Here is a 57671-nt window from a genome sequence, read left to right on the forward strand (position 1 = left end):
GGGGAATGCCATCGACCGAAGGCGCCTGAGTATCCAATTGCAGAGTTGGGGTTTCTGATTCAAAAGTCTGCGTATTACGTGTTGCTGATGCCTGAACACTGACTTCGCCATCACTGGCACTCAAATCAAACGATACCGACCACTGACCATCGCTGAGAACCTGAGCGGTTTCCGATTGAAGCGTACTGCCCGCCTGTTTTGCGACCACAGTGATCGAGGTACCGGCAGCCAGACCCGTTGTTTGGCCGCTGATCACCACGCTCTTCGCCTCTTCCTGGCTGTATGGCGTATCCTGATTTGGCGTCAAAGCCCAGGTCACTGGTGTATTCACGGTTTGTGAATGTGTATCCAGAGTATTTTCTGCGTCGTTTTTGAAACCACTCACTTCGACATTCACCGTTTCCTGCGTAGCTGAAAGCGCTATCTCAGATGTGGTGGTTGCCGTCCATGTGCTGCCAGAGCCCGTTAAGGTTGTGTTCACACCCGCAATCGTCACCGCCCCTTCGGTCACCGACTCGCTGAAAGTCACATTCACCACAGCAGCGGAACCATCGCGTAATGTATCAACACTGATGTTGCTAACGCCCGGCTTTTGCTGGTTCAGCGTCAATGTCTTATCCGCAGGCGCCAACTCACTGGCGTTGACCGTAATACTGTTTGCCGCTGTCACGTTGCCACCGAAGATCAAAGTGATCGGGCCATCGGTAAACCCAGAAATGTCGTATGCTGAGCTTGCCCAAGTTCCTGCATTGGCGTCGTAGTTCAGCGGTTGAGCGGCCGTTTGCTGCGTCGCGCCTTTTAGCTGCAGTGTCATCGTGGAAGATGCCACATGCGTAAACGTACCACTGATGACGACTGATTTAGCGTCAGACTCATTGACCTGATCAGGCATCACAGTCACCGCCATCTGTGGTGAATACGCCAGCGAGTAGTCACTGTTGGCTGAGCCGATATTGCCGTATTCGTCCTGATAATCCGTCACTGTCAATGCCACAGCATCGGTAGCATCCACACTTGGAACAACCACATTACCATTCCAAACCGTCCCTTCTGGGTTTGCTGTCAATTGAACGTCTGCACTACCCAGAGTCGCTTTCACTCCGCTGACTTTCTTATTGAACGTCAGCGAAACATTGACCGATTCACCCGAAACCTGATGGGTAGGGTTAAAGGTTACATTGCTCAGAGCTGGCTGAGTGCCAGACATCGTTGCTTCACGTGACGCATTTGCTGACGTTCCATTTTGATTGCTTCCTGAGACTGTCACAGAGACATTACCTTCGCCCCAGTCAGCAATGTCGACTGGTGATGATGACCATTCGCTGTCGCTGCTAAATGTAGCTTCAATCGTTGTGGTCTCGCTGTTAGCACCTGACAAGGTGATGGACAGGGTATCGCCTTGCTCAAACCCCAGTGCGCTGCCGGTCAGCACCAAGGCCTGCGCTTCATCGACTAAGATCACATCATCGGCCGTGATCGTGTTCACAAAAAGTTCTGGTTGGACATTAAAAAGGGCTTCCTGTGAAGCCCCCGTGTTGCCAGCCAAATCGGAATAACCCGTCTGGACAACAACACGTTGACTGACCTCCCCGGCCTTGAGCTGGGGAGTGACACTCCCCACCCAAGTTTTCAAATACTCTTCCCCGGAACTAAAGCTGATATTCACCTCTCCGAGCTTGGCGCTGACGTCCTTAACAGGCTTCGAGAACGTCAGTGTCACGGTATTCTCTTGCCCATTGACGACGGGTATCTGATCAAGCGAAATGTCATTCGAAACAATATTTGGTGGCGTTGCAGACAAATTGAATAGTACTGGTTCCGACTGCACTTTCACTCCTTTGGCATTGGTACCTTCCGCCTTAACGCTTAATTCTCCATCCGCAACTGTAGATAGATCGACGGTTGTCTGCCAGGCATGGTTACTTACCATAGCTTCGAGCGAACCACCGACCTGATGCGTAATGTCACTATCCTGAGAGTAGAAGTGCAACGCAAGTTTATCACCATCACTAAAGCGAGTGCTGGTTCCCGAGATGACAACGCTACTCACGTTAGTCGAATTGACATCATTGATCGTATTTACCGCCAGAGTGGGAAGCAACGGCAACCTAAAGCTATTGTTAGCTTCACCTTTATTACCAGCAAGATCACTGTAATTGTCTATCTTCAGAGTCAAATCGGTAACATTATCGCCAACAACTGGTGTGGTTACCACACCATGCCAAAGCATCATATTGACGCTGTCTCGCGTCCACTGTACTACGTTAGGAATACCGCCTTCTGCACCCAAACTACCTTCGACACTTGCAACTACCTCAGAAAATTGCGCTGTCAACTCAATTGATTGACCGCTACTTGCAACCGCCGGTTCGAACTGCACAACCTCAAGTACCGGAGCCTTGCCATCTAACTCAACGGACACTTCTTGTGGTGTGCTAGTTAGCCCCCACACATCCGTTACTTCGACGACTATATTTAGTTTAGGCTTTTCGATATCACTTGATGACAACTTGTAGTTAAAAGTGTTGCAAAAGTAACCACTTCCACAATCGCTGGCTTGCCCGAATCTTGAAGACGTGTCTTCACTGAATACATAGCTTTGCCCATCAACACTGACGGTGTAGTCAGATACATTAGAACCTTCGTAAGCTTTGTACTTGAATTTTACTTTAAGAATCGTTCCTACTGTCGCAGCTATAGACGAACCTGCAAGTGGATCTTCAATACTCGCTTCAATCTGACCTCGAGGTCGTACAATTGTGATTGATTGTGGATCAGCTTTGTTGCCGGCTTTGTCTTCAAGCGCTTTAACCGCAAACTCAAACTTACCTGTTGGATTGGTACCCGGTAGCAATGAATTCACTTCTCCTGAAAATTCACAAGCAAGACCACCATCCGATAATGGTTCGCATTTATCTTTACTCAGCAGAATGTCCTGAGCACTCACTTTACTCAGCGTTGGCTTACCTGCCGAAGAACCGACGGCCTCTTCACTGTAGACACCAGAGAAATCATCACTAAACTTCAGTTTGGTCACAAATTTCTGCTTACCATCGATTGTAAACACGCTACTTGCATTGAGGAAGTATTCTCCGTTTACCCAGTTCGAATCAGCTTCATCTTTCACCACAGTCGGTACTGATGTATCCAAGCCTGCGAAACTGAACAGACTCACTTTTTCGGCTTTATTTTGGGTAAACGTTCTGGTGATCAAAACCGGATTTTTCATTGACTGACCAGCTATACCCTCCAGCTGACAGGAGTAAGACTTATCGCTTGGTAAAACCAGTTGATACGGAGGATCCTGGTTATCAGGTACCTGATTACCAGAGCCGTTCCAACTGTCACGGATCCAACATTCCAGTTTCTCGACCTGCGCCTCACCACTATGCTCAAACTCAACATTCAGAGACTTACCAGAAATATACGTGGCAAAGTTAGCTGGGCTGGTCACTTTCGTTAACGCGACCCCTTCACGTTGAACATTCAATGTGTAAGTGCGCTTAGCGGTGTTCGGGTTGCTTTGCATATTTCCTGGGTACACCACGTTGTCTTCAACACTGAATTCAAAAGTGTACAGGCCGTCTTGTGACGTTTTATCTATACCAAGTGTTACTGACCACTGATTATCTTCGCCTTTTTGCATCGCCAGAGGGATGCTTGCACCACCATTGAATTTGTAGAAGGCTTCCGGCGTTTTCGTTCCGCTAATGTCTTCGGCGCGCAACGTAAAGACAATGTCACCCGTTTGGTTAACAAAGCCGCCATCCGATATCAGAGAAGAGTCGGCCTTGTAGCTAGCCTGCAGTTCTTTAATATCTGGCACGTTATTATCAACCCGAATATTAAAACTTTGTGAGTTGCTAAATCCACGTGTGTTACTCGCTTCAACATGCAGTGTGACATCGCTTTCAGCCAACACGTTAATCAGGCGCTTTTCATCCCCCGACGGGGTTGTACCATCGATGTCTGGTTTTGTCTGATCCACTGGGTAAATCCAGTAACGGATCGTGTCTTTGTTTACACCGTCGTTACTCTGGTTATCCAAGTTAGAGCCATCGTAATCCACTGCGTTAAGCGTAAATTCATAGCCATTTTTAGTATAAAAATAGTTTTTACTGATGTCCGCTACGTTAAGGCTGAGCGTTGGGCCATTGCGGTCAATCCGCACCTGACGTGATGGCAACTCAGATTCAAAACCTTTTTTATCCTTAGCTTTAACATACAGGTAAACCTTGTCGGACTCGCTGCCTTTAAGGTCAATATTGTTGGCTTCAGATTCGGCAACGTTCAGCTTGTAAGAACCGACTGGTTGAGTCGATAGCACCTGCTCTTTTACCAGCGTATCCTCACTGCCATCGGTGTGCTTTTGATAAAGAGACACCGCTTCAACACCAGACGCATCCGTGATGGATGTAAAATGGACATCAAAGCTCTTACCTAGAACATTCCCTTGAGTTGAAATAGTGTCTCTAGCCCAAGGCGTGTCTAACATCATCGCCGGACCAACAATATCAGGAGTAAAGGTCAAAACGCCTTGTGAGCTTGTACCTGCAGGCACCGCCGCATTTTTCGCAACAACGAAGAACTGGTGCACGCCATCTACCGATGCATTGATGTTTCTTGCAATCAAACGCACCTTAACGTCTGGTTGTTCAGCAATCAAACAAGCGGGCGCAGTTTCAGTCGATAGATCGTCCGCACATTGCACAAGATCCACAACCTCACTCAACGGCGCTTTATATTTCACACTGATCTCAGAAAGTGGGCTCTGACCATCGTCTGCCAGTAGAATCAGGCTGCGTGGAGGCCATTCGTCATTACCACCCAGTACTTTTGGAATCTCTGCGGTACCCTCACTACGGGCAACGGGGCTGGTGGAGTCAATGTTGACCGTAAAGGTTTCAACACCGTACGTATTTTGATCCCGTTTGTTCTGCAGTTTGTCCTCGGCGACAAAGTACACTTTCCAGTTACCGTTATCGAGCGTGTGCTTGCTTTCACCCTCACACGATAGGCACAGCTCTAACGTCGTATCTTTGCCAACATTCTTCAATTCGTCTTTTGTAAACACCTTCGTTTTGCTTGGATCGTCTTTCGAAACAAACAAAACTTTACGTTCATCCGGAATATCACCGACACGATCGGTTACGGCAAAGCGCAGTGGGATCTGGCCTTGGATATTCAGATAAGTATCGGCATTGCTAACGCCTGCAGGGAGTTTGTACTCGACGCTAGGGTAATCATTATCAACGACAAACACGGTATAATGCGGTGGATTATGGTTGTTACCCTCCACGTCTTCCGCCTCTACCGCAACAGTGAGTTGATCAATACCCGGATAGCTATCCTCGTCTTTGGTATTCAAGTCAAAGCTTTCAGATCTCTGGTAATCCGTTCCTGTTTTGAGTTGTTTCTCGAATGCCTTTGTATCTGAGCCATTCAGTGGACGCCAAAGCGCACTGAATATCGGAATCGGAGAGTTCTTAATTTTAGACGCGTCTTCAATTTGCACGTTAAACTTCACTAAGCCGGCAACGTAAGTCTCATTATCCGCTTTGTATACTGAGCCTGTACCCGCTACTGCTGACGCTGTGACTGTCGGACTTGGTGCTTCACCATCAATACTTCCTCCAGACTGCGTAAAGATATTCTGTGACGCGTTGTTTACGGTAATACTTGGATAGGCTTTAGCAATGACGTCTGCCCACTCCAGCGCATCCCTTACTGAAATACCAAAAGACGTCATAACATTATTAACCGCCATCGCCAGCACTTGACGATACGTCTCTGACGTAACTTTATCTCCGTTAACAAAAATCTGCTGGCCTTGGCCGTTCACACCGTCCGCTTTGCCATCCGCGGCCAGATCGTCATAAAACGCCGCGGCATACTCAACTGAAGAAATACGGGAGCTTCCGCCAGTCAGATCGAGCAGGCCTTCCACAATGAAGCGGTGGAAGAACTCATCGTTCAACAAAATCTCTTTTAGGTCTTCATTGGTCGCATAACCGGTCAGAACTGGGTCAAAACCGAAGAAAGAAGCGTTACTTTTAGACGCCAGGGCATTCACAACTTGCTGCAAATACGCTTTAGCATCAGCGTACGTATGCTCACTCTGCTGGCTCCAGATGTAGTCAAACAATCCGGTATGGTATGCCGATAATTCTGTCAGATATATGGTTGAAGGCGGGTTTAGAGCATCAAAGTACGCGCCTAAATGTGCGTTACTGAGATCGACATCTCTGCGTGTTTTGTTGCTCCATTGGTAATAATACGCTTTCCCCGCACCTGGATTACTGAGCTTGAGTTGCAAGAACTGATAAGCACCAAGGTCGGAGCGTAGTTGGCAGGTCGCCACATCCGTCGTCCCCTCAACAAGCCGTGTAGTGCAGCTTGCCACCGGGTTACTGTCAAAGTTACCTTTAGAATTTAATCCACGAAGTTCCACCAGCGCATTAGCAAATGGTGTCACCACATTGAACGTAGGCAAGTCAAAGGTCGATCTGAAGTAAATGGTACTGACATCACTTAGGTTACCAGAGCGATCTTCAGTGGTAATGGTAATCTTCTGTTCGCTGCGCTCCGGTACGGACGCGTAATTATCTTCAAGAAGCTCCTGTACGAAGGGAACGTAATAATTGAGGTAAGAGAGTGGCTCTTCCCCGTTTTTGATGATCTCTTCGTGAGGAATGGCACCGGTCGGTTTCGAAAACGCATCGTGACTGCTTACTTGACCAGCAATATTGTAGTCATTATCCGTCGGTGATTTTACGTAATAACGCACCGTTACTTTCAAATCTTCTGCAGAGGTTCCCTGCGCGCCGCCTTCCACATCAAAATTGTCATCCTGTACTTTTACCTTGATGTAAGGAATGTGGTTATTTTTCAGTGTGGTCAAGGCACTGGCATTGAAATCAGCAAAATCAATATCCTGGTGGACGGCTTTCAGCCCTGAGCGAGCGTATACAAAGTCGACTTTCAGATGGTCTTGCGTGGTAGAGATGTTACTTTCAGTAAACGTATTCGACGTGTAGTCTTTAAGCTCTGTTAAGCCCCGGCTACCGTCAGGCGCAATTGAAATAAACGCCATCTGCGCGTCGTCAATGTTCGGATATGTTACTGACTGTGTTGGCGGTGAATTGTCTTTGGTGACAACCCACTCTTTTCGAGTTTCATTCCCCTGAGCATCCGTTGCAGTGATGGTGAACGTGGTCGCCGCACCAAAGCCAGTTGCTGGATATGGTTCGTTGAAGGCACATTTTTCGCCCGCAGGTTCACGACAGGTGATGTCACGGAAGTCGTCCTCACCTAGGCTAATGGTCAGACTTGCAATTTCACTGGTGCTGTCCATCGCCCAACCTTGAAGGTTGTAGCTGTCATTCGTGCTGTTTATGGTCGGTGATGACTCAACTTCAATCACAGGTTTTACGTTGTCCCAGAAGAAAGGCAACAATACGCCGCTGTTCGACTCATGATAATTGCCGAGCACGTCTTCAGCATACACGACCAAACGCGCCCCAAGGATAAAAGGCTCTCCCTCATCTGGCGTTGGATAATCGCGATCGATGGTAAATGTGTCCACTTCCACACTGGCTTGAGTAGCACGGATGCCGCTGGTAAAGTCAGTCAGGTCCAGCTTGCAGTACTGCTCCATATAACCGTCAGTACACTGCATTTCCTCGGACCAACCACTCGCGGTTTCCAATTGCAGTTTGACCGTTAGGTCCTTGACACCGACATCATCTTTTAGATCGATGATGATTTTGGCATCACCGGCAAGCACGCTGTCACTGTTGCGCGTCACCGTTGGTGCATCTTGATCGATAGCGACTTCATCTCGTGGTGGCAACGCGCCGCCGTTGCCGTTTGGCGTGCCTAGTTTATTGAGCTGCTCACTGAAATCGCGGTATTCGCTCGGCTTGGTGCCCGACACGTTTAAAGCAGGATCGTTCACGACAATCATCACGTGTTGGGACAGTACGTTCGTATACAACTCGCTGTTTACGTCAACCTGACCAAAGCTCATACCCAATTCAACGCCGTTAGCGTCTGCTTCTTTACCATCCAGCACTCCATCCGAGCGGATATCTCGATATTGGATGTCCGATAGATGCATTGATGTATAAAGGGTTTTACTTTCTTCGGTAGGGTAACGGTCTATCAGATCTTTGGCGTAAGACGAGTAAGCCGTTAATAACGCGCCGTATTTATGGCCATCGGTGGCATTGCTGCTTTGACCGCCCTTGGTAATGTCAATCGGGGTGGTTTCGTTAACATCAAAACCGTACATATCGCTGATGGTATTTACCGAGCTTGTGACCGCATTGGTCGCACTCTCTCCACGTTCGATTTTGTACTCTGCCAGACCGGTCGCCATATTTGACAACGGCGTCAGCATGATCGACTGAGATGTTCCTTCTGAGAAGTTGGCCACACTCGACATCGTCATTGTTTTGCCATTACTGGCCGATATCACTTCTTCTGTAATCGGATCGCGGTAAGCGCCGCCGCTGGCCTTCACATAGACCGGCATGCTAGAGGATTTGACCGGAACAGAATAGTAACCGGACTGATCCGACTTGGATTCACCCAGTTTACGTCCTAATTTTCCGTCTTTGTATTCCCAAACAGATACTGTGGCACCAGATACTGGCGCATCGTATACCTTGCCTGAGATGGTTCCGGTTGCGCGATCCGGTGGCGTAGAGTCTTTCTTACTGCCACCGCCACCACCGCCGCCACAGGAAGCGAGCGTCATGGCTAAACAGACTAAAGACAACCTAGCTTTATTATTATTGATGCTAATCATGATATCGACGTTGTATAAAAATTTACCGGATTATATTTTTTATAGGAATTTTCTCAACGTGTCATATTGACTAACCAATTAGGTATATTGACCAATCATTTGGATTAATTAACTAACCTATAATTGTTATTAATACTCATATTTCGAAAGTAGAATTAAAAAACAAAACTTTTAATGCGTCACTATAGGCAAAAAATTTATATTTTTTTCTTACAGATTGTAATCCACGACTCAGACGTGCATAATTCCGAGTCAAAAAATAAAGCGTTAACGCTAATAATTAATTCGTCAGAATCGGCTAAATCTATGATGGTGAACACTGAGTACCTCAAAAATACGCTATCAGAGTTAAGTGAGTTCAGGCCTTCTCCGAAAGCCTGCTACCTTGGCTTTGCCCTACTATTCATTACGATCCTTACTTACTCCGTGTCCATGCGTACCGCACCAGACACATCGGCAGCCTGGAGACTTCCCCCTCTGGAAGAGCCGCCAATCTCCGTAGAGCACCCTGTCACGTCCAGTTTTAGAATATATAATGCGCATATTCAGGGCTCTTTTTTTATTTCCGCACTGGATGCAGGAATGAGCTCCTATGAAATCAGTACCTTAGTCAGTACATTAAATTCACATTTTAACTTTGTCACCATTCCAGAAGACGGCGCTGAATTTTCTGTTGAGTTTGATGATATTAAATCGTCAAAGGTCCGAGCTTTTTATTATAAAGATCAGGGCAAGCAGTTTTTTGCTATGCGTTATAAAAATGGACACTTCTATAATCAAGACGGCGTCGCACTTGAGGAAGAAGCATTTCTGTTACAACCAACCACAGTCCATTTTCCTATCAGTTCAGGCTTTGACTTAGATCGCTTGCACCCGATCACACGCAGAGTTACTCCTCATCACGGCACAGACTACATGACTCCCGTTGGTACACCTGTGATGAGCATTGGTTCTGGTGAAGTCATCGTTTCGCGTTACGACCGGTTCGCTGGTAACTATATTACCGTACGTCACAGCAACGGCTACGCCACTCGCTATCTGCATTTATCAAAACGCTATGTACATAAAGGCCAGATCATCAAAAAAGGTCAACCGATCGGATTGACTGGCAATACTGGCAGAACAACAGGCCCCCACCTGCATTTTGAGCTGCTGAGTAATGGGAAGGCGATTGATTTTGAACGTTACCGCTATCAGTTGAAATCTCCTAAATCGGACATTCTACTGAGCCGGGCAGAAAAAAAAGAAATGCGACTTGAGATTCAGCTGTTTATGGCACGAGTGGCAGAGCAGCAGCAACTCGGCTTAGCGATGAACTCTCCCAAAAACAATGAGCGTCCCGCAAAACCACTGGCTCAGTAGTCGATCTCATAAAAAGTAACTCTCATTAAAAAAGAGGCTCTTTGAGCCTCTTTTCTATCTATCGATTCCAATACGTCTAGCGCCAAACTCCCCACTCTCCCGTAGTTCCGGGTTCATCTCCCTGGGTCCACCACTGCGCTGTCCACTCTCTGCCAGCATGCGACACCACATCGCCCGCCACATACGTTGCACTCACGCTCCAGGCATTTTCTGGCTGAGGTGGCGGCGTTGTGTCGTCTTTGATGAGTGAGACTTGATAGCTGTAGGAATCATCCGGCGCAAATACTTGATTGGCATAAATGTTAGCGGTGTCATACATGTAATGGTTCATTTCTTCGTGCCAAATGCCAATAAACCACTCGCCTTGTTTACTCTCATTGAATTGCGCTGCTAACTCTGCAGACCAGGTCGCTGTGTTATTGGCAGTGATTGGCAAGCTAACGTCCGTGTTTTCGCTACCACTTGCGTCAAACGTACGCAGACGAACGGTATCTCCAGGTTCAACCGGGCCGAAACCTTGAGAAACAAAATAGCCCAATGCCGTCAGGTTATCTGCCGGGTCTGTTGGATCGGTTGGATCCGTTGGATCCGTTGGTCCCGTGCTGCCATCACCACTGAAGGTAATGTCACTACAGTTATAAAAGCCTTCGCCTGCCGGGTCTTCGCGTTGCCAGCGCGTATACAAAATGGCATCACCATTGCGGCCAGCAGGTAAAGTAACCTTGAAGCGATAACGCTTATCCTCCCCAACCTGAGTATTCCCGGCCGTATCCACCAGCTCAAGATCATCCCAAGTGAGTGGCGCATTGTGGTCATATCCGGGTTTGGTCAGATAGAACTCCCAGAATGAAGGATTGTGTGGTGCTGTTGCATTGAACACCAATTCGATTTGATTGTTGGCATCAAGGGTGATGGCCGTCTTTTGCCAATACGGTGATGGTATATCTAAACCCGATTTGGCGCTGTCGGCCGCAGAGCAGAGGCTGCCATCACGAACGGTCGCTTTCACGTGAGCCATATCGTTGTAATTCGCAACATTGGCCGCAACCTCATTGCGCTGCACAAATGGATAGGCTCCTGATTCATCGTAAGCAGCCTGACAAGCCTGGTTAGGGATGTTGTTATCCCAAAAACCGCCGTCGAGATAACACGTATTCTGTCTTGCACTTGGAAACTCTACCCAACCATGAGCATTGGCCGCAACAGGCATCATCAGCCCTAAGCCAGATGCCGCCAACATCAGTGACGTTATTTTTTTCATCATTTTATCCTTGTGTAAGTCCGGCTCATTACCGCAAGGGCTCTGAGCATGCACATGCCAAGAATGGCTCTAACAAATTAGCAAGGAAATGTTCAAAAATCGGGTTGGTGTCTCTGATCTGCTATCTCCTTTCCAATCAATCGGCAACAAACATAAAGTTGCGTCTGTCGCTTCGAGTCACTTCAAAGTTTAATTATTGAGCGAAATGGAATTTAACCGTCTAGCATATTCCAAAACGAACATAATTCGTTCATTTACAATCGTTACTGTTTTTTGAGAAAGTTGGAGCAATGTTGAAAAAATTAAACCTAATTAGCTGTATTTTTATAATTTTTAATACTTATGCAACATTTATCACAGTAATAAATTTCTCAATTCATACAATCACCCTCTTTTCGAACGAAACTTAAACTTGCTCGTTCGCACCTTAAGAAAACCATCGCAAAAACACACTATGAGGTTCCTATGTTTGGAATATTCAAACCAAAAGGGCATATCGATCGCCTCCCTGGCGACAAGATCGACAGCACTTATACCCGCCTCCGTTGGCAATTGTTCATCGGTATTTTTGTCGGTTATGCCGGCTATTATCTGGTGAGAAAAAACTTCAGTTTGGCCATGCCATATCTGATTGAACAGGGCTTCAGCCGTGGTGATCTCGGTGTCGCACTTGCGGCGGTTTCGATCGCTTACGGCTTATCTAAATTCCTGATGGGAAGCGTATCAGACCGCTCAAACCCGCGTTACTTCCTGAGCGCCGGATTGTTAATGTCCGCTCTGGTGATGTTCTGTTTTGGTTTCATGCCATGGGCCACTGGCAGCATCACAGCAATGTTCATCCTGCTGTTTTTAAACGGATGGTTCCAGGGAATGGGATGGCCCGCCTGTGGACGGACTATGGTGCACTGGTGGTCGCGCAAAGAGCGCGGTGAAATCGTTTCTGTATGGAACGTTGCGCACAACGTCGGTGGTGGCTTGATTGGTCCTATGTTCCTGCTTGGCCTGTGGACATTTAATGACGACTGGCGTACCGCTTTTTATGTTCCCGCCTTTTTTGCTGCCTTAGTCGCTGTATTTATCTGGATGACCATGCGTGACACGCCTCAGTCCTGCGGTCTGCCACCGATCGAAGAGTACAAAAACGACTACCCGGATGACTATGACAAGTCACACGAGAATGAAATGACAGCGAAAGAAATCTTCTTTAAATATGTCTTTTCTAACAAGCTGTTATGGTCTATCGCGATCGCCAACGCATTTGTGTATCTGATTCGTTACGGTGTACTGGACTGGGCTCCGGTTTACCTGAAAGAAGCCAAAGACTTCAGCGTGGATAAATCATCCTGGGCATACTTCTTGTACGAGTGGGCCGGCATTCCGGGCACTCTGCTGTGCGGCTGGATCTCGGACAAACTGTTCAAAGGTCGTCGTGCTCCTGCCGGCATTCTGTTCATGGTATTGGTGACGCTGGCGGTTCTGGTTTACTGGTTCAACCCGGCAGGCAATCCAGGTGTTGACATGGCAGCGCTGGTGGCTATCGGCTTCCTCATCTACGGCCCGGTCATGCTGATTGGCCTGTATGCTCTCGAACTGGCACCGAAGAAAGCCGCTGGTACCGCGGCGGGTTTAACCGGCCTGTTTGGTTATCTGGGCGGTGCGGTCGCAGCGAATGCAGTTTTGGGTTACACCGTTGACCACTTTGGTTGGGATGGCGGCTTCCTGATCCTGGTCGGCTCGTGCATCACCTCCATCGTGTGCCTGACGTACGCATTTATCGGTGAACGAACCATTCACAAGCAAAAAGAGCTTAATAAAGAAGCAGTTGTATAACTTTGTAATAAAAACTTCATTTTTAGATGGCAGCCTGCGGGCTGCCTTCTTACAACAAAGGAAATCGTGATGAAATTAACGTCAGCTTGCGCAGCATTGATCGCGCTAGGACTCTCTGCCAACGCTTTTGCCAAACCTCTGGTGATCGCACACCGGGGGGCGTCTGGCTATTTGCCAGAGCACACGCTTGAAGCCAAAGCCCTCGCTTACGGTATGAAGCCTGATTATATCGAGCAAGACGTCGTAATGACGAAAGACGATCAACTGGTCGTCCTTCACGATCATTATCTTGATCGCGTCACCGACGTTGCTGAACGTTTCCCTGACCGTGCACGCGAAGACGGCCGTTACTACGCCATCGACTTCACGCTGGCTGAAATTAAAACGCTGCGCGTTACGGAAGGGTTCAATCTGGATGATAAAGGCAACAAAGTGGCTGGTTTCCCGGATCGCTTTCCAATGTGGAAATCTGACTTTACCGTACCGACACTGGCTGAAGAAATTGAGTTGATTCAAGGTCTGAACAAAACCCTAGGTTACGATATCGGTATCTACCCGGAAATCAAAGCCCCTTGGTTCCACCGTCACGAGGGCAAAGACATCTCTAGCGCGGTTCTCAAAGTACTTAAACAGTATGGCTATGACAGTGAAGACGATAAAGTCTACCTGCAATGTTTTGATCCTATTGAGCTGAAACGTATCCATGATCAGTTAATGCCGGAAATGAAGATGGACCTGAAGTTGGTGCAGTTAATGGCGTACACCGACTGGAACGAAACCATGGAGTACAAAGGTGATAAGGCCACCCCTTACAATTACGACTGGATGTATCAGCCCGGTGGAATGAAGCAAGTCGCGACTTATGCCGATGGAATCGGCCCGTGGAAACCGATGCTGGTTGACGACAAATCGACCAAAGACAACCTGATCATCCTGCCATTGATGAAAGAAGCAAAAGACGCCGGACTGGCCGTCCATCCTTACACGTTCCGCGCCGATAAAGGCCGCATTCCTGCTTACACTGACAGCTTTGACGGCATGCTGGATATTTTCTACAACCAGGTAAAAGTGGATGGTCTGTTCACGGACTTCCCGGACAAAGCCGTCCATTTCCTGAACCAATAATCCACCGTTCAACGCTCCACATCAAAGCCTTAATCGACATTAAGGCTTTTTTCTGCCTCTTTTTCATCCCCACCCCAATTAACATTAGAGACTGCGCGACTGCCCTGTGGTACTGCTATGTTTATTGTGGCAGTTGTTAATATTTGGAAAATCCTGACAAGCCGCACGAACAAAGGCCTTACAAGTGACATAGGCTTTACGTCGCCCGTGCGCAGTTTTGTACGTAAAGTCACTAAATCCGTAATGCGCAAGCGAAGGCTCACCTTCCCACGTGCATCGAACATTCAACTTCAATATTTCACAAGATTGAAATCATGATAAAAAAACAACATCAGGCGCTATGGTTAGGGTTGCTCAGCTCGCTATCTTTTATGTCTTACGCCAACCATATCGTCGCCTGTGACACTTACGCCGCGATGGCTTTACCTAATGATGCACCATTGTATAACGCCCCGAGTCATACCGGTTGGTCAAAAGGAGCCGCGATTGTACAAGGCATTCCGCGCGGAGACGCAGCGCCGGCTTATTGGTCAGACGCTATTATCGACAAGTCGATGACCACCGCTGAACCTTGGAATGCCATGACCCAGTGGTTTACTGTTTTTGAAGCACAAGATAACCAGGTTCACAATGTACGGGTGGCGGTCGGCGACTCGGATATCTGGTTATTGCGCTCAGAGGACGCTTCAATGAACCCGGCGACGGCAAAATGGGAACATATCACACCGGAGATGACACCAGTGATATGGGCAGCCTACTTCTCATCCAACATGGTGGATTACATCCGCGATATTCCCTACAAAGCATCAGACACTGGCGCAAAAGAATACACGCTGAGCAGCAACCATTATCCCATTCATGGCGGAACCGATATCATCGGTATCGATGGCAGTAACGTCATTGGCGCATTTGTGCGTATGAAAGCCTGGCTGATACCTGATGGGCCAGAGGCCGTCCGCACCATTGATAACGCCAAAGTATTGATTAGCGTGGGCGCCGATTATTACCCGACGAGAACCACCACCGTCGCCAACGGATCGTTTGCCAACGCCAACTATTTACCAGGCGTTGCAGACAGTCGTTTCCGCTATCTGACCAAAACACCTCAATGGTATTACATGGGCACCGTCACACCGGATGATTTATCTATCGTCGACAACAACAGCCCGCTAATAAAATCGGGGGGAAAAAACTATCTGACTCGCGAAGAGTGGATGACCAATCCGCCCCCCGTCCCGGTTGACCAGTAAGCATAAAAAAGAGCGCAACAGCGGGCGCTCTTTCCATTGCCAATCAGGGCATTCAGGACGAAAAATGCTGAGTCATAAACGCTTGGATCAAAGCGATAAAGTCTTTTTCTGCCAGCCTGGCACAACGCAGGGTCTGCTCATGAGACAATGGCACATCACCAAGCCCTTCCGCCATGTTGGTAATGGCGCACACAGCCAGTACCGGTAAGCCACAATGTGCCGCCGAGATAACTTCCGGCACCACCGACATACCAACCACATCACCACCGATGATCTGCATCATACGAATCTCGGCCGCCGTCTCGAAGTTAGGGCCAGTGTAGGAGACAAACACCCCCTGGTTCAGATGTATCCTTTGTTGCTCAGCCACCTGTAGCACCTCTTCGCGTAGCGTACGATCATATGCATTGGCCAGACTGAAAAAACGCGGGCCATACGCGTCATCATTTGGCCCGGTCATCGGAGACTCTGGCATGGTGTTGATGTGGTCATGGAACACCACAAGAGAGCCAACGTCAATTCGCTCCGGACGCAGCGATCCAGCAGCGTTGGTGACCAGCATAAATTCACACCCCAAACGTTTGAAGGTGCGTACCGGCGTGGTCATCACTTTCATCGACTGATGTTCGTAGTAGTGGCCTCGTCCTTTCATGCACGCCACATCGACACCATTCATTTTGCCCAGCACCAGTTCGCCCGAATGGCCTTCAACGGTACTGACCGGAAAGCCCGCCAGCTCTTCGTATGGGATCACCACTTTTTCTTCAAGCGCATCGGCAATCACGCCCAGTCCGGAGCCAAGAATACATCCGACACGAGGCTGGAAGCCCGGCTTTCTGGCATAAATAGTTTCAAGCGCTTTATCAACAGGATCGTACGACATTCTGAGTTACCCAATATTGTTTCACACCTCCCCACTCTAGCGCACCAACCGTACTGTTTATATTTCTAAATTCAGTACATTTGTTCTAATATTCAAAACAGTTAATTCAGTAAAGTGCGTATCATGTCGTCGCTATCTAATCGTATCAGTATGAAAATGCTGCGTTATTTTCTAAAGGTCGCCGAAACCGGACACTTCAGCCGGGCCGCCGAGCAATTGAACATCACCAAGTCACCGCTCAGCACACAAATCAAAGAGCTTGAGACGCTGCTAGGGAGCGATCTGTTTGAGCGAGATTCTCGCAATGTTCGGTTAACACCTGCGGGCGCGCAACTGCGCAATGAATGTGTTTCTCTGTTTGACCAACTTGATCGCTCGCTGAATAAAGTGCAGCAAGTCGCGCGTCAGGATATACAATCCATTCACCTGGGATTAATGAGTTCGATCTTTTGGGCTGGGTTCGGTGAAGCGCTCGGTCAGTTGAGTCGGCAACATCCGCACATCCGTATCAACCTGCTGGAATCCGCCCCCAGCCAACAACTGACTGCATTGCGTGATCATCGCATCGACATGGGGCTGGTGCGATACGCCGATGCCCAGCGCTCACCGCACCTTCAATGTGTCACGCTGCTCGAAGAGAATATGGTTGTGGCGTTGCCCGCGCATCATCCGCTGAGCGGCAAAACGCAACTCTCTCTCAAGGAGTTGACACAGGAAAGCTTTGTCATGCTCAGTCAGCACAACTCCGCGTCGACGGATCTCATCATTCGTCATTGCGAGCAACTCGGTTTTACACCCGATGTCGTTCAACAGGTGATTGAGCCCAATACCGTGGTCGCTGTGGTGGCCACCAGCGAGTTGCTGTCAGTGGTGCCCGCCAGTTACCAGGGGCTTAGCTGGAGCAACGTGCGTTTTGTTGCTTTAAAGGAGCAGATACGTGCGGATATTTGTGCGGTGACGTTAGCCCAGCCAAGTGCAGACCTTACATTGATCGCAGAAGAACTGAAAAGGAGCCTCGAACAGCTTTAGCGCAGGGCTTTGACGCTGTCACGCACCACTAAGGTCGGTTCAAGTTGCACAACTTGTGGTTCATTCGTCACTTTGTCCAGTTTATTCAGCAGGGTATCGACCGCCGCCTGACCAAGGCGGTATTTGGGCTGGTGGATAGTGGTCAGTGGTGGCGTCATGAATTTCGCGATATGGATATCATCATAGCCGATCAGAGATAGATCCTCAGGAATACGGATGCCGTGTTGACTGGCGGCGTTGATCACCCCCATTGCCATCATGTCATTACACACGAAAATCGCACTGGGCAATGGCCCTTTTGCCAGCATTTTGTTGAAAGCCTCATAACCCCCTTCGCATTCGAAGTCCGACTCGACTATCCAGTTCGCTTTGAATTCCAAACCGGCTTCATTCATGGCCCGTTTGTAGCCTTCGTAACGCATCTGCGCCTGATGCTTGATCAACGGCCCGGTAATACAACCAATGTCCCGGTGACCACTTTCAATTAAGTGTTTGGCGGCCATGTATCCACCGCGCAAGGAGTTGTCCTGGATTTTGTCACTGGCAAACAGCATTGGCCCCCAGTCCATAACCACCACCGGAATATCCGGATAACGTTCGAAGACATCAATACGCTCCCCTTCCAACGTCGAACACATGAGCAACAAGCCATCGACACGTTTTTGCAACAAGGTATCGATCGACGTTTTCATCCGCTCGTTGTCGCCTTCGGTGTTACACAAAATCAGGTTGTAACCTTTTTGGTAACAGCTGCGCTCAACCCCTTTCACAACTTCACCAAAAAATGGATTAGTTGACGTGGTCACCAGCATACCGATGGTTTGAGTCCGGTTGATTTTCAGGCTGCGGGCCAAAGCAGAAGGAGCGTAGTTCAGCTCTTTGGCGGCTTGATTGACCCGTTCAGAGATCGCTTCGCTGACGTATCGGGTCTTGTTGATAACATGGCTGACGGTGGAAGTGGAAACCCCTGCGAGTCTTGCGATGTCTTTCATCGTTGCCATGTTATTCTCCTATTTATGACTGATGGGCTGCCAAAAACACTTCGACTTCCTGACGATTGGGTATCGAAGTCTGGGCTCCGAAACGGGTGACAGAAATGGCAGCCGCAGCATGAGCAAACTTAATGGCTGATTCTAAAGGCATATCTTCCAATAAACCAGTGACTAATGCCCCATTAAACGTATCGCCAGCGGCGGTCGTATCCACAGGCTCTACCGCAAAGCCAGAGATCAGTTCACCACGCCCATTCTGACTCAACCAGACCCCTTTCGCGCCCAACGTGATCAATACGATTTCAATCCCTTTGTGGTGTAGTACATTCGCAGCTTGTTGCGCAGATGCATTGTCTGTCACGGTTATGCCGGTCAGGACTTCAGCCTCTGTTTCATTCGGTGTGATCACATCAATGCAGTTGAGTAAGTCATCTGGCAATTCACGCGCCGGAGCCGGGTTCAGGATCACATTGGTCTTGTGCGATTTGGCTTCTTGAGCGGCTCTCTCAATGCCGTCCAAAGGTGTTTCCAGTTGCATGAGCAGATAGCTGGCCTGACGGATTCGCTCCAGATCCGGCTCAATCATCTCAGCCGTCAGACGAGCGTTCGCTTCGGCAGAAATACAGATGCTGTTTTCACCGCTGTCAGCAACCTGAATCATGGCGATACCGGTTGGGCAGTTCGGCTGCATTTTCACCCCTTCCGTGTTCATGCCATCGCACTTAAAGCTTTCACGAATGTTAATGCCAAACGCATCATCTCCGACACAGGCAATGAAACCGATGTCGGCTTTCAGACGCGCTGCCGCCACCGCCTGATTGGCGCCTTTACCACCCGGAATCACCTGGTAATTATGACCATGCAGCGTCTCGCCGGGGCGAGGAAATGAAGGCACTTGAAGAACATGGTCAGCGTTCACGCTACCTAACACGACGAGTTTATTCATTCGGTTATCCTCGGTTCTGAGAACCTTTAAACAATAGAGAAACAGGAGTGATACTTGTACGTCCTCGTAAACACGCACAAGTATCGACCCTGTCGAGGGTCAGAAATGCCCCGCACGTTTGTGGTGCGGGGCATAATGATTACTGCTTCGTGACCACTTTAAGCGGCACCGGGATATACTCATCCACGCTCTCGCCCTTAAGTACTTTGTTGGCCGTTTCAACGCCCAACGCACCGATCAAGTCCGGTTGCTGCGCGATGGTTGCCGACAGTTTTCCGCGATTAACCGCCGCAATACCATCTTCCGTGCCATCAAAGCCCACGATCATGACGTCTTTACCTGAAGCCTGAACCGCACGCAGTGCACCCAACGCCATTTCATCGTTTTGAGCAAATACGGCCTGAACATCCGGATTCGCAGCCAGCAGGTTTTCCATTACGTTGAGGCCTTTGGTGCGGTCAAAGTCCGCAGGCTGACTGGCGAGCAGATCCATGTTGCTGCCTTTTACCGCATTCATAAAGCCTTCTCCACGCTCACGTGCCGCCGAGGTTCCTGCGATGCCTTCCAACTGGATGACTTTGGCTTTTTCACCCACTTTTTCCATGATGAAATGACCCGCCATTTCTCCACCGACCACGTTGTCCGATGCAATATGGCTAACCACTTCACCTCGGCTCGCACCGCGGTCCAGTGTCAGTACCGGAATCTTAGAGCGGTTCGCCATTCGGATGGCATTGGACACCGCATCCGAGTCGGTTGGATTGATCAGAATCGCTTTAACGCCACGAACGGTCAGATCCTCAACGTTTGACAGTTCTTTGCTCGGGTCGTTTTGCGAGTCCAGAACAATCAGGTTATACCCCAGTTCCTTGGCTTTGGCTTCCGCGCCGTCTTTCATGGTGACAAAGAACGGATTGTTCAGTGTCGATACCACAATCGCCATTGTGTCCTGTGCCTGAGCAGCAACAGAAACGGTGGAAGAAAGGAGTGCAGCAGAGATAAGAGTTGCCAGTTTTTTCATCGTTATAGTCCTTTGTTGCAGGGTGGGTTGGAGCGTCTGCCCCAACCAGATATCGTATTGATTTATTTATTTTTATTATCGACCAGTACCGCCAGAAGAATGACCACAGCTTTGGCAATCATCTGGTAGTAGGAAGACACGTCGAGCAAGTTAAGTGCATTGTTCAGGAAACCGATAATCAGCGCACCAATCAAGGTTCCCATGATACGTCCACGACCGCCCATCAGGCTGGTACCACCCAGTACCACCGCCGCGATGGCGTCGAGTTCATACCCCATACCCGCGGTTGGCTGGGCCGAAGACAAACGTGAGGTCACAATGATGCCTGCCAGCGCTGCCAGCAAACCACACAGGGCGTATACCCCGATTTTCACACGGTCGACATTAATGCCAGATAAACGGGTCGCCGATTCGTTTCCGCCCAGCGCATAAACATAGCGGCCAAAACGAGTATGATTGAGCAGATACCAGGCAGCGGCGAACACAATCACCATCAGCCAGACAGGGACCGGAATTCCCAGTGCGTATCCGGTACCGAACCAGGCGAACGCGTCCGCCGTATCAGTAAAACCAGTAGAAATTGGACGTCCGTCGGTGTAAACCATGGTCACGCCACGCAATAACGTCATCGTCACCAGAGTGGCAATGAAAGCCTGCACTTTCCCTTTTGCGATAATAATGCCGCTGATTGCGCCCAGAGCCGCCCCCGCGAGCAGTGCCGTTGGTACCGCGATCAAGACAGGCACTTCCATCGCTATCAGGCTGGCGGCAAACGCGCCACACAGTGCCAGAACGGATCCGACGCTCAAATCAATGCCTGCGGTCAGAATTACCAAGGTCATCCCCACCGCGATGATGGCATTGACTGACGTCTGGCGTAGAATGTTGAGAATGTTGTCGACGGTAAAGAAATTGGGGTTCAGAAACGATACGACAATGATCAAAAATAACAGTGCTATCAGCGACTTCTGTTCAATCAGCCACTCTTTGCTAAACAGCTTCTTTGTGCTGGCTGGTTGTGGTTTGCTCATGGTATTGGTACTCATGCTGCTTCCTCGTTAATCATTTTACCTACTGCACACGCCAGCAGTTTTTCCTGATCGGCATCAACGGCATCAAACTCGCCACTGATGCGACCTTCATGCATCACCAAAATACGGTCACTCATGCCCAGCACTTCTGGCATTTCCGATGACACCAGAATGATGCTCATCCCCGCCGCTTTAAATTTATTGATCAGTTGGTAGATTTCTTTTTTGGCGCCGACGTCAACTCCGCGCGTTGGCTCATCCAGAATCAGGACTTTCGGGCGAGTCATTAAACCTTTGGCAATCGCGACTTTCTGTTGATTCCCTCCCGACAAGTTACCGATGATCTGGTCACGCGACGGTGTTTTAATATTGAATAAGCCGATGTAGTCTTCCACGGCCATGATTTCATCAGCGTGACGAATCTGACAACCCCGGCTCAGTTGATCGAGCGCGCACAGTGACATGTTTTCTTTCACCGACAACCCCAGCACTAGGCCATCGCCTTTACGGTCTTCCGAAATGTAAGCGATACCGCTCGCCAAGCCACCTTGTGGTGACGTCGGGTTGATCTCTTCACCGTCAAGACGGACAACACCACTTTGCTTCGCCAGAGCACCGTAAATCACCTTCATTAGTTCCGTACGCCCAGCGCCCATCAGCCCCGAAATTCCAAGAATTTCGCCTCGCTGCAACGTGAAGCTCACGTCTTTCACGCCCGCCCCGGTTAACCTTTCCACTTCCAGGCAGACGTCACCATGTGTCACATCAATACGCGGGTATTGCTCTTCCAGTTTGCGCCCGACCATCATTTCAATCAGGCCATCCTCGTTGGTATCTGACACCTGACACTCACCGATGAATTTGCCGTCGCGAAGCACCGTGATGTCATCACAAATTTCAAAGATCTCTTTCAGTCGGTGAGAAATGTACACAATCCCGCAACCTTGCTCACGCAGCTCCCGGATCACGGCGAAAAGAGAGTCTGTCTCCGTATCCGTAAGCGCATCTGTCGGCTCGTCCATGATGATCACGCGGGATTCAAACGACAGCGCTTTAGCGATTTCGACCATTTGTTGCTCACCCAGGCTAAGCTCGCCGAGCAGTGTTTTGGCACTGTGCCGCACATTCAGACGCGCCAGCAGTTGATCGGCTTGCTCGTACATTTTGTCCCACTGGATCCGGCCCAATGCACTGGTAAATTCGCGGCCGAGAAATATGTTTTCAGCAATGGTCAGTTCTGGTATCAGGTTCAGTTCCTGGTGAATAATGCTGATTCCGGCCTGCTGAGAATCTCGCGGCCCTTTAAATGCCGCCGGTTGCCCTTGGTACGAAATCGAACCGGCATCCAGTGAATAGATCCCCGTCAGAACTTTCATCAAGGTCGATTTTCCGGCACCGTTTTCCCCCATCAGGGCCATTACGCGGCCCGGATAAACCTTCAGGCTGGCCTTGTCGAGCGCTTTGACACCAGGAAAGGCTTTTTCAATCTCGCTGAGCTGTAATATCGCTTGAGTCATAGAGAATTCCCAATCGTTTCAATACGGATTTAAAACACCACACCGGCCTGAAAAATCACGTTGGCATACGGCGTACATTCACCAGTACGAACCACTGCCCGGCTCTGGTGGGTACGCTGCTTAAAATCATCATGTGATAAGTACTGAACGGTGATCTCACGTCCGGTACTTTCCTGTTCGTGCTCCAGCTCGTTGATCAGTGCCCGATGATGTTCCGGGCTGACCTGTTCGAACTCTCTGGCAATCACAACCCCTTCAATCTGAGACTCGGACAGGATGACACGCACGGTTTCGATGAATCCCGGAATGCCGTGAGTCAACGCGAGATCGATCCGCTGTACTTGATCCGGAATCGGCAAACCAGCATCACAAATCGTGATTTCGTCAGTATGGCCCAACGTGGCAACCAAATAAGACAGCTCTGAGTTGATGAGGGTACTTTTTTTCATGTATTCACCTTGATTAAGCGGCAGAAACCCGTCTGGATTCACCGGTACGTTAAGACAACAAAGAGTTTTTCAGTGGTTGAATGTTATTGTCAGAAAACTCATCGAAACGTTTCGATGCCATACTAACGTGAATAAATGCTGTTGCATCTCAACCGTCTCGAATATGTGACTCGGATCTGCCAATGGTGACTCACGGACGCTGAAAAAGTGATCCTTTTCACTGACAATCATATCAGTGAGATGGGAATTGGCCGGGTGTTAACATTGAAACTAATATTTTCGGTATAGTAGCGGACATTGCTTAATACAGGGTTATCCGAACAATGAAAAAACTGGTTGTTTTACTGTTAACGGTTGGTGCCTTATCGGCCTGCAGTGATGAAGTCGGTAGCAAAAACTGGTGCAGTGCACTAAGAGACAAGCCAAAAACGGAATGGACAGGTCAGAACGCAGTTGACTTCGCCCAATACTGCGTTTTTCAGAATGAGATTGGCAGCCAAGCCTGGTGTGAAGATATGGACAGAAAACCGAAAGGTGACTGGAGCGCAAACGAAGCCACCAGCTACGCGAAACACTGTATCTTCTGATCGATGTTGCAATTAAGGGTATATTGGTCAGCCAATTCTGTCGCAATACTCTGATTGTACTGAATATTGACATCCCCCTGACGAAGCTGCACGGGTTGCTATCTAAAGTCAGCCGCACACCTAACCGTTGGATAAAATGGAGAAGAAAATGAAAAAATTGGCAGCAATGTTGTTAATGAGTGCCACTTTGTTTGGTTGTACAAAAGTGGGCAGCGAAGCCTGGTGCAACGATATGAAAGAAAAGCCGAAAGGTGACTGGACAACAAACGAAGCCAAAGACTTCACCAAACACTGCATTTTCTAGTCTCTTGTGTACAACTCATATCAATACAATAACCGGGGCGTTCCCCGGTTTTTTTATTGCCATTTTTACGTCTCATGTTTCCGCAGTCTAAGTTTTCAATTCCAGTTATTGGCATATGCTAATAATTTTCGTACTGTGCTCCTGAACGCTCTTACAGGAGAAAAACACATGAAAATCGCTCTTCCATTGCATCGCGGCGTTATCTCCGCTCATTTCAGTAAAGCACAGCAGTTTATGATCTATGATACGCAGTTGGGTGAACTACGCCGCTTTATCAATCCTGCCGTTCGCACTTCAGGCTGCCGGGGAAAAGCGGAACTGCTTACTCAACTGGCCGCCTCCGGTATAGACGGCGTAGTCGTGCGTCACATCGGCGAGCGTATGTTTATCAAACTGCGCCAGCGAAACCTTGCAGTATGGCACTGTCACCAGAAAACAGCGCCAAAAGAGTTGAACCTCGCTGAATTAACTACACTGAATAGTGAGGAAACCCGGCAATCTCGCCGGCAACAGGCATGCAGAATGGGCGTATCACCAAACCGACTACAGCCTTTATCCTCACAGGTCGAGTTGACGCAGATTAACGGGGGAAAGCGGATCAATGACTGAGTTCATCATTGCGTTTTTGGCATTCGTGGGCATCATCGCGCTTATGGCACTAGGCGTTATCTTTCACCGCGCCAGTATCAAAGGGAGCTGTGGAGGTCTTAACCAGATTGGTGTCGACAAAGTCTGCGATTGTAAAACCAGTTGCGAAAATGAGGAGAAATCAAAGACCTTGTATCAGATACAAGAGCCTGACAAGCGCTCTCGCGCTCATTAGTCCTCGAAGCGGAAATACAGTGCCTGTCCCTGAACCAGAGCCAAAGCCACTTTATGACGGGCACGCTTTACGATGTTGCCAAAAGTCTGGCGGGAGACCTGCATTTGGTCTGCTGCCTGCTGTTGACTCAAATCTTCAAGATCGGCCAGACGCAAAGCTTCAAACTCTTCCGACAATAACTCGACCTGACTTAACTCCGTCATGGGTACGCCGTTGGGCTTGTAGCAGCTGTATGGTGGGCGCGCGCAGATGGTGCGCTGTTTTTTAGGACGTGCCATGATTCTCCCCTATTTACCCGCCAAGAATACTCCCGAACTCTTCAGCAAACAATCATGCTTTCAACCGCTTTCTGATTGAATATTAACGTAATCCAAACAAAGCGTTATCGAAACCCACTTAGAATAAACCCGATTAAGTTATGTAACCACTGTCACTTTGACACTACTTTTTTCAGCCCCGGCCACGTTGGTCAGGGCTTTTTCTTTTGCAGCAAAGGAATCTGATTTCGCAGCAGCGCGCGACGCACACTCAAGCACAGCTTGCCAAACCGTCGAATCTCATCGAACTGGGGTATGACGCCCCTTCTCAATGCCGACTCCCAATAACACAGTTCAGATTCCACCATTTCAAGCAGTTTTTTCGGGCACCCAAGGCAACTGCCTTGCGGACCGCACACAAACGTCTCTGGAGCATAAATCGGCAAAGTGGCTTTGACCTCATCAATCAATTGTTGCATTGCGGTCATTCGATCGGGTTTTGGCACCATGTATCCCAAACAATTTAGAACAAACCTCCATTATATTGGGTGAGCGTATGCTGTAACTTACTCTAAAGGGCGATATGCTGGTGCCTCTGCACTGTGCGGCCCACGGTGGAGAGTAACCTAACAATTGGTGACAAACAGGCGGTCAGTTTCAGACCGCCTGAATTGCACACTAAGATGCCGCCACCACTTCCGAGGTTTTCTCCGGCACCAGCCGCGGTTTACGCACTACCAGATACACTGCGCAGGCAGACAAGAGAAAACCAAGTGCGCCCAAAAGGTCAAACGACTCACCAAATACCAACCAAGCCTGTATAGCCGTGGTTGGCGGCACCAAATAGAACACCGAAGCCACATTGGATGCGGCACCATGTTCCACCATATACAGGAGCAACAAGATAGCAACACAGGACAACACGACCACCAACCAGAGAATGGTGAGAATGAACGTCATGTTCCATTCAACCTGCATGGTTTCGTACTGCATTGCATATGGTAAAAACAGTGTACTGGCAGCCAGGTACTGGATCATCGCACCGCCTACCATGTCACAACCTTTACACCATTTTTTCTGATACAGAGTACCCAACGTGATCCCCAACAGAGACACCACACACAACCCGATCGCCAGCCATTTGTGCTGGTCCGATTGCCAGGCCATATTCCCGGCCAGAACCAAGCTGATCCCAACAAAGCCAAGCGCTAACCCCAGCCATTGAGAACGTCGAAACCGCTCTGCCGTAAAAAGAACCAATAATAAAGCAGTCAGTATCGGTTGCGTCCCGACCAACAAGGAACTCAGCCCGGCAGGCATCCCCAAGTCAATCGCCAGATAAGTGCCTCCCAGGTAAAATCCGTGGATCAAGACACCGACAACCACGCTGTGCAACAGAGCTTTCCCACGCGGAATACGCCGCCGCAACACCAAAATCAACAACCAAAACAGCACCACATTCGAGACCATTCGGATGGTCAATAGGGTGGCTGGCTCTGCGTACTGCAGACCCAGCCTGGCTCCAACAAAGCCAGACGCCCAAAGAATCACAAATACAAACGGAATAAAGCGAACCAACATGTCCTTTCCTCTGGCTTTTCATCTCAGTTTCACGTTACTTTAGTTGGGCACAGAAATATTAAAAGGCACAGCTTACTTATTTTACATGGGTACAGAATGGACACTCCGAACAAGTATTTGATGGTCGAATACCATCTGAGACAAGCCATCGATGGCGGGCTTTACCGGGCGGAAGATAAGCTCCCGTCCATTCGCCAACTGAGCCAGACGCTCAACGTCGGCAAAAATACCGTGATCCGTGCGTATCAAGAACTGGAAGCCGCTGGTGTGGTCTATGCAGTCGAAAAGTCAGGCTATCGAGTCAAATCGACACCTAGCCCTCAGATTCCCCAACAACCGCCAAGACGAGTGGATTTACTGTCGCTATCTAAAGAGATCCTTACCTACCGTGAAGAGAAGGAGCGTCTTCCGCTGGGATCCGCTCATCCCAACATAGACGCGCCCGCCATCAAAAGCCTCTATGCTACGATAGGCCGGCATAGTCGCCTGCAAAGTCAGATGCCAAGCCACTACCAACTTCCTCCCGGACATAATCTACTCTTGCAGCAGTTGGTCAGGATCAGCCGGGATCTTGGTGTCCCCGCCACTTTAGACGATATCGCTGTCACCAACGGAGCCCAGCAAGCCATCAGTCTGGCACTGCGCGCGTTAACCAAGCCGGGCGATATTGTTGCCGTCGAATCTCCCTGTTATTTCGGCAATTTGTTGTTGATGGAATCACTTGGGTTACAGGTCGTAGAAATTCCCGGCTGTGTCCGAACTGGCATGGATCCCACTGCACTTGCCAAGGCGCTCAAACGCTGGGACATTCGTGCGATTCTGGTGACTCCCAACTTCGCTAACCCGACCGGAGCCAGAATGCCACTAGAGAAACGATTGGCCTTGCTTGACGCCTCTTCGGGTATACCTATCATCGAAGATGATGTATTCGGCGCTTTGGCGTTTGATGAGGGCATTGCGCCTCTGGCCGCGCTGGCCAGCGACGAACGGGTCATCTACGTCAATTCCCTCTCTAAAACGCTCGATTCACGTCTGCGTCTTGGCTGGTTGATTGCCGGGTGCTATCAGCCAGAGATTGAAAAACTGCTGATCTGTGAAAATATGGGCAGTCAGAACCTGATCCAATCCGCGGCAGCTGAGTTTCTGACAACCGGCAAATACCGCCAGCACATCAACAAAATGCGCCGGACGTATCAGCACAACCAACGCCGATTGCACCAACAGTTAAGTGACGCATTGAACCGATACTCTAATTTGCACAAGCGCTTTTATCTGACTCAACCGGACGGTGGCTACTTGTCCTGGCTGCTCATCGATGGGGAGTTTGACAGCGAAGCCCTTTACCGAGCCTGTCATGAACACAAAATCAGTCTGCTACCCGGAACCGTGTTTGCGACATCAGACGGTTTTCGCAACGCCCTAAGGCTCAGCTGCGCGCACTACCGGGATGAACGTCACTGGCAACAAGGGATAGACAAGCTGGCACGCCTCATTTCTGAGTATTGTGGCACAAAGCACACGGGCTGAAATCGGGTCTGCTACACTCAGGGAGTTCCGTTCAATAACTCCTTAACAGGTAAAGCATGAAGAAATCACTCTTACTCGCAGCTCTGCTACTGCCCTGTTCAGTGGCGTACGCCGATATTTCCATCTCTACCGACAAGATGGAAGTCAGTAAAGATTGTCTGAAAATGGATGGCGATAACATCAAGATCAAATCTGAAGATTGTGACCCGGAAAAAGGCAAAGGCCAGATGGACAGCGAGAGCCGCAGTGTTCACGGCGATGACAACCCAGGTCAGGGCCACAACAAAGATAAGAAAGACAAAAAAGGCAACAGCTAAGCTTACCCTAAGGACAAAAAGGCCACAGTGTGGCCTTTTTTATTTTCTCAGTGTCCATTGATCTGAAATAAACAAAAATTGCTTTGATAACAAATCGTTTGTGCTGTCAGACGAGTCGCCTTAGACTCGGCGCTGAACCAACAACAAGGATATCAATCAGCAATGAAAAACTATTTCGAAAGTCCATTCGCTGGCAAATCCCTGAAAGAGCAAGTCACCAATCCCAACATCATTGTTGGCGACCACAGCTACTACTCAGGCTACTATCACCGTCATAGCTTTGATGACTGCGTCCGTTATCTTGTGCCAGATCGCTCCGACGTGGACAAATTGATCATTGGCCGTTATGTGTCGATAGGCTCAGGCGCCGTATTCATGATGGCGGGAAATCAGGGTCATCGCACTGACTGGGCCACGACTTTCCCATTTTTTTATCAGGAAAATCCCGCATTTGAAGGGGCGCTGGATGCCTTTAAACCCGCAGGCGACACGGTCATCGGTAATGATGTCTGGATAGGCTCAGAAGCGATGATTATGCCAGGGGTGACGATCGGCGACGGCGCCGTGATTGCCAGTCGTGCCGTTGTGACCAAAGATGTTGAACCTTACTCCATTGTTGGCTCCAACCCTGCCCGCCATATTCGTCATCGCTTCTCCGACGAAGAGGTGGCGATATTGCTCGAAATCCAATGGTGGGACTGGCCAGATGAACAACTCAAAGGTGCAATGCCCCAGCTTTGTTCGTCGGATATCTATGGTTTGTACCAGTACTGGAAACATCTTCGTTAAGTGAAACGTCGCACTTAAGCCCATTCGAGCCGAAGTTTTGACTTAAGTGCGATTTGCATCCTAGGATGAAACATCGTTAAACAGAAACTCAAGGACGCGCTATGTATCAGGAAATTCTCAATTTTTGGTTTCAGGAACTGGAATCGAAAGACTGGTTCTCCGGCGATCCCACGCTGGATGAACGTATCACCGAGCGTTTTACCGATGTCCTCGACAGTGCGGCACAGGCGGAATTGTATAACTGGCGCGGCAATCCGCATGGTCGACTAGCCGAAATCATCGTTCTTGATCAGTTTTCACGCAATGTTTACCGCAATACTCCCCGAGCGTTCGCACAAGACCCGCTTGCTCTTGCTCTGGCACAGGAAGCCATCGCAGCCGGTGCGGACGATGCCCTCAACGCTGACGAAAAAAGCTTTTTATACATGCCATTTATGCACAGTGAGTCCAGACGCATTCACGAACAGGCTATGAAGCTTTTCAGTTGTCCCGGATTGGAGTACAACTATGATTTCGAGCTCCGACACAAAGCCATCATTGACCGCTTTGGCCGATACCCACACCGAAACGAAATCCTCGGCCGGCTCAGCACTGACGAGGAGATGGACTTCTTACAACAACCGGGCTCGAGCTTTTAACTGATGTTTCGCTGCCATAGCAGCGAGTGTTTATGCATATTCTTTTCAAGGGCCTCGACCATGAACAGTGGACTGAAGTTACGCGCGTTGGAACGCTCCGATTTGCGCTTTATCCATGATCTTAATAACAACCGCAATATCATGTCGTACTGGTTTGAAGAACCGTATGAGTCATTTGATGAACTGGAAGAGCTCTATAAGCGTCATATTCACGATGATGCCGAACGGCGATTTGTCGTTGAAGACGAAAACCAAAGCCTGATCGGTCTGGTGGAGCTGATTGAAATCAATTACATCCACCGAAGCGCAGAGTTCCAGATCATTGTCGCCCCAGCGTATCAGGGGCGTGGATTCGCCACCGAATTGATATTGCGTGCGCTGGACTATTCCTTCTCGGTACTGAACCTGCACAAGATTTACCTACTGGTTGCAGTCGAAAATAAAAAAGCGATTCACCTTTATCAGAAATGCGGCTTTATTGAAGAAGGCCACCTGGTGGAAGAATACTTTATCAATGGCCAGTATCAAGACGTGAAACGCATGTATATTCTGCAACACCAGTACCAGAAAGAACCGCTCGACCAGGCATGATTGCTGCTGCTCTCGCCGGGTTTACACTCGGCTTGTCACTCATTTTGGCCATCGGCGCACAAAATGCGTTTGTACTTAAACAAGGCATTCGGCAGCACCATGTGCTGCTGGTGTGCTCACTGTGCGCATGCTCGGACGCAATATTGATCTCCGCTGGCGTGGCCGGATTTGGCGCGATGGTCAACGCGTTTCCGATGATTGAAAGTGTTGCCCGTTATGCCGGAGCACTGTTTCTGCTTTGGTATGCTCTGCGCAGTTTTCTGTCGGCATATCGGGAAAACCATGCACTGAACCCGGCAGGTGACGCCAAGCACAGTGCTGTTAAAACAGCCTTGATCTGCCTTGCATTCACTTGGCTTAACCCCCATGTTTATCTTGATACCATCGTACTGCTTGGTTCGGTATCCACTCAGTATGACGGTCAGAGAATCCCGTTTGCGGTGGGCGCAATGACGGCCTCATTCGTCTTTTTCTTTAGCTTGGGGTTCGGCGCCAAAGCACTGATCCCAATTTTTCGCCATGCGAGAGCCTGGAAGGTCTTTGAAATCGTGATCGGCTTGATCATGCTAATACTGGCGATTCACCTGATTCGATAAGGAGCTGACATGATTCACATCCACGGACTGGATCACATCGTTTTACGCACGAGCAACATTGAAGCCATGCTGACGTTTTATCGAGATGTTCTGGGTTGTCCGATTGAACGTGAACTGGCACCCGATATTGGCCTGATCCAACTGCGAGCCGGAAGTGCCTTGATTGACATCGTGCCGGTTGACAGCGAACTGGGTCAACTTGGCGGCCAGGCTCCCCAACAGGATGGGCGTAATGTTGATCATTTCTGTCTGCAAATGGCACCAGTGGAAGAAGCCGATCTGGCGCACTACCTGATTTCGCACGGCATTGAAGTCTCTGAGTTCGCCGAGCGATATGGCGCGGAAGGTTTTGGTCGTTCACTTTACATTCAGGATCCGGAAGGAAACGTGGTCGAGCTCAAACCCAAGAAATGAAACCAGCCAATCCGCTACCCACCTACTGTCGTCTGGCGTATTATTCGCGCAATTGCGGCAGATAAGTTACTGGTTGCATTTCAGAACCTGCTCGCATTGTTTTTCTGACACAAGGAGTCTGTTGTGCGTATTGCGGTATTGGACGATTATCAAGATCAGGTTCGTCATCTGGCGTGTTTCTCTCTGCTACATGATATGGATGTCACGGTGTTTAATCACACGGTAACCGACATCGAAAAACTGGCGGACATGCTTCAATCATTCGACGTCTTAGTGCTCATTCGAGAACGGACGCTCATTAACGACGCTCTGCTCTCACGCCTGCCTAATTTGAAGCTCATCAGCCAGACGGGCAAAATCAGTAACCACCTTGATTTGGATGCCTGCAATCGCTACCGGGTAGCCGTTGCTGAAGGCGTCGGATCGCCGGTTGCCCCTTCAGAGCTTTGCTGGGCATTAATCATGGCCGCCATGCGACACATTCCCAGCTATATCAACCGGTTGCAAAACGGTCACTGGCAACAATCGGGACAACCTTTTCTGGGAAGAACACTGGAGGGCAAACGCTTGGGGATCTGGGGATTTGGGAAAATCGGACAACGTGTCGCAGGTTACGCCACGGCTTTCGGCATGGAAGTAATGATCTGGGGTAGTGAGGCATCACGTGAAAAAGCACAAGTCATGGGTTACCAAGCCGCTACTAACCGTGACCAGTTTTTCACGCACTGTGATATCGTGTCGTTGCATCTACGCCTGAACGACGCAACACGTCATATCGTCACACGGGACGATCTTGAGCAAATGAAACCCGACGCTCTGCTAGTTAACATCAGCCGCGCTGAGCTTATCGAGCCTCAGGCGCTGTACGACACCCTGTCCGCTCATCCGGGCAAAATGGCGGCGATTGATGTGTTTGAACAGGAGCCGGCGTATGCAACCAACCAATGGTTGTTAACACTGCCCAATGTCGTCGCCACGCCTCATATTGGCTATGTCGAACAAGGCAGTTATGAGCTTTACTTTAGGTACGCGTTTGACAATGTGCGGGCGTATGCTGAGCAACGACCACACAATATCGCCAACCCTGAGGTGTTATAGCGTATGAGTACATTACGCCTCCAGCAAGGAGACATCACAACAGCCACCACCGATGCTATCGTGAACGCGGCCAACCCGGTGATGTTGGGAGGCGGTGGCGTTGATGGCGCCATTCACCGTGCGGCAGGGCCAGCGCTATTGGAGGCTTGTCGTCAAGTGCCGGCAGTGGAAGGTGTCCGCTGCCCGACAGGCGAAGCTCGCATTACCTCGGCTGGCGCACTGGCAGCACGTTATGTCATTCATACCGTCGGCCCCATCTATCATCAAAGTGCCGATCCCGCGCGTTTGCTGACAGCGGCCTATGCCGCCTCACTGCGACTGGCTCGGCAATATCATTGCCACAGCATTGCATTTCCGGCGATCTCTTGCGGGGTTTACGGTTACCCGATTGAAGACGCCGCGTACCAGGCTCTGCGCACGTGTATGCAAGAAGAGTTTCATGACCTAGAGATCGTGTTTTATCTGTTCGACGAGCACACACTCAAAACGTGGCAAACAGTACTTCAGAATCTGAATCACCAACGCGGAGCGGGTCATGAGTCAACCATTTAGTTTACTGGCTAACCTGCCTGTCGACCTCAGTGAAGAAGTGTTCGAAGATGTGCTACGCCACGACACCTTACGTATTGAGCGTATCGTGTCCAAAGGCCACTCTTCGCCTCCCAATCACTGGTACGATCAAACTGAGCATGAATGGGTGCTCTTGCTCGCTGGTGCCGGTCGTATTCTATACGCCGACAACCGTGAAGTAACGCTACGTGCCGGAGACTGTCTCAATATTCCGGCTCACACACGCCATCGCGTCAGTTGGACAGATCCGAATACGGAAACGATCTGGCTGGCCATATTCTACTCTTAGGAGCCTACTATGATGTCCTGCAGCCAGTACGATTACATCGAGATTGCCTGCCTTTATCACCTGCCAGTCAGACTCAAACTGCTCAACGGCACGATTGTGGAAGGGACGGCGGTCGATACAACATACACCACAGAACGAAAAGAGGCCATCGTCATTGCGACATCCAGTGGCCATGAGACGTTGCCCACCGAGTCCTTACACAGCATGCAAGCGCTGGCGGCCAATCCTCACTTCGATCAGGTCACGTTTACACAGATCGCCTGATACAAAAAAGGCGCACCTTAAGGTGCGCCTTCACTGGTTCCATTCTGAGTTTAGTCAGCACGCAAAGTTACACCAGCGTAATTGCTGTAACCACGCAGCATAACGTGATACGTAGTACCCGCTTGCGCTGAAATTGAACACTGCTCTTCGTTACCATACTTATATGGACGGCAATCGTAAGAAGTCGTGGTTGGCTTGCTACCCGCTTTCACGTAAAGGTCTGCATCACCTGTACCGCCAGTGATCTTAATCACTACGCTAGATGAGCTGCTTGGTGTGAACGTGTAGTAAGTCATGTCATTGCGGTTACCTGAAAGGTTCGCCAGCGGTTTACCGATTTCCAGTACATCGCCAGACGGAGGAGGAGTTGCACCACAAGACGCGTTAACGCCTACCGTGTTAAACGCATCTTCTACGTCTGCAACGCTGTAACCCATGTCGCTCGCAGCTTTCACTACACCACAACCGCCTTCATCAAATGTGCTGTTCGCTGTCCAGTACAATTGGTTAGCCAGGGTAAACACTTCAAAGCCTTTGCGTACATCCCAACCCGCTTTGTTAGCCAGCAGGTAGAACGCACGGTTGAATACACCACTTGAGTAGTGAACATTCAGGCCATTGTAGTAGTCAGACGCATGGTCGATAGAACGGCCGTCACGCGAAGGCTGATCAAAGTAACGCAGACCGCCGGATGATTTGAAGATATCCGCACCGACAACCCAGTCAACGCTGCCTTTCATGTAGAACTCTGCTGCTTCACCTGCAATATCAGAGAACGCTTCGTTCATACCACCAGACATATTCTCGTACACCAGACCCGAGTTTTGTTCGGTGAAACCGTGGCTCACTTCGTGGGCACTAACGTTAATATCCACCAGCGGGTAGAAGGTGCTGTAGCCATCACCGAAGGTCATGGATGAACCATTCCAGAACGCGTTTTCGTAGTTGTTACCATAGTGAACACGCATAGTCAGCTGGAACGTCAGTGGTGTGGTGTTCATCCAGTCTTTGTACATATCGAAAACCACTTTACCGAAGTAGTGGGCATCGTTCAGTGGCGAGTACGCGCCGTTAATGGCTTTGTAATCGTTGTAGTTGGTTGAGTCGTTACAGGTATAGCTGTAAGTGGTGTTACCTGAAGTTGAGCCGTTCAGGTCAACCGTTCTTACCGCGCTGTTGTTCATTGAACACTTAGTGCCGACTTTATCGATGACAAACGGAGGAAAGTCAGAACCGTATTCATAACGACCTGTTTTGGTGTTACCGCCAGGGCCAGTACCGTCAGCTTGTGCATGGTTCAGACCATCCCAAGTTTGCAGTACTTCACCCGTTTGCGCATCAATGAAAAAGAAAGGACGCGCTGGGTGATCCTCGGCAACGAAGAAATCAACCAGATACACTAGTTGCGCTTGATTGTTGTCGTCCAGACGAACCATCAACTCGGCTTTTTCGTTTTCCGTTGCAGGTTCCGCAACCATTTTTTCTTGCTGTTGGAAACGCGATTTAGCAATTGAAATGGCCTGCTTCATCTCAACGGATGGCGTCAGTGTAGACACGTCGTCTGCGATACCCTGAGCCATCACACCGAACACTTCGCTACTACCAGACTTCGATTCAGTCGCCACTACCGAGGTGTTGAAAACCGGTAGACCGTGGTGAGTTTGTTGATAACGAACTTTCACTTTGCCATTTGGCAAAACAACTCGTTTCATTTGTTTGAATCCGGTTTCCACCGGGGCAACGCTCTGTGACTGAGCTTTAAGAGCCTGGTTTAGCAGGCTGCCATCATTTACGTTGATCATTTCTGCAGCGGTGACAGGTAGCGCAGTTGCCGCGCTAACAGCCAGCAGCCAGTTGATGTGACGTTGTGTTTTATTCATTTCTCAATCCTGGAGATTATTTTCAATCGTTGTTTAACTACTGATAAATCAGAAATTAAACCCTCCTGCGATAACTCGCGAAATAACCATTAATTACATTTCTGTAACATTCCAGTTTGTAAGAAAAATATTTTATATCCCACGTCAATTAGAGTTGACATTCTATAAAATTAATCCATGTTATTTTATAGAGTAAACAATAATTTTTTTTAATTAATTCATTGCGTTATATTTAATTAACAAATATATAACAACTAATCATTACACAGATTTATCAATAAAATTCAATGACTTGCGCACCAAAAAAGTGCATGATTCACCCACCAAAAAAGCGGTCAATTTGTAACCTACTGAAATAAATAGTGATATTTTATGCAGACCCAATGCGAGGCTAACACATCCTACGATCCTAAAAGTGGCCGGAAGCATGCAGTTGCAAGGCGTGTTCTGAACAAAAATTCGCAAGTTTGGCGCTACTTTTTACGAGCACTCAAACCCAGATTGAAAAGACAATGAGGAAAAGAAGAAAAAAGAGCCTCCGCGATACGGAGGCTCAGGCCATCATTACAACAGAATAAAAATACCCGCCAGACAAGCGCTCATCAGATTGGCCAGTGTACCGGCCAATACGGCTTTGATGCCCAGGCTGGCCACTTCCGAGCGACGCTCTGGCGCGATCACGCCGATTGAACCCAATTGGATAGCAATCGAGCCAATGTTGGCAAAGCCACACAGTGCGAAAGTAATGATGATTTGCGAGTGTTCTGACAACAAAGCTTTGTGCTCGACAAAATCAATAAAGGCAACGAATTCGTTCATGACGATCTTCTGGCCAATGTACGATCCGGCCATCAGCACTTCGTCTGCTGGCACGCCAATCACCCATGCCAGTGGCGAGAACAGGTAGCCGAAAATTGCCTGCAACGTAATACCTGCAAATCCGAACACTTCCCCCAGGCTCTCAAGGCCTGTGTTCACCATGGCAATCACACTGACAAACGCAATCAACATAGTACCAACGGCCACGGCAACCTTCATGCCGTTCATCGCGCCACTTGCTAGCGCATCAATAACGTTACTCTCCTGAGCTTTGTCCATCTCAATGTCTGACTGGTCAACCGCTGTTTCGCGCTCCGGTACAATGATCTTAGCCATCATCAGGCTGCCCGGCGCTGCCATAAAGCTGGCGGCAATCAGATATTTCAGATCCACACCCAGCCCGGCGTATCCACCCAATACACTACCGGCAACTGACGCCATACCACCGGCCATTACAGCAAACAGTTCGGAGCGGGTCATGCGGGCCAGGAAAGGACGGACTAAAAGCGGAGATTCACCTTGAGAGAGGAAGATATTACCAGTGGCCACCAAAGATTCGGCTTTACTGGTTCCAAGAAATTTTTGAATACCGCCACCAATGAATTCGATGACTTTCTGCATGATGCCCAGATAATACAAGGCAGAGATAAGGGCGCTGAAGAAAATGATAATAGGAAGGACGCGGACAGCGAAGATAAAACCAGAACTTGCAAGATCTCCGAAGAGAAAACGGATGCCTTCATCGGCAAAACCAAGGAGGCTGGAAACACCGCTACTGAGGCTGGTCAGAGCCGCTTGTCCCCATGGGAAATAGAGCACTAGGGCTGCAAACCCAACCTGGAGCAACAGGGCTCTGGAAACCGTCTTCCAGTTGATGGCTCTGCGACTCTCTGACAACAGGATCGCGCATATCAACAGGACAACGATGCCGATTAATCCAAATACAACATTCATGTAAAGATCACCTTATACAAGCTTTGGGGAACGTAGCTGGTCCGGTCCGTGGGGTCATTCACTTTCCATGTGACGGCTTGTATTGGCTGAGCGAAGGCTCATAACCGGGCGGCAAGTATAGCCATCATAACGAGATATTCATCACATATTTTTGCGCAAACGTTCAAGCGTTCAAATAACCACCAGAACAGAACAAAAATCATACAAACCGATTCACCCATCGCTACAGATCACACTGAATTATTGGTTGTATGGATTGAGCGTCATTGAAGTTGAACGTAGATCACACTAAGGCATGAATACGAGATGCAAACTTTCGAACGAATGGCAAGGGACAGGAACTAGTACTAACGTTATTTTTGTAAGTAATGCCTTCAATTCTATTATCTCGCTAACAGCGTCGGCTTAAATAGGTAATCAAAGTAGGCCTCACCATCACGGTGAGGCCTTCTCATACGGAGATATAATTTGTTTCAGATAAGGCGGGCCATCCGTCGGTTTCTCGCCCGTCTAATCAACGTCTCAGAAATGGTCAGCAGTAAGCCAACCCAAATAAATGCGAAACTGACCGCCTTTACACTGTCGAAGATCTCACCAAAAAACCACACCGCCAACAAAAACTGGATACTCGGTTCAATGTACTGCATCAAACCCACAGTCGACATGGTCGTTAGGCGCAGCGCAATCGAATAAAACACCAGCGGCCCAAGCGTCATTGGCGCCGCACCGGCGTATAATGCCAGCGTTTCCCACCCTGAATTCAACGACACGGCGCCGACACTGACGTGTTTGAACAACAAGTACATAATGGCCAAAGGCGCGAGCGTAGTAGCTTCCACAAACAAGCTTACGCTCCAGGTGTACTGAATTTTCTTCTTACACCAGCCATACAAGGTGAAGAAAATCGCCATAACCAATGCAACGTAGGGGACCTGCCCGTACTGGTATACCTGATAGGACAGACCAATAAATGCCAGAAATAACGCGAGTTTCTTTCCGGCTGAGATGGTCTCTTTTAAGACAAAAATCCCGAGCGCATTCATGGTCAGCGGGCTGATAAAGAACCCCAAACTGGCGTCAATCACCCGCTCGTGAGTCATCGCCCAGGTGAAAGCAACCCAAGAGATTGACATCAGGCTGCTGCCGAGAAAGGCATACCACAATGATCGTTTGTCTTGCAGTAACGTCTTCAGAGCAGATAGCTTGCCAAACAGCGCCACAATCAACCAGGCAACAGGGACAGACGCGATCAAACGCACGGCCAGTAACTCATCCGGCGCGGCCGCGGGCAAATGTTGGTAATAAAGCGGTAGCAGGCCCCAGAGGACAAATGAAAGCGCTGCCATCCAGTTTCCAATCATAACTGGTGACACATCAATACCTTAAAGTGAAGAGATTGATCGCGATTTTAGCCCCTTTTCACTGGCTGTAAAGCGAATTACCGCTTTTCATCAGGGGTCATGAAGCGATTCAGAAATAAGCGCAAGTTACCCGGCATTATGAAGAAAAAATCGGCCGTCTTTCAATCAATAAGAACATGGTAATCTGGCAGTGAATCGTTACAATAGCGGCCTTTTGTTCGACTACCCCGGAGAGCCACATGCAAACGGATTACACTTTGACCAACCTGCAATCAATGCCCAGAGAAGAGCTGGAAACATTCAGTATGCGCATGTTGCATCGACTGGTACCGGAGGAGTCTGCCAGTGAGTTGTTTACCTTTGATGCCGAAGAGACAGAAAACGAAGAGCGCCTGCAGGCAGCGAAGTTTGACGCAATGTTACGTTTGCATGCAATAGCGTTGAGCGAGTTACCGGCTTTATTTGGTGAATCGAACAATGCTCAGCAGAATATCGTACGCATGAGCCGTTTACTACTGTGGCATTTCTATGCAGTCTCGTTTAACTTGGAAAAAGTCATTAGTCTGGAAACGCACTGCAACCATGTGGAAGTGCTCCTCAAATCAGCCCCTTCCGATGCATTTGGTTGGGTTAAAGCACTCACTGAGCTACTGCATCAGTACGCTGAACTGAACCAGCCAAAATAGTATCTTCAGCCCGTCGGAAAGACAGGCTGAATCGCGGCGCCGTCCTAGTCGTTTTTCAGAACTACCCGGGCATTCTTCGCTTGTACCGGGCGGTTATTGTGTCCCATCACATCCATCAACTGTTGAGTTTGCTCTCCGGCCAGTTGCTGTGGCTGTTTGACCACCAACCAGCGTACGCCTTCACTGCAAGGAGGTGTGGTCAATGAACCGTTGAACCGATAGTAATGTGCCAGTTTTGGCAATAATGATGCAACCGGGAAAGATGGGTTAAGTTTCACGGTTTCCCCTTTGCCCGGCAAGGTGTCTGTCAGTTGAGTCATCTGTGGGTTCTCGGCGCCGTTATCAAACATTACGGCCAGTACCGCCAAATTCCCACTGCGATCTGCGTGAACAAAATGCGCTTCCAACGGGTATTGCTTACCGCGGATCAGATTTTCAGACGGGGTATGGAAGTGGAACTGCAGTAATTTGTACGTCGTGCCATCAAGAGACAGGGTATTGTCACCCGACACCTCGGCCTGAAGTGTGTGGCCGTTATTGGTTAATGCAGTCACATTTCCCTGGTAGGTAATCTCGAGATCCTTGAGATCCGCGTCCACCGCTCCACTGATGTCGATCGGGCTCTGGTTTTTGCCATCGGCACAGGTCGACGATACATTGCCCCAATACGCCGGGCCATGCTGACCACTGTAACCCCATTCTGCAGCCTGAACGCTACCGGTGGACATCAGTGCCAGCAGAGATAATGCTAACGACGTTTTTTTCATAGTTACTCCCTGAAAATGCGGATAAAATTCAGTCATGTTAATAACAGTCATGCGCTGAGAAGTATGCCGCAATCTTTGTTTTCAGAAAATAACTGGAATAAAACGCACGTTTGGCTTCAATTATTCGTCTTGCAAGGCGTTAAACCGCTCGAGTAATCGCACGAAGCAGAAATAAAACAGGGAAGCATTCCGCTTCCCTGTATCCATCTTGTTAACGCGCTGCTACACCCTTTCTTCAATACCAATGTTATTGTTAGCCCAAAGCAGAGCCTGCAATCGATTCTTGGCATTGATCTTTTTAAAGATGTTGTGCAGATGGGTTTTGACCGTATTTTCGCTGACGAACAGTTCATCGGCGATCTGAATATTCGAAGCCCCCTGCCCGAGCAAACGAATGATTTCTTTTTCACGTTTGGTCAAATTTGCGTAGGTCTGAGACGTGGTTACCGCATTAGAGCTACGGAAATGATGAATGTAATCTTGTGCGAGCTTGCGTGACAACCACATCTCACCTTCGAGGATCTTTTCCATACCTTTGATCAGCAATTTCAGATCATCATCGAGGTAAAACACCCCCACCAGATTGCGCCATTTAAATAAATCGACAGATGGGATGTCTTTCGGACAATTAATCACGATCTCTTTCAGCTCGTAATCAAGACGGCTCTTAATCTGAGTGTAAACCTCAAATTTCTTGTCATCCAAATAAGAGAAATCAATCAGAACCACTTCACTGAAGATGGTATCCGGGTGAGGAGCATCTGAGAATGTGGCGAATGGAACCACACTAACGGACATGTTCAAATGGGATTCGAGCGAATCTTTAAACAGGTTCGACTGCATACTGACATCAGATAGCAGTGTGACCTGAGCCTTTCCGTTGCCCAACATATTCATCCTCCAAACTAGCCAACGTATTGTAATAACCTAAAACTATCGTTTAATGGTCAATTGTCAATCGGTCACTACTAAAGGAGTAGATATGCAAACGATTTTATTAAATTCAAATCATAAGGTTACACTGATATTCTCATTTATAAGAAAACTATCAATAACCATCAATTTCTCTGATTTCTTCTCCGGTCGATAAAAAGCGCGAAAGGATTCCTTTCGCGCTTATCTCGTTAAATCGAATCGCATGGACGGCTTAGCGCTTACGTAAGGCACCCGCCATCAACAAAAATACGAAAGTCATGATGCCGAGGCTACCGCCGCCACCGCCGCCCGATGAACTGCTGTCGGTGCCAGACAGGAAGTCATTGCGGCGCGAATCTGTAGCGACGAATTTTGGCGATTCCCCACCATTTAACACGTTGTCAATCCAGCTTGAAAAGCGAATCACCTCAGAAAATACCGATGTCGCATTGATGCTGGCGCTCGGATCGCCACACTGCGTATCCGGACCAAAACTGGTGACGCCAACCTGAACATATTCCGTACCGTTGTACCAGTAGAGCGGGCCGCCAGAATCGCCCTGACAAGTCGCATTTTCCAGCGTTGAACCAGTGGGCACTTCACCTTGCATACACAAGTTGTTGTCGGTGGTTACCGTGTAATTGCACTGGTTGTTTGGCACCCAGGTCAGTGTAGTTTGCAGTAACTCATTGCTTTCATCGGCGTTACTCCGCGTATCACCATGGCCGACCGCCTTAAACTCTTGGCTGTAAGCGCGGTAGGTTGAGTAATCGTCCACTGTCGGTCGAATAGCGTAATCCGCGCTGCTGACGGTCGTTAACGCCCGCTCCAGCTTCAGAATGGCAATATCGTTAAACAGGGTTTCATCTTCATAGGTCGACGGATAATAAATCTCGGAGACCATCACCCGCTCCTGCACGTTGGAAGGAAAGTCACCTTCGAGCTGAAGCTTAGGCACCACAGAGGTAAACAGATTGCCCTCTTCATCGTTAAACACGCAATGTGCTGCGGTCAGAACATACTGATTGTTCAGCAGGGTACCACCACAGTAGCTGCCGCTGCCATAGCGTCCATCGTAATCAATACGGTCGTAAAACAGGGCAACATACGATGGATAGGTGGTCACGGACGCACTGGTTCCGTTGACAATATAAGGTTGAAAATCGGCTGCGGCCACATTGGCAGAAATAGACAACACGGCAGCCATACACGTCCACTTGTTCATAAGGTATGACTCCTTCCTGTAGGAACAACTTATTATTTGAGTTATAAAAAATGGGAGACACCGATTTTATACGGTCTCTCCCATAAATTAAGTCAATTATTCGCTAGTTTCTAGCCACGATAGTAACGTTGTGGAACGAAGGGCATTTTCTCAACGGTCATTGGCAGCATTTTTCCGCGCACTTCGGCAAACAGTTCGGTGCCGACAGCCGACAGATCCGTACGGACATAACCCATTGAAACCGGCTTACCCGCTGTTGGGCCAGCAGTACCACTGGTCACGATCCCGACTTTGTTGCCTTCACCGTCATACAGTTCGGTACCTTCACGGACCGGCGCTTTCGTTTGACCAACCAAGCCAATCCGCTTGCGTGACACATCTTTGGTTTCAATCTGGTTTAGAATGATATCCGCTCCAGGGAAGCCGCCCTCACGTTCGCCGCCCGCACGACGCACTTTTTGAATGCCCCATAGCAAACTTGCTTCAACCGGTGTCGTCGTGGTATCCAAATCATGACCGTAAAGGCACAATCCACACTCAAGACGCAACGAATCACGAGCGCCCAGGCCGATCCACTCCACTTCGTCTTCTGCGGTCAGTTTGCTGGCAAACGCTGCCGCGTGCTCTGCCGGTACAGAAATTTCATAGCCATCTTCACCGGTATAACCGCTGCGGCTTACAATGCATTCAACGCCATCGATCGTCAGCTTCTGTACATCCATAAACAGCATGTCGGCCACCGCTGGCTGGTAGCGTTTCAACACTTCTGCGGCTTTTGGACCCTGCAATGCCAGTAGCGCGCGATCTTCGATCAGCTCCAGCTCAACCTCAGCGGGCAGATGTGCTTGCAGATGTTGGATGTCCTGTTCTTTACACGCCGCATTCACCACCACAAACAGATGATCGCCAAGATTCGCCACCATCAGATCATCCATAATGCCGCCCTGCTCATTGGTAAAAAAGGCATAGCGTTGCTTTCCTGCACCCAAATCGATGATGTCGACTGGCACCAGCGATTCCAAGAACGCCGCCGCCCCTTCGCCATGCAGACGAAGTTGACCCATGTGAGAAACATCGAAAAGACCCGCAGCATCACGAGTATGCAGGTGCTCTTTCTTGACACCCAGCTTGTATTGCACTGGCATATCGTAACCAGCGAAAGGGACCATTTTCGCACCCACTTCAACGTGAAGCGCATGCAGAGGTGTTTTCAGTAGTTCTTGAGTCATCTTCTTCTCCATTAAGCCAGACTCTCTGAGTTAGCCGCGATGAATTGCGATTTTTTCCGAAACGGAAACCGTGTTTCCTATAGTAAACAAGCATGCGCCTCTTTTTCACCATTAACAAGTTCAAAACAGTTCAAAATGTGACATTTAACAAGTTAGACACATTTAAAAATCGTTAAAGAAAAGCGCCACATCGATGACTTTCACATCAACATGACGCTTTTTCATTCACGTTAACTGCAATGGCAAACGTTTGCATTCACTATAGGAAATTTTACTTTTTGCGATATTACTTCGCAGTGACCCACAAAATATGCGCATCTTCCTCACTGACAGAAACCAGCATGTGACCCATATTGGCATCGTAGTAAACGCTGTCACCTTCGTGCATCACTACCGGTTCATAGAACTCAGAATAGAACATCACTTCACCGGATAAAATCAGCAGAAATTCCTCGCCATCGTGACGCACCCAGTCGGTGTATTCTTCAAACGTTCGGGCACGGATACGGCTCTTAAACGGCATCATTTTTTTATTGGATAATTGCGTAGCAAGCAGCTCGTGTTCGTAGGTCGGTGTCGGATGCGGTTTCCCTTCGCCAGCGCGAGAAATATCTCGCCGACCGGTTGCTACCTTTTTTCTAGGTGGTTCAAAGAGTTGTGGCATATCTATTTGCAGTCCAGCCGCCAGTTTTTGCATCGCCTGGAAGGTCGGAGAGATCTGTTCATTCTCTATCTTACTCAGCGTTGAACGAGCCAATCCAGTACGCTGACTGGCCTCTTCCAAAGTGAGGCCCAATTTCGCACGAATATCTTTAATGCGTTGTCCCAGTTTTAACGGCTCTATATTCTGGTCGCCAGCTTCTTTTGCCAGCGTCAACGACGGGTACTCATCATAGATGTCTTCTGACATGCTTTCCCTCTGTTTCACGTCTTCTCCCTGTATTGAAAATCATTGTTGCACGAAGCTCATTGTTGATTAAAGACCACACCAGGAAATAAAGCGTGCTCTGGGTAACAGAAATGGAAACTGTGTTTCCTATTGGAAATTTTTGATTGATTGTTCTCATGACAGGGGGTATGTTATCGACTTGTTAGATGTAGAGATGCTATTTCTGACTCTGAACACCGAGGTTGTTAACAACTTTTTTCGGAGTCTGGATACCCGGATTTCATCCCGGTATCGCCCCGGATGAGGGATATTCGCCCTGCTCTGTTCTGGCCCAGCCAACACGCTCCCTACCGTGGAACAGTGCAGATAAAAACGACAGGACTGACGACAGCCAAAAACACAATCACATCGTTCGTCAGTAGAAATGGAAGGTCATCTACCATGAGTAAAACTTACCAAAACCACAGCCTGGAAAACTTTTTCTCTACCAACCTCGCTGCTACCGACGACGCCGTCTTTGCTGGTATTCAGGCAGAATTCACGCGTCAGAATGAACAAATCGAACTGATTGCGTCAGAAAACATTGTCTCGAAGGCAGTGATGCAGGCACAAGGCACCTGCCTGACCAACAAATACGCCGAAGGTTACCCAGGCCGTCGCTATTACGGCGGTTGTGAACACGTCGATACCGTTGAAGCGATCGCTATCGAACGCGCGAAAAAGCTTTTTAACTGTGAATACGCAAACGTTCAACCTCACTCGGGGGCTCAAGCCAACGGTGCGGTCAAACTGGCCCTGCTTCAACCAGGTGACACCATTATGGGTATGTCCCTGGATGCGGGCGGCCACCTGACACACGGTGCGCGCCCGGCGTTATCTGGTAAGTGGTTCAACGCGGTTCAGTACGGCGTTAACCGTGACACTCTGGAAATTGATTACGACGAGGTCCGTGCACTGGCGCTGGAACACCAGCCTAAGATGATCATTGCAGGCGGCTCCGCCATTCCTCGCGTCATCGATTTTGCTAAATTTCGTGCGATCGCCGATGAAGTCGACGCCATCCTGATGGTGGATATGGCGCACATCGCTGGCCTGATTGCAACTGGTGCTCACCCGAGCCCGCTACCCCATGCGCACGTAGTCACCACCACAACACACAAAACATTGCGCGGCCCACGTGGCGGCATGATCCTGACCAATCACGAAGACATCATTAAGAAAATCAATTCAGCGGTATTCCCTGGCCTGCAAGGTGGCCCGCTGATGCACGTGATTGCATCAAAAGCGGTCGCGTTCGGTGAAGCGCTGGGTCCAGAATTCAAAACTTATATTGATTCGGTGATCAGCAACGCAAAAGTTCTCGCTGAAGTATTGCAAACTCGCGGTTGCGACATTGTCACCGGCGGCACAGACACCCACCTGATGTTGGTGGACCTACGCCCTAAAGGCCTGAAAGGTAACAAGGTAGAAGAAGCGCTGGAACGTGCTGGGATCACATGTAACAAAAATGGCATCCCGTTCGACACAGAAAAACCTATGATTACTTCGGGTATCCGTTTAGGCACCCCAGCCGGCACAAGCCGCGGCTTTGGCGTTGAAGAATTCAAAATGATCGGTAACTGGATTGGTGATGTACTGGATGGGTTGGTTGAACACCCTGAAGGTAACGCAGACGTAGAAAAACGCGTTCGCAAAGAAGTCAAAGAGCTTTGCCGTCGCTACCCACTTTACCAATAACAGATTTAAATCCTCACAGTATTTGGAGATCAAGCAATGGACAAGACCCTGAAGTTTACAGACAGCCACGAGTGGGTTCGCGATAACGGCGACGGCACAGTGACGATTGGCATTTCTGAGCACGCACAAGAAATGTTGGGTGACGTAGTTTTCGTTGACCTGCCAGACGTGGAAGACGAAATCGAAGCCGGCGAAAGCTTTTCTCTGGTGGAGTCTGTAAAAGCCGCTTCAGATATCTACGCTCCTGTTTCTGGTGAAGTGGTAGAAATTAACGAGGAGCTGGAAGACAGCCCTGAGCTTATCAACGAAGAACCGTATGAAGGCGGTTGGATTGTTAAAGTGAAACTGTCTCAGCCTTCAGAGTTGGATGATCTGAAAGACGCTGAAGAATACCTGAACTCAATCGAAGAAGATTAATCAGGGAAGAAAACGAAAGCTGCCCCATAATTACATGATGGGCAGCTTTTTTTTAAAGGCCCAATATCACGGTGTCACACTGCTTGTGGGCCTTTTGGAGAAGGTAAAAATGACTGAATTACTTCAAAGCCTAAGCACACAAAATGAGTTCGTTGCACGCCACAATGGACCAAACACAAACGACCAGCAAAAAATGCTGGAAGCCATTAATGCAGTGAGCCTCGACGCGCTGATCCAGGAAACGGTTCCGGCTCAGATTCGTCTTGAGAAACCAATGGCACTGGCTGCTGCGCAAAGCGAAGCAGACATGCTACGCACCATCAAAGCGTTTGCTGACCAAAACCAAATTAAACGGACATTCATCGGTCAGGGTTACTACAACACGTTCACGCCGAATGTAATACTGCGTAACGTCATGGAAAACCCGGGCTGGTATACCGCTTACACGCCGTATCAACCAGAAATTTCCCAAGGTCGCCTTGAAGCTCTGTTGAACTATCAACAGATGGTTATGGACCTGACTGGCATGGAAATCGCGAATGCCTCTCTGCTGGACGAAGCAACCGCGGCCGCTGAAGCCATGACACTGTGTAAGCGTGCAGGCAAGAGTAAGAGCCACGTCTTCTTTGTTGCAGATGACGTACACCCGCAAACCATAGAAGTGGTGAAAACCCGTGCTGCCTTTATCGGCTTTGACGTGCACGTTGCCCCACTGGATACCCTGACGGAAACTGAAGCGTTCGGTGCATTGGTTCAATACCCGAATACTACGGGTGAAATCCGCGATTTGACAGACATCATCGCCAAAGCGCAAGCCAACAAAACGCTGGTTGCGGTGGCCACTGACCTGCTGGCCTCTACGCTGCTGAAACCTGCGGGTGAAATGGGTGCCGACGTCGTGATCGGTTCCGCACAGCGCTTCGGCGTCCCGATGGGCTATGGCGGTCCTCACGCCGCTTTCATGGCCACGCGTGACAAACACAAGCGTACCATGCCGGGCCGTGTTATCGGTGTTTCTATCGATGCCAGTGGCAACCAGGCGCTGCGCATGGCAATGCAAACCCGCGAACAGCACATCCGTCGTGAAAAAGCGACCTCCAACATCTGTACTGCTCAGGCACTGCTGGCCAACATGGCCTCTTTCTACGCGGTTTTCCACGGCGCAGAAGGCCTGCGCACCATCGCGCGTCGTACTCACCATCTGACTGCAATTCTGGCAGCGGGTCTGACGAAATCAGGTTACGAGCTGGCGCACAATAGCTTCTTCGACACCATCACCATCAATGCTGGTGACAAAACCGCAGAACTGTACGCCAAAGCGCAAGCGGCAGACATCAACCTGCGCCTGCTGGCCAGCGAAGGTAAGCTTGGCATCAGCTTCGACGAAACCACCACCACATCAGACATCGAAGCGCTGTTTGCCGTATTTGGTGTGTGTGAAGACATCAATGCGCTGTCGAGTGACATCGCCGCCAATGAGTTTGCAGCGATTCCAGAAAACTGCCGTCGTACCTCGTCTTACCTGACGCATCCGGTATTCAACACGCACCACAGCGAAACGCAGATGATGCGTTACCTGAAGCAATTGGAAAACAAAGACTTCTCTCTGACTCACGGTATGATCCCACTGGGCAGCTGTACCATGAAACTGAACGCCGCAGCGGAAATGATTCCGGTGACCTGGCCAGAGTTCGGTTCCATCCACCCGTTCGTACCAAAAGAGCAGGCAGCCGGTTATGCGGCACTGGCGAAAGATCTCAAAGAGAAGCTGTGTGAAATCACTGGCTACGATGAGTTCTCACTCCAGCCGAACTCAGGCGCTTCTGGTGAATACGCAGGCCTGATCGCGATTCAGCGTTACCACGAAAGCCGTGGTGAAGGCCACCGCAATGTGTGTCTGATCCCAAGCTCTGCACACGGTACCAACCCGGCAACGGCGTCCATGGTTTCGATGAAAGTCGTGGTGGTGAAATGTGACGACAACGGCAACATCGACATCGACGATCTGGCAGCGAAGATAGAGAAGCACAAAGACAACCTGTCGAGCATCATGATCACCTACCCTTCTACTCACGGTGTATACGAAGAGCAGGTGAAAGAAGTGTGTCAGATGGTTCACGCAGCTGGCGGTCAGGTTTATCTCGACGGTGCTAACATGAACGCTCAGGTTGGCCTGACGTCCCCGGGGTTTATCGGCTCTGACGTCTCGCACCTTAACCTGCACAAAACGTTCTGTATCCCGCACGGCGGCGGCGGTCCGGGCATGGGGCCAATCGGTGTGAAATCGCACCTGGCGCCATTCCTGCCTGGTCACATTGAAGGTGGTCTGGAAGGTGAAGACTTCGCCGTAGCCGCAGCGGATTTGGGCAGCGCGTCGATTCTGCCAATCTCCTGGGCGTACATCGCAATGATGGGCGCAGAAGGCCTGACACAGGCAACCAAAGTGGCAATTCTGAACGCGAACTACGTGATGGAGCGTCTGCGTCCACACTACCCGGTTCTTTACCGTGGCAGCAACGGCCGCGTCGCACACGAATGTATTATCGATATTCGTCCGCTGAAAGAAGAAACAGGCATCAGTGAGGAAGACATCGCGAAGCGTCTGATGGACTACGGTTTCCACGCACCGACTATGTCTTTCCCGGTAGCAGGTACCTTGATGGTCGAGCCAACCGAATCGGAAGATTTAGAAGAGCTGAACCGCTTCTGTGAAGCCATGATTGCCATCCGTGAAGAGATGAACAAAGTGAAAAACGGTGAATGGCCGCTGGACAACAACCCACTGGTTCACGCACCACACACCCAGGCAGATCTGGCCAACGCAGAATGGGACCGTCCATACTCGCGCGAACTGGCTTGCTTCCCGTCTCAAGCGGCCAAGCAATCCAAGTACTGGCCAACGGTTAATCGTGTCGACAACGTGTACGGCGACCGTAACCTAATCTGTTCATGCCCAAGCATCGACAACTATGAAGATTAAGGTTGTTGTACAAGCTTAATTGAAAAGCAGCCACTGGCTGCTTTTCTTAAGTCTTATTAGGCTATTCTTGTGGTGTAGTTTTTAGCATCAGTAACACTATCACTGCACTAATAGCCCAACTTACGAGTAATTGTAACCAAATTATTAGCTGAATTTGCGAATTGGAAAACGAAGCATGTTCAGGAATTATGACTTTCAGCAATACGCTACACGCGAAAGGCAAGATCAGCAGCACGAGGGTTTTACCAAAACGCCACCCAATGTTGAGACAGCGACGATACAATAATCGACTTGCGAAAAAAAACACCAGTAGCCACCAAAATAAAAATAAAACGATTTCGCCAGCATCAAAACTAGTCAAGCTAACATCTCTACCATCCAATTTGGCCACAACAATAATGATAACAAACGGTATCAGTAGTGCACCATTCCACATCATCAGACGTAAGTTTTGCCAAAAGTAACCAACAGCATGAAGTTGATCGCGACTTTTGTGTTTTGGGTTAATTTTTAGTAGTGGATGCTTTGGCTGATACCGTTCTAACTGTGGCTGCTTACGGAACCAAAATATATGTAACGTCAGCCAAAGCAAGGTTAAAACGAATTCAATCATAAAAACATCACTATTGAACACCAGACTTGTATTTGCTGAGATGTGTATCAGTGTGATTATAAAAAGCGTGGTACCTAAATTGATGATAGCTAATGGGAAAGCCATCCACTTTCCTGCCGAGCGGTAAGCCAATAGAAGGTGTGCTGTCAATAATAATAGTAAAAATACCCAGGACACACTAACAAACCAAACACCGGCGGTCCCAATCGCAAATATTAAAGAATCAGCAAACGTCGCTATGATTAGGATCAGCAGTTGCGCCATAAAGTAACGATCACGGTCGAGACGCTCAGCAGATGGTTCGTAAAACTGGTTTCTCCAGCAAAGATCCTTTATTACACTCAGAATCATAATATATTTATACACTCCTTTATTGTGAATTTGATAGTAGTACGGATTTATGTGTAGATAGCCGTTAAAGCCGACATTAATACAAGAAGATGTACGCGCATTGTTAACAACGACTGACGAAAATAGACAATGTTAATAAAGAGGTAGCTATTCCTGTTTGGTTAAATACCGTAGATGACAGCAACTGGAGAAAATGAAACATTTGCCTCCCTTCACCGCCTTACGGCTTAATGGAAAAAACACACTCATTCTGCGCTAGCGATTGGAGTTGCCACCAGCTCCTTCATCAGAAGACTTGCTTCTATAGAGCATGATATGGAGGTGAATTACTATCACAACCTAAACGCTGCAATTAACTAACACTAAACAACGCGGTCTCCTTTGCAACAGAAGAATATGAATAGATTATTGACAATAAAAATTTATATTCTTATGAGAGTTACTAAGGTATATGAAACCATTAATAGTTGCCAAATTCTGACATGAAATTAATTTTATTGATATAAAATGCTTAGCATTCCATTAAAATGGATAGAATAAATAACCTAAAAGCAACTTAATCATATTATGAATATGTCAAATTACTTGTTACAAATAACATCCTACATTAAGTGCCCGTGATACTGTGTTAATATATAGCCCCCTCCCAAAGCACTGCTCCTCTCACAACCCAATTACGAAAACTGCACCTTAAATCGTTCAATCAGAAAGTCGAGAAACAAACGGATGCGCTTGGGCTGGTGTTGGCGACTGAGGTAAATCACGTTTAAGTCGGCATCAGCGCCAGAGGTCAGTGCGCTGAAGTTTTTCATATACCCGTTCAGTACGGTGACTAAGCGTTGCTGTTGAATATCCGCCTGAACATCAAGGACGGATTTAAGCGCGATGCCTGCACCATCCAACGCCCATTGTCGAATCACTTCACCATCATCCGAAAAGCGTTTCGGCACCACAGTGATGGCTTTATGTTGTTCGCTGTCCTGAAAGTGCCAAGTTTTCAGCTCTTCGTTACTGCGAACCATGGCCAGGCAATCGTGCTGAGCCAGATCTTGTGGCGTTAACGGCGTGCCTTTTTTGGCTAAATACTCCGGCGAAGCGCACAGTACCCGACGGCTGGAAGCCAGCTTGCGCGAGATTAGGTTACTGTCGGCGAGTTCACCGTAACGAATCACAATATCCAGTCCGGATTCCGCCAGATTTGAGAGATTGTCATTCAGGTAAAGATAAGGTATCACCTCTGGATACTGCGCTGAAAACTCAGACAACATGGGTGAGATGTATTGCTTACCCACGTCCCTCGGTGCCGAGATCTTCAACGTTCCACGCACCTCTTTCGTACCGGTTTGCAATAGATTTTCCGTTTCTTTCACGTTGTCGATGATTTCCAGACAGGCCTGATGATACAACGCCCCGGAATCGGTCAGCGAGATATGGCGTGTACTGCGGTTCAGAAGTTTCACCCCGTAGCGATCTTCTAACGCTTGCAGCCGGGCCGTGACTGTAGCTGGCGACAAGCCGAGTTCCCGGCCCGCTGCTGCCAGTCCCTGATTTTTCACAATGCTGATAAACAGTGTCATATCTGCGAACTTATCCATACACCTTCCTATTTATTATTCGCCTGAACTGAACAATTAATTCAAATTTTAACCCATTATCAAATTATGTCTAATCAATATACTGACTCCATCTACTCAATTCTGGAGACAGACACTATGAATACAGACAAAACCGTATACGTCGTTATTGGCGGCACATCCGGCATCGGCGCAGAAGTTGCGCGCCAGCTAAACAATAAAAACAGCGTGGTGCACGTCGCCAGCCGCAAAACCGGCCTGGACATCAGTGACGAGCAGTCGGTCTATCACTACTTCGAAGACATTGGTGCGTTTGACCACCTGATCATCACTGCTGGTTCTTACGCCCCGACAGGCAGCGTGGTTGAAGTCGGACTGGCTGAAGCAAAGTCTGCGTTTGATACGAAGTTCTGGGGCGCAATTAACGCAGCCAAACATGCCGCACGTTATATCAAACAAGGCGGCACCATCACGCTGACCTCCGGCATGCTGTCACGCAAAGTGGTGGCCAACACTTACGTTAAAACCGCCATCAATGCCGCACTGGAATCCGTCACTAAAGTACTGGCGAAAGAGCTGGCGCCTGTCCGGGTGAATGCGGTCAGCCCGGGATTGACCAGAACAGAGGCTTATCAAGGCATGAGTGAACAAGACCGCAACGCCATGTATCTGCGTACTCAAACCAACCTGCCAGTCGGCAAAGTGGGGGAAGCCAGTGATATTGCCATGGCTTACCACATGTTGATTAACAATGCTTATATGACTGGCGCCGTGATTGATGTTGAAGGCGGCGCGCTACTCAACTGATCCAGAAAAGTCACTATGGTGCCCGACACAACTTCGTGCTGGCACGTCAGGATTCACCTACATAGAGAAATTTGCCATGAACAATAAACCAATGCCGCTGCAGGTGTGGATTTTGACGCTTGCCGCCTTCGCCATCGGGACCGCAGAATTTGTGATCGCCGGTATTCTGCCCCAAGTGGCCCACTCCCTATCGATTACCGAAGGTCAGGCGGGCTACCTGATCAGTGCTTACGCGCTGGCTATTGTGTTCGGTGGCCCTCTACTCACCATCTACCTGGCGCGTTTTAACAAGAAAACCGTGTTGTCTGGATTAATGATGCTGTTTATCGCCGGCAACCTGATGTCTGCTTTCGCGCCGAACTACACGGTATTGATGATCAGCCGTGTGATAACCGGCCTGGTTCAGGGACCGTTTTACGGCATCGGCGCGGTGGTCGCGACCAGCCTGGTGTCCGAGAAAATGGCCGGACGTGCGGTCGGCCAAATGTTTGCCGGACTGACGCTGGCCAATGTATTAGGCGTACCCGGCGGAACCTGGATTGGGTTGCAGTTCGGCTGGCATATGACATTTCTGACCGTTGCGGCGTTCGGCCTGATTGCCCTGCTATTCATTACGACAGTGATTGCTTCTCAAGGTCATGACAGAGCCAAAGACGTCAGAGCCCAGTTGGCCGCGTTCAAAAATCCGATGTTGCTGATCAGCTTAGCTATCACCGTTTTCGCCTGGTCAGGTTTTATGAGCTTGTACGGCTATCTTGCCCCAATTGCCACACATGTGACGGGGTATGGCGAAAACGCCGTCACCTGGATTCTGGTGGTCGTCGGGATCGGTTTAATTGTCGGCAACACCTTAGGTGGGCGTTCGTCAGACAAAAACTTACAAAAGGCATCATTGTTCTGGGCACTGGCAATGATTGGCTCACTGGTTTTAGTTGGCCTGACGGTTGACAGCAAACTGATGTTCATTGCCGCGGCATTTATCTTCGGTGTGGCTTCATTTGCCAACGTACCGGCGATGCAGTTACGGGTTATGAATCACGGCGGTGAAGGACAAGAACTGGCCGCAACAGCCAACATCTCCGCGTTTAATCTCGCCGACGCATTTGGTGGTTTCCTCGGAGGCATGGTACTCGACAGCCATATTGGTGCCGACATGATCCCGTACGCAGCCCTTATTGTGCCCGTCATTGGCTTGTTGTTCATCATCAGCGCCAACCGCAGAGAAAACCAATTTGCCACACCAGCTAACCGCCTGTGTCGCTAACCCCAACATCCCGTAGCCAGGCCCCGATGTCTGGCTGCGAAGATAAATAGATAAAAAGGAAATCCAGATGAAACTCTACATTTACGAACATTGCCCTTTCAGCGCGCGCGTCCGCTACGTTGCCGGAATGCTGAAGACTCCGTTGGAAACGATCACCATTGATTACGATGATGACCAGACCACGACAGAGATCATTGGCACCAAACAAGTACCGCTGCTGCTTAAAGACAACGGAGACGCGCTGGCAGAAAGCCTCGACATTATTCAGTACCTTCTGCACCTTGCAGGTTGTGACGAAACTCATCAGCCTTCACAAGCCGTTCTGGACTGGCAACGCAACGCATTTCTACCCCTGCAGAAAGTGGGCTATCCACGCTGGGCAAACATGAATTTAGCCGAGTTCAGAACCCGCTCAGCCCAAGCCGCGTGGCGCGCAAAAAAAGAAACCGAAACCCTCAACTTTGACGCGCTGCTGCAAGACACGCCATCCATTGCCGAGGACGCCGCAGCCCTTATCCAGCAAGCGGGAGAAACGCTACGAATCAACGCATTTCAGCGCATTTCCGTTGTTGATGAAGCGATTGTCTTCTCCATCCTGCGTGGCTTTTTCAGCGCTGCTGAAATTGAGTGGGATCCGATTGTGCAAAGCTGGATGGAAGCGGTCAGCAACCAAACCCGAGTCCCGCTTTTAAGATAAGGAGCTTCGCCATGCAGATACAGGGAATGCATCACTTTACGATTCGTACTGCGCTGCTGGAAGAGACCACGGAGTTTTATCAACGTGTGATTGGGCTGGAGGTGGGGGAGCGTCCCAACTTTGGGTTCCCTGGCCGCTGGCTTTACGCAGGCGCAGAGCCGATTCTTCACCTGGTTTACCAGCCGAATGACCGGGCCGTGGGTGCACTGAATCACTATTTGGGGGAACACACCAACATGAACGGCTCTGGTGCCATTGACCATATAGCGCTGCGCGGCACCGATCTGGATAAGATGCAACGCCATTTAAGTCGCTTTAGTCACGTGCGTTTTCAGGAACGCATCGTTCCGGATCTGCAGGAACATCAGCTCTTCTTGCATGATCCGAATGGCATCACCATCGAAGTGATATTTCCTTACTCAGCGGACAACCGTATCGTTGGCGAATCGCTGACGTCATTCAAGCTGCGCTAAACGCATCACGGATTTTGCAGCCAAAAATGTTAGATCGTTCCAGTTTGAGCCTGAAACGGTCGCCTACACTAAGAGCGTATTATGCGCTCTTTTTTATATCTACCGCTCAGAAAATCTGACATGGAGAGCAAATCCGAAAGATAAATCAGCATTTATTTCGAGCATGAAAATATAATGACAGAGCAATGACCATTGCAACACAACTAATATAACAATTGAATAAGGTTTCCTATGTTTAAGAAACTCTCTTTGAAAAACAAATTGGCCATCTCTGCCAGTGCAGCCATTATTGTCGGGGGATTGCTGGTTGAAGGTCTGTCTTTTCGGGATTCACTGCAGCGCCTGGACGTCGAAGTCGAGCAACGTCTAGAAAGTACCAGTGCGTCATACAACCAATACGTGAGCGACTGGCTGCTATCGAAAGAGCGCGCACTGACGTCCCTTTCACCGGATGTCGAAAAACGGGCCATTGTTACGCATCTGAAACAAGTACGTGATTCCGCGGCGTTTGACAATGTCTTTCTGGCGTACCCGGATGGCTCTCAGGACAACGCCAACGGCGTAATTCTGCCACCGGGTAACGATGACCCACGCCAGTGGGGCTGGTATACCAATGCGGTTGCTAATCCAAGCAAAGTCTTCATGGACAACCCAACCGTTGCTGCGGCAACCGGTGCTAACGTGGTCTCGCTGGGTAAAGCGCTCAATCTGCACGGCGAGCAAGTGGTGCTCGGTGCGGACGTTGAGATCAGCGATATTTTGAACAGTATGAGCAAAGTGATTCTTCCGGGCGAAGGCTATATGTTCATTACCAACGATCAGGGCAAGATTTTCTCGCACCCGGATACCAAGCTGCTCAATCAGCCGGTGAGTCAACTTGGCCTGAATTACGCCGATATTCAAAGCATCGCCCGCGATGCACATGACCGCAAAGTCACGCTCAACGGCGACGATTACGTGATCTACGCCGACGCGATTGAAGGCACCAAGCTGACTACGGTGACAGTGATCAGCCACGACTCGCTGATTGCACCGCTGTACGATGCGGTTTGGGGCCAAGTGATCGCGACCGGTCTTGTGGTCGTTATCTGTGTGGCGCTGTTCAATTTGCTGTGTAACATCCTCTTCCGTCCGCTCTACAACGTTTCCCAGGCATTGTCTCAGATTGCCAACGGTAACGGCGATCTAACCCGCCGAATCGACGTTGAAAACCACGACGAAGTGGGTGAACTGGCGGAGAACTTCAATAAGTTCGTGGCCAGCTTGCAGCAGCTTATTGGCCACATCCGCAGCCAGGCACAGGATCTGAATCAACAGTCTGACATCAGCACATCACGCGCGAACCAGTCGGTCAACGAACTCAACCACCAGCAACAAGAAATTGCCATGGTCGCCACGGCGGTCACCGAAATGGCGTCCGCCACTCAGGAAATCGCTTCACACGCAGAGCAAACCGCGAAAGCCGCGCAAGACTCTTCACACAGTACCCAGAACGGTCACGATCTGGTGGTCAACACCAAAGGTTCGATCAACAATCTGGCCAATGAAGTGAACGAGGCAAGCAACGTCATTCGCGAGCTTAACCAACACGCTCAGGATATTTCGACGGTGTTGTCGACCATCCAGGGGATCGCCGAACAGACCAACCTGCTGGCGCTAAACGCTGCAATTGAAGCGGCACGTGCCGGGGAACAAGGCCGTGGCTTTGCCGTGGTTGCTGACGAAGTGCGTGTGTTGTCCCAGCGAACTCACACCTCCACCGAGGAAATTAAGTCCACCATCGATACCCTGCAACACACCACGCAAAAAGCCGTTACTCTGATGGAAAGCAGCTCTTCACTGGCGCTGGGCTCGGTCGAAGATGCGGATCGTGCAACGCA

51 protein-coding genes (1 of these 51 running past the window's edge) are annotated in these 57671 nt (G+C 49.3%); 29 read left to right on the forward strand and 22 right to left on the reverse strand.

Going from position 1 to position 57671, the window contains the following annotated elements:
• The coding region (locus VPR01S_RS15525) for a tandem large repeat (protein WP_021706308.1) at positions 1–8761 on the reverse strand (8761 nt) is incomplete at its 3' end.
• A gap of 357 nt (positions 8762–9118) precedes the next feature.
• On the opposite strand from VPR01S_RS15525, the gene VPR01S_RS15530 reads away from it, so the two are divergent.
• The gene (locus tag VPR01S_RS15530; RefSeq protein WP_021706309.1) at positions 9119–10174 is read left to right on the forward strand and encodes a peptidoglycan DD-metalloendopeptidase family protein; all 1056 of its coding nucleotides are present in this window, start codon (positions 9119–9121) and stop codon (positions 10172–10174) included.
• Between the two features lie 76 nt (positions 10175–10250).
• Here VPR01S_RS15530 and VPR01S_RS15535 read toward each other — a convergent pair whose 3' ends face one another.
• Positions 10251–11414 carry a lytic polysaccharide monooxygenase gene (locus tag VPR01S_RS15535; RefSeq protein WP_156008740.1) on the reverse strand — a complete coding sequence of 388 codons (1164 nt, stop codon included), beginning with the start codon at positions 11412–11414 and terminating at the stop codon, positions 10251–10253.
• Between the two features lie 486 nt (positions 11415–11900).
• Here VPR01S_RS15535 and glpT point away from each other — a divergent pair, with 486 nt between their 5' ends.
• The 3 genes from glpT (at position 11901) to VPR01S_RS15555 (ending at position 15640) form a co-directional block, all read left to right on the forward strand.
• Complete coding sequence (glpT, locus tag VPR01S_RS15540; RefSeq protein WP_021706311.1) at positions 11901–13265, forward strand: glycerol-3-phosphate transporter; 1365 nt, start codon at positions 11901–11903, stop codon at positions 13263–13265.
• Positions 13266–13334: 69 nt separating this feature from the next.
• Entirely contained in the window at positions 13335–14390 is a 1056-nt protein-coding gene (glpQ, locus tag VPR01S_RS15545) for a glycerophosphodiester phosphodiesterase (RefSeq protein WP_021706312.1), read from the forward strand.
• A gap of 314 nt (positions 14391–14704) precedes the next feature.
• Positions 14705–15640: a hypothetical protein gene (locus VPR01S_RS15555; protein ID WP_021706314.1), complete on the forward strand. Its 936-nt coding sequence runs from the start codon at positions 14705–14707 to the stop codon at positions 15638–15640.
• Between the two features lie 52 nt (positions 15641–15692).
• Here VPR01S_RS15555 and xapA read toward each other — a convergent pair whose 3' ends face one another.
• Positions 15693–16523, reverse strand: coding sequence for a xanthosine phosphorylase (gene xapA, locus VPR01S_RS15560; RefSeq protein ID WP_021706315.1), 831 nt, complete (start codon positions 16521–16523; stop codon positions 15693–15695).
• Between the two features lie 123 nt (positions 16524–16646).
• On the opposite strand from xapA, the gene VPR01S_RS15565 reads away from it, so the two are divergent.
• On the forward strand, positions 16647–17552 hold the full coding sequence (locus VPR01S_RS15565; protein ID WP_021706316.1) for a LysR substrate-binding domain-containing protein: 906 nt from the start codon (positions 16647–16649) through the stop codon (positions 17550–17552).
• Here VPR01S_RS15565 and VPR01S_RS15570 read toward each other — a convergent pair.
• From VPR01S_RS15570 to rbsD, 6 genes are all read right to left on the reverse strand, one after another.
• Positions 17549–18553 (reverse strand): substrate-binding domain-containing protein, encoded by a 1005-nt coding sequence (locus VPR01S_RS15570; RefSeq protein ID WP_021706317.1) that lies wholly within the window; start codon positions 18551–18553, stop codon positions 17549–17551. The genes VPR01S_RS15565 and VPR01S_RS15570 overlap by 4 nt on opposite strands.
• Before the next feature lie 13 nt (positions 18554–18566).
• Positions 18567–19490: a ribokinase gene (gene rbsK, locus VPR01S_RS15575; protein WP_021706318.1), complete on the reverse strand. Its 924-nt coding sequence runs from the start codon at positions 19488–19490 to the stop codon at positions 18567–18569.
• 139 nt (positions 19491–19629) lie between these two features.
• A complete protein-coding gene (gene rbsB, locus VPR01S_RS15580; protein ID WP_021706319.1) occupies positions 19630–20511 on the reverse strand; it encodes a ribose ABC transporter substrate-binding protein RbsB in 882 nt (293 codons plus the stop codon).
• A gap of 62 nt (positions 20512–20573) precedes the next feature.
• The gene (gene rbsC / locus VPR01S_RS15585; protein WP_021706320.1) at positions 20574–21557 is read right to left on the reverse strand and encodes a ribose ABC transporter permease; all 984 of its coding nucleotides are present in this window, start codon (positions 21555–21557) and stop codon (positions 20574–20576) included.
• On the reverse strand, positions 21554–23059 hold the full coding sequence (rbsA, locus tag VPR01S_RS15590) for a ribose ABC transporter ATP-binding protein RbsA (protein ID WP_021706321.1): 1506 nt from the start codon (positions 23057–23059) through the stop codon (positions 21554–21556). Before rbsA ends, rbsC begins: the two co-directional genes overlap by 4 nt.
• A 29-nt stretch (positions 23060–23088) precedes the next feature.
• Positions 23089–23508, reverse strand: a complete 420-nt coding sequence (gene rbsD, locus VPR01S_RS15595; protein ID WP_021706322.1) for a D-ribose pyranase — start codon at positions 23506–23508, stop codon at positions 23089–23091.
• 323 nt (positions 23509–23831) lie between these two features.
• Between rbsD and VPR01S_RS15600 the strand changes: the two genes are divergently transcribed.
• The 4 genes from VPR01S_RS15600 (at position 23832) to nqrM (ending at position 25222) form a co-directional block, all read left to right on the forward strand.
• Complete coding sequence (locus tag VPR01S_RS15600; protein ID WP_021706323.1) at positions 23832–24095, forward strand: DUF3012 domain-containing protein; 264 nt, start codon at positions 23832–23834, stop codon at positions 24093–24095.
• Positions 24096–24243: 148 nt separating this feature from the next.
• Positions 24244–24399: a DUF3012 domain-containing protein gene (locus tag VPR01S_RS22380; RefSeq protein WP_021706324.1), complete on the forward strand. Its 156-nt coding sequence runs from the start codon at positions 24244–24246 to the stop codon at positions 24397–24399.
• A 168-nt stretch (positions 24400–24567) separates the two neighbouring features.
• A complete protein-coding gene (locus tag VPR01S_RS22005) occupies positions 24568–25008 on the forward strand; it encodes a NifB/NifX family molybdenum-iron cluster-binding protein (RefSeq protein WP_021706325.1) in 441 nt (146 codons plus the stop codon).
• On the forward strand, positions 25001–25222 hold the full coding sequence (gene nqrM / locus VPR01S_RS15610) for a (Na+)-NQR maturation NqrM (RefSeq protein ID WP_021706326.1): 222 nt from the start codon (positions 25001–25003) through the stop codon (positions 25220–25222). The genes VPR01S_RS22005 and nqrM overlap by 8 nt, the downstream gene beginning before the upstream one ends.
• On the opposite strand, the gene VPR01S_RS15615 is transcribed toward nqrM, so the two are convergent.
• The 3 genes from VPR01S_RS15615 to VPR01S_RS15625 form a co-directional block, all read right to left on the reverse strand.
• Positions 25219–25500 (reverse strand): DUF134 domain-containing protein, encoded by a 282-nt coding sequence (locus VPR01S_RS15615; RefSeq protein ID WP_021706327.1) that lies wholly within the window; start codon positions 25498–25500, stop codon positions 25219–25221. The genes nqrM and VPR01S_RS15615 overlap by 4 nt on opposite strands.
• Before the next feature lie 191 nt (positions 25501–25691).
• The gene (locus VPR01S_RS15620) at positions 25692–25988 is read right to left on the reverse strand and encodes a hypothetical protein (protein ID WP_040902892.1); all 297 of its coding nucleotides are present in this window, start codon (positions 25986–25988) and stop codon (positions 25692–25694) included.
• A gap of 169 nt (positions 25989–26157) precedes the next feature.
• Positions 26158–27060 carry a DMT family transporter gene (locus VPR01S_RS15625; protein WP_021706329.1) on the reverse strand — a complete coding sequence of 301 codons (903 nt, stop codon included), beginning with the start codon at positions 27058–27060 and terminating at the stop codon, positions 26158–26160.
• A gap of 96 nt (positions 27061–27156) precedes the next feature.
• Between VPR01S_RS15625 and VPR01S_RS15630 the strand changes: the two genes are divergently transcribed.
• The 11 genes from VPR01S_RS15630 (at position 27157) to VPR01S_RS15680 (ending at position 34153) form a co-directional block, all read left to right on the forward strand.
• Positions 27157–28587, forward strand: a complete 1431-nt coding sequence (locus VPR01S_RS15630; RefSeq protein WP_040902893.1) for an aminotransferase-like domain-containing protein — start codon at positions 27157–27159, stop codon at positions 28585–28587.
• 56 nt (positions 28588–28643) lie between these two features.
• Positions 28644–28904, forward strand: coding sequence for a hypothetical protein (locus VPR01S_RS15635; protein ID WP_021706331.1), 261 nt, complete (start codon positions 28644–28646; stop codon positions 28902–28904).
• A gap of 162 nt (positions 28905–29066) precedes the next feature.
• Positions 29067–29693, forward strand: a complete 627-nt coding sequence (gene catB / locus VPR01S_RS15640; protein WP_021706332.1) for a type B chloramphenicol O-acetyltransferase — start codon at positions 29067–29069, stop codon at positions 29691–29693.
• A 101-nt stretch (positions 29694–29794) separates the two neighbouring features.
• Positions 29795–30331 carry a DUF924 family protein gene (locus tag VPR01S_RS15645; RefSeq protein WP_021706333.1) on the forward strand — a complete coding sequence of 179 codons (537 nt, stop codon included), beginning with the start codon at positions 29795–29797 and terminating at the stop codon, positions 30329–30331.
• A 60-nt stretch (positions 30332–30391) separates the two neighbouring features.
• Positions 30392–30922, forward strand: coding sequence for a spermidine N1-acetyltransferase (gene speG, locus VPR01S_RS15650; protein ID WP_021706334.1), 531 nt, complete (start codon positions 30392–30394; stop codon positions 30920–30922).
• Positions 30919–31518: a LysE/ArgO family amino acid transporter gene (locus VPR01S_RS15655; RefSeq protein WP_021706335.1), complete on the forward strand. Its 600-nt coding sequence runs from the start codon at positions 30919–30921 to the stop codon at positions 31516–31518. The genes speG and VPR01S_RS15655 overlap by 4 nt, the downstream gene beginning before the upstream one ends.
• 9 nt (positions 31519–31527) lie before the next feature.
• On the forward strand, positions 31528–31932 hold the full coding sequence (locus VPR01S_RS15660) for a VOC family protein (protein ID WP_021706336.1): 405 nt from the start codon (positions 31528–31530) through the stop codon (positions 31930–31932).
• A gap of 123 nt (positions 31933–32055) precedes the next feature.
• Positions 32056–33030: a D-2-hydroxyacid dehydrogenase family protein gene (locus VPR01S_RS15665; protein ID WP_021706337.1), complete on the forward strand. Its 975-nt coding sequence runs from the start codon at positions 32056–32058 to the stop codon at positions 33028–33030.
• Positions 33031–33033: 3 nt separating this feature from the next.
• Positions 33034–33582: an O-acetyl-ADP-ribose deacetylase gene (locus tag VPR01S_RS15670; RefSeq protein ID WP_021706338.1), complete on the forward strand. Its 549-nt coding sequence runs from the start codon at positions 33034–33036 to the stop codon at positions 33580–33582.
• Positions 33566–33889: a cupin domain-containing protein gene (locus VPR01S_RS15675; RefSeq protein WP_021706339.1), complete on the forward strand. Its 324-nt coding sequence runs from the start codon at positions 33566–33568 to the stop codon at positions 33887–33889. Before VPR01S_RS15670 ends, VPR01S_RS15675 begins: the two co-directional genes overlap by 17 nt.
• 9 nt (positions 33890–33898) lie before the next feature.
• Positions 33899–34153 (forward strand): Rho-binding antiterminator, encoded by a 255-nt coding sequence (locus tag VPR01S_RS15680; RefSeq protein ID WP_021706340.1) that lies wholly within the window; start codon positions 33899–33901, stop codon positions 34151–34153.
• Between the two features lie 50 nt (positions 34154–34203).
• Here VPR01S_RS15680 and nprV read toward each other — a convergent pair whose 3' ends face one another.
• The 3 genes from nprV to rarD form a co-directional block, all read right to left on the reverse strand.
• Entirely contained in the window at positions 34204–36033 is a 1830-nt protein-coding gene (gene nprV / locus VPR01S_RS15685) for a vibriolysin (RefSeq protein ID WP_021706341.1), read from the reverse strand.
• A 564-nt stretch (positions 36034–36597) separates the two neighbouring features.
• Positions 36598–37806 carry a NupC/NupG family nucleoside CNT transporter gene (locus VPR01S_RS15690; RefSeq protein WP_021706342.1) on the reverse strand — a complete coding sequence of 403 codons (1209 nt, stop codon included), beginning with the start codon at positions 37804–37806 and terminating at the stop codon, positions 36598–36600.
• A 473-nt stretch (positions 37807–38279) separates the two neighbouring features.
• Positions 38280–39152: an EamA family transporter RarD gene (gene rarD / locus VPR01S_RS15695; RefSeq protein WP_021706343.1), complete on the reverse strand. Its 873-nt coding sequence runs from the start codon at positions 39150–39152 to the stop codon at positions 38280–38282.
• 254 nt (positions 39153–39406) lie between these two features.
• On the opposite strand from rarD, the gene VPR01S_RS15700 reads away from it, so the two are divergent.
• Entirely contained in the window at positions 39407–39853 is a 447-nt protein-coding gene (locus tag VPR01S_RS15700) for a hypothetical protein (protein ID WP_021706344.1), read from the forward strand.
• Positions 39854–39897: 44 nt separating this feature from the next.
• On the opposite strand, the gene VPR01S_RS15705 is transcribed toward VPR01S_RS15700, so the two are convergent.
• The 5 genes from VPR01S_RS15705 to VPR01S_RS15725 form a co-directional block, all read right to left on the reverse strand.
• Complete coding sequence (locus VPR01S_RS15705; protein ID WP_021706345.1) at positions 39898–40620, reverse strand: carbonic anhydrase; 723 nt, start codon at positions 40618–40620, stop codon at positions 39898–39900.
• Positions 40621–40842: 222 nt separating this feature from the next.
• Complete coding sequence (locus VPR01S_RS15710; protein WP_439654059.1) at positions 40843–41517, reverse strand: LuxR C-terminal-related transcriptional regulator; 675 nt, start codon at positions 41515–41517, stop codon at positions 40843–40845.
• A gap of 250 nt (positions 41518–41767) precedes the next feature.
• A complete protein-coding gene (locus VPR01S_RS15715) occupies positions 41768–42760 on the reverse strand; it encodes a S1 family peptidase (RefSeq protein ID WP_021706347.1) in 993 nt (330 codons plus the stop codon).
• Positions 42761–42870: 110 nt separating this feature from the next.
• Entirely contained in the window at positions 42871–43989 is a 1119-nt protein-coding gene (gcvT, locus tag VPR01S_RS15720) for a glycine cleavage system aminomethyltransferase GcvT (RefSeq protein WP_021706348.1), read from the reverse strand.
• Positions 43990–44275: 286 nt separating this feature from the next.
• Entirely contained in the window at positions 44276–44899 is a 624-nt protein-coding gene (locus VPR01S_RS15725) for a helix-turn-helix domain-containing protein (RefSeq protein ID WP_040902896.1), read from the reverse strand.
• 420 nt (positions 44900–45319) lie between these two features.
• Between VPR01S_RS15725 and VPR01S_RS15730 the strand changes: the two genes are divergently transcribed.
• The 3 genes from VPR01S_RS15730 to gcvP all read left to right on the forward strand — a co-directional run bounded on the left by VPR01S_RS15730 (position 45320) and on the right by gcvP (position 50012).
• Positions 45320–46615, forward strand: a complete 1296-nt coding sequence (locus VPR01S_RS15730; protein ID WP_021706350.1) for a serine hydroxymethyltransferase — start codon at positions 45320–45322, stop codon at positions 46613–46615.
• 36 nt (positions 46616–46651) lie between these two features.
• A complete protein-coding gene (gene gcvH / locus VPR01S_RS15735; protein ID WP_021706351.1) occupies positions 46652–47032 on the forward strand; it encodes a glycine cleavage system protein GcvH in 381 nt (126 codons plus the stop codon).
• A 109-nt stretch (positions 47033–47141) separates the two neighbouring features.
• Positions 47142–50012: an aminomethyl-transferring glycine dehydrogenase gene (gcvP, locus tag VPR01S_RS15740; RefSeq protein WP_021706352.1), complete on the forward strand. Its 2871-nt coding sequence runs from the start codon at positions 47142–47144 to the stop codon at positions 50010–50012.
• Between the two features lie 61 nt (positions 50013–50073).
• Here gcvP and VPR01S_RS15745 read toward each other — a convergent pair whose 3' ends face one another.
• Positions 50074–50976, reverse strand: coding sequence for a hypothetical protein (locus VPR01S_RS15745; protein WP_040902899.1), 903 nt, complete (start codon positions 50974–50976; stop codon positions 50074–50076).
• A 674-nt stretch (positions 50977–51650) separates the two neighbouring features.
• Positions 51651–52571, reverse strand: coding sequence for a LysR family transcriptional regulator (locus VPR01S_RS15750; protein ID WP_021706354.1), 921 nt, complete (start codon positions 52569–52571; stop codon positions 51651–51653).
• A gap of 117 nt (positions 52572–52688) precedes the next feature.
• On the opposite strand from VPR01S_RS15750, the gene VPR01S_RS15755 reads away from it, so the two are divergent.
• The 5 genes from VPR01S_RS15755 to VPR01S_RS15775 form a co-directional block, all read left to right on the forward strand.
• The gene (locus tag VPR01S_RS15755) at positions 52689–53357 is read left to right on the forward strand and encodes an SDR family oxidoreductase (protein WP_021706355.1); all 669 of its coding nucleotides are present in this window, start codon (positions 52689–52691) and stop codon (positions 53355–53357) included.
• Positions 53358–53433: 76 nt separating this feature from the next.
• Positions 53434–54621: an MFS transporter gene (locus tag VPR01S_RS15760; RefSeq protein ID WP_021706356.1), complete on the forward strand. Its 1188-nt coding sequence runs from the start codon at positions 53434–53436 to the stop codon at positions 54619–54621.
• A gap of 67 nt (positions 54622–54688) precedes the next feature.
• Positions 54689–55318 (forward strand): glutaredoxin 2, encoded by a 630-nt coding sequence (grxB, locus tag VPR01S_RS15765; protein WP_021706357.1) that lies wholly within the window; start codon positions 54689–54691, stop codon positions 55316–55318.
• Between the two features lie 11 nt (positions 55319–55329).
• On the forward strand, positions 55330–55791 hold the full coding sequence (locus VPR01S_RS15770; RefSeq protein WP_021706358.1) for a VOC family protein: 462 nt from the start codon (positions 55330–55332) through the stop codon (positions 55789–55791).
• A 231-nt stretch (positions 55792–56022) separates the two neighbouring features.
• A protein-coding gene (locus VPR01S_RS15775) for a methyl-accepting chemotaxis protein (protein WP_021706359.1) crosses the window boundary here: on the forward strand, positions 56023–57671 show its 5' portion. The gene runs 238 nt beyond the window's last position; the window shows 1649 of its 1887 coding nt (coding positions 1–1649); its start codon is at positions 56023–56025; the stop codon falls past the right edge of the window.

Origin of the sequence: Vibrio proteolyticus NBRC 13287 (genome assembly GCF_000467125.1) — a bacterium.
GTDB lineage: Bacteria > Pseudomonadota > Gammaproteobacteria > Enterobacterales > Vibrionaceae > Vibrio > Vibrio proteolyticus.

Coding starts and splice junctions, on each gene's coding strand:
- VPR01S_RS15700 (WP_021706344.1), top strand. CDS start 39,407: ATGCAAACGGATTACACTTTGACCAACCTGCAATCAATGCCCAGAGAA.
- gcvH (WP_021706351.1), top strand. CDS start 46,652: ATGGACAAGACCCTGAAGTTTACAGACAGCCACGAGTGGGTTCGCGAT.
- VPR01S_RS15570 (WP_021706317.1), bottom strand. CDS start 18,553: ATGGCAACGATGAAAGACATCGCAAGACTCGCAGGGGTTTCCACTTCC.
- VPR01S_RS15675 (WP_021706339.1), top strand. CDS start 33,566: ATGAGTCAACCATTTAGTTTACTGGCTAACCTGCCTGTCGACCTCAGT.
- VPR01S_RS15600 (WP_021706323.1), top strand. CDS start 23,832: ATGAAAAAACTGGTTGTTTTACTGTTAACGGTTGGTGCCTTATCGGCC.
- VPR01S_RS15620 (WP_040902892.1), bottom strand. CDS start 25,988: ATGGTGCCAAAACCCGATCGAATGACCGCAATGCAACAATTGATTGAT.
- VPR01S_RS22005 (WP_021706325.1), top strand. CDS start 24,568: ATGAAAATCGCTCTTCCATTGCATCGCGGCGTTATCTCCGCTCATTTC.
- catB (WP_021706332.1), top strand. CDS start 29,067: ATGAAAAACTATTTCGAAAGTCCATTCGCTGGCAAATCCCTGAAAGAG.
- VPR01S_RS15615 (WP_021706327.1), bottom strand. CDS start 25,500: ATGGCACGTCCTAAAAAACAGCGCACCATCTGCGCGCGCCCACCATAC.
- VPR01S_RS15670 (WP_021706338.1), top strand. CDS start 33,034: ATGAGTACATTACGCCTCCAGCAAGGAGACATCACAACAGCCACCACC.
- VPR01S_RS15625 (WP_021706329.1), bottom strand. CDS start 27,060: ATGTTGGTTCGCTTTATTCCGTTTGTATTTGTGATTCTTTGGGCGTCT.
- VPR01S_RS15690 (WP_021706342.1), bottom strand. CDS start 37,806: ATGAATGTTGTATTTGGATTAATCGGCATCGTTGTCCTGTTGATATGC.
- gcvT (WP_021706348.1), bottom strand. CDS start 43,989: ATGACTCAAGAACTACTGAAAACACCTCTGCATGCGCTTCACGTTGAA.
- speG (WP_021706334.1), top strand. CDS start 30,392: ATGAACAGTGGACTGAAGTTACGCGCGTTGGAACGCTCCGATTTGCGC.
- glpQ (WP_021706312.1), top strand. CDS start 13,335: ATGAAATTAACGTCAGCTTGCGCAGCATTGATCGCGCTAGGACTCTCT.
- VPR01S_RS15530 (WP_021706309.1), top strand. CDS start 9,119: ATGATGGTGAACACTGAGTACCTCAAAAATACGCTATCAGAGTTAAGT.
- rbsC (WP_021706320.1), bottom strand. CDS start 21,557: ATGAGTACCAATACCATGAGCAAACCACAACCAGCCAGCACAAAGAAG.
- VPR01S_RS15645 (WP_021706333.1), top strand. CDS start 29,795: ATGTATCAGGAAATTCTCAATTTTTGGTTTCAGGAACTGGAATCGAAA.
- VPR01S_RS15745 (WP_040902899.1), bottom strand. CDS start 50,976: ATGATTCTGAGTGTAATAAAGGATCTTTGCTGGAGAAACCAGTTTTAC.
- VPR01S_RS15565 (WP_021706316.1), top strand. CDS start 16,647: ATGTCGTCGCTATCTAATCGTATCAGTATGAAAATGCTGCGTTATTTT.
- grxB (WP_021706357.1), top strand. CDS start 54,689: ATGAAACTCTACATTTACGAACATTGCCCTTTCAGCGCGCGCGTCCGC.
- VPR01S_RS15755 (WP_021706355.1), top strand. CDS start 52,689: ATGAATACAGACAAAACCGTATACGTCGTTATTGGCGGCACATCCGGC.
- VPR01S_RS22380 (WP_021706324.1), top strand. CDS start 24,244: ATGAAAAAATTGGCAGCAATGTTGTTAATGAGTGCCACTTTGTTTGGT.
- rbsA (WP_021706321.1), bottom strand. CDS start 23,059: ATGACTCAAGCGATATTACAGCTCAGCGAGATTGAAAAAGCCTTTCCT.
- nqrM (WP_021706326.1), top strand. CDS start 25,001: ATGACTGAGTTCATCATTGCGTTTTTGGCATTCGTGGGCATCATCGCG.
- VPR01S_RS15710 (WP_439654059.1), bottom strand. CDS start 41,517: ATGAATATGTTGGGCAACGGAAAGGCTCAGGTCACACTGCTATCTGAT.
- VPR01S_RS15655 (WP_021706335.1), top strand. CDS start 30,919: ATGATTGCTGCTGCTCTCGCCGGGTTTACACTCGGCTTGTCACTCATT.
- VPR01S_RS15630 (WP_040902893.1), top strand. CDS start 27,157: ATGGACACTCCGAACAAGTATTTGATGGTCGAATACCATCTGAGACAA.
- VPR01S_RS15725 (WP_040902896.1), bottom strand. CDS start 44,899: ATGTCAGAAGACATCTATGATGAGTACCCGTCGTTGACGCTGGCAAAA.
- VPR01S_RS15770 (WP_021706358.1), top strand. CDS start 55,330: ATGCAGATACAGGGAATGCATCACTTTACGATTCGTACTGCGCTGCTG.
- VPR01S_RS15750 (WP_021706354.1), bottom strand. CDS start 52,571: ATGGATAAGTTCGCAGATATGACACTGTTTATCAGCATTGTGAAAAAT.
- rarD (WP_021706343.1), bottom strand. CDS start 39,152: ATGGCAGCGCTTTCATTTGTCCTCTGGGGCCTGCTACCGCTTTATTAC.
- xapA (WP_021706315.1), bottom strand. CDS start 16,523: ATGTCGTACGATCCTGTTGATAAAGCGCTTGAAACTATTTATGCCAGA.
- VPR01S_RS15555 (WP_021706314.1), top strand. CDS start 14,705: ATGATAAAAAAACAACATCAGGCGCTATGGTTAGGGTTGCTCAGCTCG.
- VPR01S_RS15535 (WP_156008740.1), bottom strand. CDS start 11,414: ATGTTGGCGGCATCTGGCTTAGGGCTGATGATGCCTGTTGCGGCCAAT.
- VPR01S_RS15715 (WP_021706347.1), bottom strand. CDS start 42,760: ATGAACAAGTGGACGTGTATGGCTGCCGTGTTGTCTATTTCTGCCAAT.
- VPR01S_RS15705 (WP_021706345.1), bottom strand. CDS start 40,620: ATGAAAAAAACGTCGTTAGCATTATCTCTGCTGGCACTGATGTCCACC.
- nprV (WP_021706341.1), bottom strand. CDS start 36,033: ATGAATAAAACACAACGTCACATCAACTGGCTGCTGGCTGTTAGCGCG.
- rbsK (WP_021706318.1), bottom strand. CDS start 19,490: ATGAATAAACTCGTCGTGTTAGGTAGCGTGAACGCTGACCATGTTCTT.
- rbsB (WP_021706319.1), bottom strand. CDS start 20,511: ATGAAAAAACTGGCAACTCTTATCTCTGCTGCACTCCTTTCTTCCACC.
- glpT (WP_021706311.1), top strand. CDS start 11,901: ATGTTTGGAATATTCAAACCAAAAGGGCATATCGATCGCCTCCCTGGC.
- rbsD (WP_021706322.1), bottom strand. CDS start 23,508: ATGAAAAAAAGTACCCTCATCAACTCAGAGCTGTCTTATTTGGTTGCC.
- VPR01S_RS15660 (WP_021706336.1), top strand. CDS start 31,528: ATGATTCACATCCACGGACTGGATCACATCGTTTTACGCACGAGCAAC.
- VPR01S_RS15760 (WP_021706356.1), top strand. CDS start 53,434: ATGAACAATAAACCAATGCCGCTGCAGGTGTGGATTTTGACGCTTGCC.
- VPR01S_RS15680 (WP_021706340.1), top strand. CDS start 33,899: ATGATGTCCTGCAGCCAGTACGATTACATCGAGATTGCCTGCCTTTAT.
- VPR01S_RS15730 (WP_021706350.1), top strand. CDS start 45,320: ATGAGTAAAACTTACCAAAACCACAGCCTGGAAAACTTTTTCTCTACC.
- gcvP (WP_021706352.1), top strand. CDS start 47,142: ATGACTGAATTACTTCAAAGCCTAAGCACACAAAATGAGTTCGTTGCA.
- VPR01S_RS15635 (WP_021706331.1), top strand. CDS start 28,644: ATGAAGAAATCACTCTTACTCGCAGCTCTGCTACTGCCCTGTTCAGTG.